Source organism: Shewanella sp. T24-MNA-CIBAN-0130, assembly GCF_040310185.1.
In the GTDB taxonomy this organism is placed as follows: domain Bacteria; phylum Pseudomonadota; class Gammaproteobacteria; order Enterobacterales; family Shewanellaceae; genus Shewanella; species Shewanella psychromarinicola.
Genome location: NZ_JBEOPP010000033.1, coordinates 1 through 49,374, shown reverse-complemented (window position 1 = coordinate 49,374; position 49,374 = coordinate 1). Strand labels below are relative to the sequence as shown.

Here is a 49,374-nt window from a genome sequence, read left to right as displayed (position 1 = left end):
AGAGTGTAATTTGTTTCATAGGGCTATGATGATCCCATTTGGGACAAAATCAAGCATTTTCAATGATCACGGGTATACATAGGCAATTTTAACATTTTGCAGCCATAATCAGTATTAGGGATAGTGTAAAATAACTGGAATATTATGATTACAACCACTGAAATTCACGATATTAAAACGGCCACAGGCTTAATGCGCACTACGCTTTATCGCCCGGATACTAAAGGCCAATTCGCGACAATTATTTTCTACTCAGAAATATTCCAGCAAACTGCGCCGATAGCCCGTTCTGCCACAATTATGGCTGGGCATGGTTTTGTGGTGCTGGTACCAGAAGTCTTTCATGAGCTCAATCCTATTGGGACGGTACTGGCTTATGATGAAGCCGGAAAAGATAAGGGTAATCAAGATAAGTGGGCTAAACCCTTAGAGCAACATGACAGCGACACCCAAGCACTAGTCGATTTTGCCCGTGCTCAGTCATTTTGCAGTGACAAAGTGGGCGCGATGGGGGTCTGTCTTGGCGGCCATTTGGCTTATCGTACGGCATTAAATCCTGACATCAGTGGCGCTTTTTGTTTGTACCCAACCGATATCCACTCAAACACCTTACCTTGTGCAGCCGGTAATGATTCACTCACCCGTACCGATGACATCAAAGGCGAATTAGTGATGGTCTTTGGTAAACAAGATCCCCATGTCAGTAAAGAAGGCCGTAAGCTTATTTACCAAAAACTTGAACAGGTGAATGCAAACTTTACTTGGCTTGAAGTCAATGCCCAGCATGCTTTTATGCGCGATGAAGGTGAACGTTTTGATGCTGCTTTAGCCTTGCAAATGTACTTACAAGCCGTGGCGTTTTTTCATCGAGTATTAAACTAGTCTTATTGCATGTCTGCGTTGAGCTTAAGTACACATATACCCAAGCCACTTCAACATGCTCGTTTCAGCGCTCCCGTAGGATAACGGAACAAGGCAGTGATTGAACACAATGGTGACGCTCTGTTTAAGATCACTATTTCTAGGTTCTAGGTCGCTTCGCTGCTAGATGCTAGATGCGATAAAATCTTATAGCAAGAGCCTAGATCGCTGCGCTGCTAGGACGCTTCGCGGCTAGATCCTATAAAATATTAGCAGCGAAGCTGTCCCATCCCTGAGCGCAGCGTTCGCTTGTTATCGCTTGTTATCTCTTGCTATCGTGTCTGAAACAGCCCGTAGGCGCGCTATTCCTAGAACCTTGAATTTTGTCACTTCTCGACATGTTGGATCTAGCATATCGAGGTCGTTTGGGTATAGATCATCAAGTGGCGGCCTCGGGATTACTTAAGCCATTTGGCCCGGTTCGCATTAATCTTTGCTTTGGTTTTGTTGCTTGTTGAAAACGTATTAGCCGTTCGAGGTTCGGGCAATTTAATCACGGCTTTTTGGAGCATTAAGCTATTAGGGTAAGTCATTACATCGCCGACATCGCGTTTGATCAATACGTGAAACAAACTTATTTCGACAATAATGCCACTCATATTTTCTTCTTTATCGACTATTTTTATTCGATCGCCGATACGGTAAGGAAACGCAAAAAAGATCAATACGCCAGCGGTGATATTGCTCAATATCGACCATTGGGCAAATAGGGCCACGCCTAATACTGCAAAGGCCGACGACACAAAGAGCGATACCTCTTGATAACCTAAACCCAGTGACACCGCCATGATCGACAAGGTCACAAAAAATAATAAATACGAAATTAAACGAGAAATGAGCCGACTACGAACTTCGCTGACTTGTTTCTTTTCTGCTTGCAGATGGATCCATTTGTTGAGCTGACGTTGGGCAACAAAGAACACTGCCAAATAAACAATGATCATCAATAAATGATTAAGCATGTCGATTTCCTATCTGGTTATGGTGATTAAAATGGAGTGGCGAAGGCACAATTTCGCCGCCACGTCCTAGTGCATTCTGGGGTATAATAAGGTTTTAAAGTAGAAAAATCTTGCTGCCATGTATACCCGTTCCACCTGAAAATGCAGGATTCAGCTGGAATTATAAACGCTTTTAGGCAAGGCATTGATTGAAGAGAATAGTTATTCTATTGTCGAAATCAATAACGTAGCATAAAGCGTTTATAAACCAGCCCTTTGGGGAAACCTGAGCAAAACATACTCATCGTTACATTTGTTTTTAAGGGAACAACCCTTAACAAAAAAATGTGCCTTGATTATGATTCGCTCAGGTTTCCTGAAACGAGCATCTTCAAGTGGAACGGGTATATAGGCAAGACTCCTCACAGAGTGAAGTATGTCTGATTATAAAGTATTGCACGTCGACGGTGATAGATTGGGTGATTTTTGTGTACTCGATGATGGTGACTATCGGGTGTTGTCATTTGGTGATAATGATGAACAAAGTAAAATGGATAAGAGTCAACCTCATGTACCGCAACATACTTATGTTCAGGCCATGTTGGCTGTGCTGTTATTCTCACAACCCAAAAGTGTGATTATTTTAGGTCTAGGGGGTGGGGCATTAGTGCATTCACTCAGGCATTTTGATGCGGCGATTAAAATTACCGCGGTTGAATTGCGCCAACAAGTGATTGAAGTCGCTAAGCGTTTTTTTCAGCTGCCATTGAGTAAAAAACTCACTGTCGTGCATCAAGATGCTTATGTGTTTTTAGCCCAAGCAGATCACAAAAAAGTCGATGTGATTTTTGCCGATATCTACAGTGACAAAGGTGTCGATAAGCAACAACTGACCAGCCAATTTATTGAGCAAACAAAATCGCTACTTAAAACCGATGGTTTTTTAGTGTTAAATTGTTGGAAAGAGCACAGCCGAGATTTACAATTGCGTGACACTCTTCATGAGCATTTTAACCAGGTCTTTGCCTGTTTAACCGGCGGTGGAAATTGGGTGGTGTTTGCCACCAATAAAGCCAATTGTTTTGCTGCCGCCAATAATAAGCAAGAGCTGCAAGCGCTTTCACAAAAGCTCGATATCAATATTAGCCGAGTGCTAACTCGATTCGGCCCCTGGGAATAAGTCTCACCTGAAAATATCATTAATCGACATTATTAACCGACTATCGCCCTATGACGTTAGTCGGTTTTGACGATTAATATATCTCGCCCAAGATATGCTCTCAAAACATATGCTTTCAAAAAAATAGTCTAATGCAAAAAACCGATTAAGGTGATAGTTTTTATTCGTTATACTTAATGATTCTCCATCGCTATTATGGCTACATCAGATGACGAGCACAGTTTGCTTATCATCACCGAAACCATATTGGTATCGGGTTTAATGTAAATCTAAATGGAGCATGACATGACACAATCTATCATCAATAGCACTATCAAACCTTTTAAAGCTACAGCATTTCATAATGGTGCTTTCGTTGACGTTACAGAGCAAGATTTATTAGGCAAGTGGGCGGTAGTGTTTTTCTACCCAGCTGACTTCACATTCGTTTGTCCAACTGAATTAGGCGACATGGCTGATCATTATGAGCAGCTACAAGCTATGGGCGTTGAAGTGTATTCAGTATCAACTGACACCCATTTTACTCACAAAGCTTGGCATTCAAGTTCAGACACCATTGGCAAAATTACTTATCCAATGATCGGTGACCCAACAGGCGCTATCACTCGTAACTTCGGTGTAATGATTGAAGACGATGGTTTAGCACTACGTGGTACTTTTGTCATCAACCCAGAAGGCGAAGTGAAAGTAGCTGAAATTCATGACCTAGGTATTGGCCGTAGCGCTGCAGAACTGCTTCGTAAAATTCAAGCCGCACAGTATGTTGCTACTCATGATGGCGAAGTATGTCCAGCTAAATGGCAGCCAGGCGAAGCAACATTAGCTCCTTCAATTGATCTTGTCGGTAAAATCTAACTGCTCAGTTCACCCTTAGGTTAGTAATATCATCTCCAGCTAGTCGGTGTTCCCCCGGCACTGACTAGCACTTTTTAATTCATCGATTATTGCCCATTTTTAGGAGTTGTTATGTTAGATGCGAATGTAAAAAGTCAACTGAAAACCTATCTGCAAAACCTCAAGCGCCCAGTTGAACTTGTCGTATCTGCAGATGACTCAAACAAAGCACAAGAATTAACCAGCTTAGCCCAAGATATTGTTGACTCAGCGGATTTAGTCTCAGTCACTTATCAGCAAGGTAAGCGTACACCGAGCATGAGCGTGATCAACCCGCAAGCTGCAACCAATATTACCTTTGCAGGATTGCCAATGGGCCATGAATTTACTTCATTGGTGCTAGCGTTATTACACAGCGGCGGACATCCTATTAAGTTGGATGCGGAGATCATTGAACAAATCCGTATGCTACCTGGTGAATATCATTTTGAAACCTATGTTTCGTTAAGTTGCCAAACTTGTCCTGAAGTGATCCAAGCACTCAATATGATGGCAGCAATTAACCCCAATATTACTAACGTGATGATTGACGGAGCGCTTTTCCAACAGGAAGTGAGCGATCGCAATATCATGTCGGTTCCATCAGTATTTTTAAACGGCGAAGCCTTCTCTGTCGGCGCGATTAGCATCGTTGAAGTACTAAACAAGTTAGATAAAAATGCCGCAGGCAGACAAGCAGAGCAACTTAATCAAAAATCAGTCTTTGACATGTTAGTCGTAGGCGGTGGCCCTGCTGGTGCAGCAGCGGCAATTTACTCTGCTCGTAAAGGCTTAAATACCGGCATAGTTGCTGATAAATTTGGTGGTCAAGTCGCCGAAACCGTCGGTATTGAAAACTTTATTTCAGTGTCTAAAACCGAAGGCCCTAAACTGGTGGCTAACCTTGAAGCCCATGTTAAGGATTATGATGTCGACATTATGCAAAACCAACGCGCGCTGAGTTTAGCGCAAAACGGTTTGTTTGATGTAACCCTAGAAAGTGGCGCAATCCTAAGCAGTAAAACGATAGTATTGGCTACTGGTGCACGTTGGCGAGAAATGAATGTGCCCGGTGAGAAAGAGTACCGTAATAAAGGCGTAGCCTATTGCCCACACTGTGATGGCCCGTTATATAAAGGTAAGCGTGTTGCGGTGATTGGCGGTGGTAACTCAGGTATTGAAGCGGCTATCGACCTTGCAAACATTGTTGAACACGTTACCGTGCTTGAGTTTGACAGTAAGTTACGTGCCGATGACGTACTGCAGCGTAAAGCCAAATCAATGGGTAATATCAGCATTATTACTCAGGCCATGACCACAGAAGTCAAAGGTGATGGCACTCGCGTAACCAGTTTGATTTACACAGATCGCACTACAGGTGAAAGCAATCAAGTCACATTAGCAGGTATCTTTGTCCAAATTGGCTTAGTACCTAACACCGAGTGGTTAAAAGGGGTGGTTGAAATGACTCCTCGTGGTGAAATCATTGTTGATGGCCGTGGTCAAACATCTATCCCTGGTGTATTTGCCGCAGGTGATGTGACGGATACCCCTTATAAGCAAATTATTATCGCTATGGGAAGTGGTGCATCAGCATCTCTAGGTGCATTTGATTACCTTATCAGACATTCTGAAGAAGTAGAGGTTAAAGCCGCATAGGGTTTTGTTGATTGAGTAATATGAGGTCTTTGTTATCTCAGCCAATAAAAAATAGCCCACATTTACGGGCTATTTTTTTCATGTTTATAGGCCTCAAACGCCGTGATTGAAATCGTTCGAGCCGGTGAACATCGATAAGATTTTGCCGTCGTTGTGATCAAGTACCTGGATTAGCCTTTAAAACCGCAGACGCGACCAAGGCCATTCGTGACGTAATACAAAAGCCAAAAGTCGCGGCTTAATTATCGGTTAGCACCATATATGCGGCCATTAATACATCATCAGAAAATGAGCGCTATGCTCAAGATCCCGGCGCAGTGCTATGCTTTATCCAGCCTAAGATTGACAGTAGTAGTACTATTACTACTATTATTACTAATACTCAATATAACTTCTGCCACAAAGTAGCGTTTTTGGTTGCTGCACATGTTACCAATAACTTGGTATTTTTGGCCGAAGTATAGGGCGGCAAGGACTTGATGGTTGCTAATGAGCAGAGCCATGCAAGCTCACAATTTACAAGCTTATAAATAATCTTGTATAAGCGCTAATATCTAACGGCTAATATCTAACGGCTAATATCAAACTTCAAACTTCAAACTTCAAATATCGAACATCAAATATCTGGTTTCTAGCGCAGTAGCATAGATAATACCCGGGGAGAAATCTGTGCGTATTTGTGTTTATTCCTTGCCCCAAAAGTCTTCTGCTCAGCGCTGTTGCTGTTACCCTAGAGAATACAGTTATTATCCATCGACAGTTTCTGGCTATTTGCTGAATTGTTAGCCGTCATTTTTGAATTATTTAGCGTATTATAAAGCCAATTTCTGTCGTTGAAAATTGCCTCCAGCCTGCGTTTGTTTTACTTTACGTAAATTGAATAAATAGACGTTATTTTTTTCAGCCCTATTTTGCTTCTTCGTCACTGCAATGTGAGCTGTTTGGAAAAGGATTATCATGCCAAGCTTGATTAGAATCGTGTTAATTAATACCCACCTACCGGGTATTGTCGAACTGTTATTAAAGGGTCACACCAATATATGTGGTACCAATGCCTCAGGTAAAACAACCTTACAACGCTTGGTGCCGGTATTTTATGGCGAGTATCCAAGCCGTGTGGTGCCGTCAACGCGTGACAGTTTTGAACGTTGGTATTTACCCCATGACTCAAGCTACATTATCTATGAATATCAAAAAGATGACGGTTTACTTTATCAAGCTGTTTTAGCTTCTGCTGGCGATGGTAAAGGGGTCAATTACCGCTTTATTGCGCGAGGATTTGAACTAGAGCATTACATTAAGTCACGTAATGGCGATACTGTTATTTGTCACTCAATGGCTGAGTTAGGTCGCGAAGTAAAACGTGATGGCATTGCTCATACTAACCTATTAAATACCCGAGAGTTCCGCGCGATCATTCAAAACGATCGTAGCTTGTTAAATACCGGCAGTAACCGCAATGAGCTGCGGACTTACGCACGTCAATTTTCGCTGTGTGACGGCGATCATAGCTTGCGTCATATTGAAAAATTAGCCAAAGCCGTGCACTCGAAAGAGGGTAAAATGGAAACGGTTAAATCAATGATCGCCGCCATTTTAGAAGAAGATGGCGTTAATCCACCCACGTCACATCTTAATCCTCAGCATGTTGAAATCTGGATCCGTGAAAGCCAACTGGTGCAAGGTTTTGAACAAATCCGTCCAGAATACGACAAGCTCGAACAAGAATTTGATCAGCTATTAAGTACCGAATTACGCTTAGCCAGTTTATCCCGCGGCTATCGAAGTGATGAAACCCTTGAAGCTGAGCGTCAAGAAGGCAACCAATCTCATGGCAAAGAATTAAACCTCAAGTTACGTTTATTAGATGAAGAGTGGAAAGAGGTTCGTGATGAGTTAAACCAAGAGTTATCGGCAGCAAAAGGCGACGCTGGCAAGTTTGAAGATGAACTCAATACTATTGAAGACCAGCATGGCGCTTTTTTAGATGCTGACATTGAACAAGCCAAAGCTGATTTAGATAATCTGCCTAATTGGCGCAGTGATGTTGAAAACCTTAATGAGCGTCATAAATTACAAACCGAAAAACACCAAGATATTGAAGCCGCCTTTAATTCGCGTCGTAGCAAAATAGCTGAACAATTGCATCGTGAACTTGAAGTGTTACATCTTGAACAAGACACTCAACGTGAAGCGCGAGATAAGCAGCGCGAGCTTGCTAATGACTATCTTGCTAAGTTAGAACTGCAATGGCGTGAGCAAACCGATGCGGGTAAAGCTAAGTTTAGCGAACAAGAATATCAACTCAAATTAACGGCAGCAGAGTTGAAACATCAAGTGGCTGGGGTTACCTACACTGAAGATGAAAAAATGCGCTTAGCAATTTTCGATGAGCGCATTAGTTTAGCCGATGAAGAACAAGAAACCTGTAACCAAAAAGTCGACCGCTTAACCACAGAAGAACGTAAACAACGGGCCAAACGCGACCAAGCCAACGAAGCACTGCGCATCTCCAGTATTCGCGTCAGTGATAGAGAAAATGCCAAAGAAGAACTGCACCATATGTTGTTCCCGCAGTCGCATACCTTGTTGGAGTTTTTGCGCAAAGAAGCCCACGGTTGGGAGCACACCTTTGGTAAAGTTATCGCGCCAGAGCTGTTACATCGTAGTGACCTACACCCAAGTTTAACCAAAGACAGCAGTGAAGCGCTATTTGGGGTCAATCTCGATCTTAAAGCCATTGATGTGCCAGAGTACGCTGCCACAGAGCAAGACTTACGTATTCGCCTAGCCAAGGCTGAAGAAGCACTGCAAAGTGCAAAAGAAATGCATGCCGAAGCGGAAGATCAACTGGTTGCCATGAATGCGGCACTTGATAGCATCACTCGCGAGCTCACCTTTGCCCGCACGGCCTACAAAAATAGCCGTGAAGACTTACGCCGCCTGTTTGATGAAAAACGCAACGAACAACAAAAAATCAATCAAGCTGTTGCAGATCGTAAAATCGATTCGAACAAAAGATTAGTGCAACTTGATAACGAACTCAAGCTACTTAGCAATCAACATCTTGGTTGGTTAAGTGAGCAAAAAGAGCAGGCGCTTGAAGCGCGAATGGAAAAAAATGCTTATTGGCAAGAGGTTGTCGGCGCCATTGATAATCAATTAGGGCAAATTAAAGCCAATATTGAACAACGCCGTGCGAATGCTAAAACCGAACAAAAAGCCGGTGAAACCTGGTATAAAAATGAGCTTAAGTCTCGTGGTGTTGATGAAGGCACCATTTTGGCGTTGAAAAAACAAATTCGCGATCTTGAAGCCAATATTAGTCACGCCGAACAGCGTCGCAGTGATGTACTGCGTTTTGATGATTGGTATCAACATACCTGGCTAGTTCGAAAGCCTAAAGTGCAAACTCAATTAGCCGATGTTAAGCGAGCAACGCTGGAATTGGAGCAACTGCTAAAAGCGAAAACGACTGAAATCAAACACCGTCGTGACAGCTTAGAAACCGAACGTAAAGCCTGTGATGCCGCCCAAGTTGAGGCGTCTGAAAATCTCACCAAGCTGCGTGCGGTAATGCGCAAGTTAGCTGAGCTCAAATTACCCGCCAATAATGATGACGCTACTGGCAGTATTGGTGAACGTTTACGCCAAGGCGAGGATTTATTGCTAAAACGTGATTACTTAATGGGCTCTGTGAAACAGTATGTTGATCACTTTGACTCGGTCATTGCCAGTAAATCAGGCTCAAGTTTAGCGGAGTTTTGGGAACGTGCCCGTGATGAGTCTAGTTTTGTCAACGACAAAGGTATTCGCCTGCTCGACTACCGTAAGTTGGTACCCCAACTCGGACAATTATTGAATGTAATGGTGCCACAGTCATTAAGGACTATCCGCGATCAAGGGCGTAACTTCGGTATTAGTCTTGCTGCTTTTTATGATGTATTAACGGATATCGATCGCCGTATTGCCAGCCAAAGTGCGCGTATTACCCGTGAAGTGGGTGAAGAATTGTTCCTTGATGGGATCTCTGAATCGGCGGTACGCATTCGCTCACGTATTAGTGAACTTGAGTTTTGGCCTGAACTTGAAGTGTTTGTTAAAGCCTTTAAAGCGTGGAAAGCAGATGGTTTTAGCCAACTACCGGACGAGCACTACACTAACTCAATGCGCCGTGCGTTAGAGATTATTGGCCGCGCAGCGTTAACCGGCGGCATTGCTAAACTGTTAGAAATTGAATTGCGTTTAAAAGAAGGTAACAGCGACTTAATTATTCGCACCGATCGCCAATTAAACGAGTCGTCTAGCCACGGTATGGCATACTTGATTTTATGTAAATTCTTATTGGCGTTTACTCGTTTATTGCGTGGCAAAGCCAATGTGACCATTCATTGGCCAATCGATGAGTTAGGGACTTTGCATCACACCAACGTGAAAAAAATCTTCGATGCCTGTGAAAACAATAACATCAGTGTATTGGGTGCGTTCCCTAACCCAGAGTCCGAAGTGCTAAACCTGTTTGCCAACCGTTACATCATTAATAAACAAACTAAAAAACTGCAAGTAGTTAAACCCAAAGCCAACCCATTAGCTGCGCGTTTGTCGCAGCGTAGCGCGAATGCTGACAGAACTCGCATTGAAATGAACAGTACTGACACCAATAGTGCCGACACTGCCAAGGAGCACATCTAATGTCTGAATCGACTGAAACTACCTTAGTAGGGACGGGTGCGTTAATAGAACAATTATTACGAGGTGAATTTATTTGCCGAGTAACCAATGAAGATGGCTGGCGTGCGCTTAAAAACAATAGTACTCGTGACCGAGTGGAAACCTACCTTAACCAAATTAATCGTACCATTGGCAGTGCTGGCGAAGGTGAGGTATTTTTTTGCGGCTATTTGCAGTTAGGAGAGGCTGAGCGCAAAGTTATTTCATCGCAATTTAAAGACATTTGCTCAGGACTTATTCCCTTAGTGGAATGGCTAGTATTAGTGCAAGAAGCCAGTGGCCAAGATGCACCGCTGAGCGAAGGCGCGCCTATTCGCTTAACCGATTTACAAGCGCGTATCGAGGATACGCCAGCCTTTAGAGAGCAGTTAACTAAATTGAGCCATTATCGTTTATTTGGCTCAATAAGCACTAACGTTGATGGTCAAATTAAATTGGTGTTTAAACGGTTAGTGGAGCTAGGTTATTTAACCAAACCCAATAGTGAAAAGCAGATTTATATTGCCACTGGCAAGTTAGATTATTTATACGAAGTGATCCGCTTTATTGATGAAACAGAAGGCTTAAGTCTTGAATCTCAGGCCGAAACCTCGACCCAAAGGGAGTTAATATGAGCAGCAACTTACACCAAGCTGGGGTAAAGCTGCTCAAACAACTCGGGCGGCATGCCGATGTCATCATGGACGCATATTTAGCGGGATCGATTAATGACACCGCTCATGATGCAAATGTTATCGATAAACTGAAAAAAAATGGCATTTTATGGCGCCCAGAACCCGATCAAGAACTGCGCTTAAAGCGTTCGGTGCGGGCATTATTAGAAGAAGCCTTAAGCGATGAACGTAATCGGCAGATTGATGCCAACGTTGGCTCAGCACTGGCGACAATAAAAACCTTAGCCGATCATTATAAAGAAGCCCGCCGTGATGTGGATTTCAGTGCTGCGGAAGCCTATTTAGCTGATTTAAATGAACATGTGTACAGCTTTACCGACAGTCTACGTTATTCGATCCGGGTCTTGTGGAGTCGAATTAACAACGAATTTGGTTATGTTGGCACCATTACTGCGAAAATCCGTGAAAACGAATTAGCCCAAAGCCAAGTTTCAGAGTTGCTAAACGGCTTAGAGATGTTTCAATTTAGCGAGTTAGGCGAAATCGCTGGTGATATTCGCGAACTGCGCCGCTTACTGATGACCAGTTTGCAAGAAACCTTAAGTCAATGTACCCAAGAGTTGAGTATTGTCCAAGCGAGATTGTATGAGTTACTTGGGCGATTTAGGCAAATTCAGGGACGGACTCGGTTACTCAAAGGTTGGTTGTTACATAACGATTTACACCCTGATTATCAGCCCGAAAATCATGTGGTTCATAAAGTGGTTCCAGTATTATTTAATTGTGCTGAAGCGCTCATAGCCCCTGCTAGTGTCGATGTTGCTAATCCACATCATGAACTTGAAATGATGAGTTTGGTGGCACAAGTTAAAGCCATTCGCCGTGACGCCTTGCCCGCCGAGCTGCGTGAACACAATGTTACCTTTGAGATGGGCGACAGTGAGGATTTTGATATCCCAGAAAACCCACTTAAAATAGCCGTAGATGAATATTTCTGTGAAGTGATTGATTCAGGATTACGTCAATCAGCCTTAAGTTATTTGACTGAAAAACAACTCGAATGGGACGCCGAAAGCTGGCTGTATCAAGTTATTGGTGGTTATGACGGTTTAGCTGAAGAGCATAAAAATTATTTTGAGCTCGAACCCATAGGTAATCCCGATCCTGTGTATAACGGTAACTTCATTATTCATGATGTTGAACTTTGGCTAGCATAACTAAAAGTCAGTTACACATAATGGCCCGCGCTGCAAAGCAACGTTTGCCGCGTGTGCCTTTCAATGCTAGTTGGAAGACGTTATATCATCTGTGGCAAATAGGTGAGCCAGATGGCGCTGAAAAACACCTATATTTAACCTCTAGCGATTATATTTTACTGCGTGAAATGGCTCAAATTGATTCGGGTTTAGATATTCTCTCGCTTGATTTTGATATGGCCCGCCAGCAGATGTCACACCACAGTGCCAATGAAAAATACGCAAATATCAGCCCAGAAGCCGATTACGTATTAATCAAACTTTCCTCTAGGATTGCTCAAGCCCTAGTGGCTGATCCAGCGGTCGACTTAATGATGATGCATAATTGTTCACTGCGATTAAAAGTCGATAGTGCACTAGCACTTTGCCAGCGACTGAATATCGCTAATCTTATTGTGGTCGAAAACCTCGACAGCTTTGATAACCTGTTTGGCTATTCATTTGCGCCAGATTTACAGACAATCATCGACAATAGTATGGTGTTATATCGTGGTAGCCATCACTATTCTCCCGCAGGGCGAAAGCGCTTTTTACACTTAATTAACCCGACAAAAATACAGGTGATTGCCTTTACCGACTTGGATCCCGCTGGGTTAATGATCGCCAACACCCTAGATCATTGCCAACGTCTCATTGTGCCTCAATTAGCCCTCCGTGCACCGGCGACACTATTGGCGTTGCCGCAAATTAATTCAACGGCAGACTTTCATAAGCAGCATCGTCAGTTAGCTTATCTGACCAAGATATTGGCCGCTAACAACAATGTGGCGCCGATGACACATACTCATCAACCGCCTTTATCACATCAACATTCGCTTAGCTCATTGACCTATGATGATACTGCCAACGCCATAGGTTTATCAGCGGATTGGGACCAGCTAGTAGCTTGGGTTGTGCGTTATCACGTCAGTATTAAGCAACAGCACATGCAAGCAAAAAAGCTCGTATTGTCGTTACTGCACTTTTAGCCGCTATGATCATTGTTGACCATCAGCCATTAAGTACTCACCACTAATTAAGCACCATTGAACTTGTGTTAAGTGGGTTTTTACCACAGTTCAACACTCATCATTCAAGGTTTTATCATAGTCAACATTCTGTTTATTATGCTCTTTGTGGGTGTGTTCAATTAATACAGAGTATAAGTGGTCAGCTTTGTTCTAATGATGATTGAATTATCGGTGTCAATGTCTCAATATCACTGCGCTCGAATAATAAAACACACCTAGGATTGGGTGCAATAATAATAAATAGCAACCGATGTTGCATTTCGAAGGGAAAAAAAATGACAAAATCACTTTCAGCACGGATCTTTATCGGTCTATTTCTAGGGGTTGTGCTTGGCAGTATTGTGCAGTTTTTATTAGCCGATAATGCTTTTTTTGGTGGCACATTAGTGAGTCTGGCAAGTGGTGTCGGCACTATGTTTGTCAATATGATCATGATGCTAGTGGTCCCACTGGTGTTTGTGAGTATTGTCTGCGGTGTGTGTGAGTTACAAGATTTAAAAAGCTTTGGCCGTTTAGGTGGTAAAACCTTTGGCTTTTATATTATCAATACCATGATAGCCATTTTAGCTGCATTTACCGTCGCGATGGTATTTGAACCCGGTAAAGGGGTGGATATGTCGAGCAGCGGTTCGCTGGATATTACCGCGACAGAACTGCCAGATTTAATGTCGTTAATTGTCAGTATAGTGCCAAATAATCCTTTTTCAGCCTTCACCTCTGGCAATATGCTGCAAGTGATTTTTATGGCGCTATTAATAGGCGGCGTGATCAAATCATTGGGGCATTCCGTTGAGGGGGCGGTAAAAGGGTTTCAAACTGCCAATAAAATCATGATGCGCTTAATTTCGGTGGTAATGAGTTTAGCGCCATACGGGGTATTTGCCTTGATGTTTAAATTAGGTGCAACCTTAGAACCTGAAATTTTTGTCAGTGTTGTTGAATATTTAGTGCTTATTTTAGCCCTATTATTGATTTGGATTTTTATCGTATATCCATTTGCTGTCAGCCTATTCACCCCTATTTCAGCGAAAACGTTCAGAGAAAAAACCCAAGAACAAATACTATTCTCATTGTCTACCGCTAGCTCAAACGCCACTATTCCGGTAACCATGCGTACCCTTACTGACAAGCTAGGTGTGAGTCAAGCGGTGGCTGGTTTTGGTGTGCCACTGGGTGCAACCATGAACATGGGCGGGGTGTCGATTTACATTACTATTGCGATATTCTTTGTGGCTAACGCCTTTGGTATGCCAATCAGCAATGATCAAATCCCGTCGTTACTGTTTAGTGTGTTTTTATTGTCAGTGGGTGCAGGTGGTGTGCCTGGTGGTGGTATGGTGATGATTGGGGTACTGATTTACCAATTAGGCTTACCAGTAGAGGCATTTGTGATTGTCGCGGCATTAGATCGTATTATCGATATGGTATTAACCTCATGTAACGTGGTTGGTGATACTGCGGTATTAACCATTGTCGATCAAACTGAACAAGCGCATCAGCTTGAGACTGCAAAAATTGCAGCTGAGAAAGTATAAGATTCGTTTAGCTGTATTAATAAAATGGCCTGCATAGCAGGCCATTTTTATGTCTAAGGTGTTATGTTTAAAGTGTTATGTTTAAAGTGTTATGTTTAAGGTCTTATGTTTACGAACCTGTTGTGTCGAATATAGTAGATGCTATCTATGCTGCATTTTATTTTCTATCTTGGTCATAATCTTGAATGTAGACTTTTCTAAATTATCTAAACCGCGATGAGCAACTTGTTCATAAGAGCGATTAATATAGCGGTAAGCTTGTGGGTAGTTGAACTCAATCACCTCAAGTTCTGCCAATTCATTCAACGCCTGTGTTTGCCCGATGGGATAGTTCATCATTTGATGATATTCAATGGCTTTTTTAAACTGCTCCCTGGCTTTATCATTACGACCTATGCGCTGGTTTATCATGCCTGCAAGCTGTGAAATATAGCCCAATGTTAGCCAGTCTTTCACTTTAGCAGCATTGGTTTTTGCAATGGTAAGTACGCCTAATGCTTGTTCTATCCTGTCGGTTTCGGTGTAGCTTTGCGCTAATAACAATCTGAGTCTGGCTAGCTCTCGCTCATCTTGCTGATGTGTAGCTTGGTCGATTGCTGCTATCAATGTGGTATTAAGCTGTTCATATTGATGTTGCTGCAATTGGATGCTGGCCAGTAGACGCATGGCAACTAAGTTGTCGGGTGTGGAGTGTATGAGCTTGGATAAGTGCTGCTCAGCAGCCTTAGTGTCACCAAGTTGTAGCTGTGTCATTGCACTGAACAACAGCGGTGTACTATAGCGTGAATGGTATTGAGTTGCTGTCTTATTGTGTTGTGGGTTGTGTTGTGGATTGAGCTGCTGAGTAATCAAGCTTGATGTTGCTAATATAGCTTGCTCGATACTTGAAGCGTTAACGACGCCCGCTTCTGTATGATGCTGCTGATGTAATGTAAACGCTAATTGATATTGATTATTGGCGCTGGTAATACGGGATTCAATCACTAATCCCGCGCCGGAGACGGCCATTAATTGCTTAATATCGACAGCTTGGCTCAAGTGATCATTAGAGATAAGCGAGATGATATTGATAATATCTTCGGTTTGCAGTAATGGGTAACTAACACCGACATTTAGCTGATTGATAAGCACATCCATCGCGGCATAGGGATTCCATTGCGAGTCTGTGCTGCCTGTTGCCAGTTGCACTGGAAGCACTAAAATAGTGCCAGTTTCTATTGCTGGGGCTTTAGTGGGCATCAGATAAGCATAAGCACTCATGCTAATAAGCAGTAAAAGTAAAACCGCCGCAATATATTTATTTTTATTCGATGATCTGGCGGGCGGCATCGTTATAGTCCTTTATTAATACCCTTTCAATAACGTAGTGGGTATTTAAGTTATTGTAAAGAAATGCTTCTTTACTCTTGCCTAATGATTCAAATTTGTATTTTGGTTAACTGTGTTTATTCGCTTCAGTCAGATCATCAATGAGTTCAACTGCAGCGCAGAAATGAAAAAACCGCCAACAGGCGGTTTTTCTACAACATACTTAATTAATCAATTGATGGCTCTTCGCTGTAATCAATACCGTGGTAGCTTAAGCAAGTATCGACTTCGTTGGCACTGCCTAAAATTACCGCAACACGCTGGTGGATTGCCGTTGGCTGAATATCCAAAATGGTTTCATAACCCGTTGATGCTTTTCCGCCAGCTTGCTCAACCAGTAACGCCATTGGGTTCGCTTCGTACATTAAGCGCAATTTGAATGGTCTGGCTGGATTTTTGTTATCTGTAGGGTAGGTAAAAATACCGCCACGGCACAATACTCGGTGCACATCACCGACCATTGCCGCAATCCAACGCATGTTAAACGATTGCTCGCGTGGGCCTATTTCCCCGAGTAACAAATCAGCAATATAGGTTTGTATTGGCGCTTCCCAAAAACGTTGGTTTGACATGTTAATGGCAAACTCAGCCGTGTCTGGGGTGATCTGCACGTTATCGTCGGTCAGTAAAAATTCTTGGCTGTCGGGATCGAGAGTATAAAACTGAGTACCTTGGCCAGTGGTTAACGCCATCATGGTTGATGGGCCATACAATACATAACCCGCTGCCACTTGTTTACGCCCAGCTTGTAAAAAACTTTGCTCATTTAACTCTCCAGCGGGTGCGGGTAATACCGAGAAAATGGTGCCGACGAGTGAATTGATATCAATATTTGACGAGCCGTCGAGCGGGTCAAAACACACTAGGTACTCACCTTGAGTATTAACTTCAACCACGTAATCCTCTTCTTCTGAGGCTAAACCGCGAACATGGCCATCGGTTTTGAGAGCATTTTTAAGCATGTCATTGGTGATCACATCCAGTTTTTTCTGGGTTTCGCCTTGAACGTTTTCTTGATCGGTTGCGCCTAAAACGCCTGCTAAGGCGCCGCGCCGAACCGCAACACTAATGGCTTTTGAGGTGTCCGCTAAGGTGAATAATAATTGGGTTAAAGACGAGTTTACGGATTGTGCGCTAAGGGTTTGTGCCAAAGTCTGCATGGTATTTCCTATGACATGTGTGAGGTTTAAGGTCGATTTTGTACATTATTATGCAGCAAATCATACCCCACAATAGCGCTAATTTCAGCGATTGTTGTGTCGGGTTTTGGTTTTAGAGCAAATTAAGGCAAAATGTGGGCGGATTGAATTGCCCAAGGATTAATAATAATGACAACAACATGGAAGCATCATGCTTTAGCGGCAGTATCTGTCGTGCCACTTCTTTTTTCCAGCCCGGTTTTTTCAGTAACAGCAAACGTTAAAGGCAGCATTATGAACTCATCTACCACCGCGACATTGACTGCGATACCAGGTAATAATATGCCACTGACCATTGAGCGTATTCATGCGTCACCGGCATTAGCAGGTTCAAGTCCTCGTGGATTAGCCTTGTCACCTAATGGTAAGCGGGTGACTTATTTATCGAGTCGAGCTGATAACCAGCATTTCTATGATTTATGGCAAATGGATATCGCGACAGGTAAGCGCAGCGTGTTGATTAATGCGGAACAATTAGACGCAGGGGAATTGTCTGATGAAGAGAAAGCTCGCCGTGAGCGCCAACGTATTTATGGCCAAGGGATCATGGAGTATTTTTGGTCTGAAGACAGCCAACATATTTTAATTCCGGCTGCGGGTAAATTGTACTTATTTGATGTTCCAACGAATAACGTGGTTGAATTAGCCATTGGAGCAGGCTTTGCCACCGATGCGCGTTTGTCACCTAAAGGCCACTTTGTGTCGTTTGTACGCGATCAAAATTTATTTATATTAGCCCTAGACACACACAAAGTCAGTGCGTTAACGACCGATGGTAAAGGGCCGATTAAAAATGCCATGGCAGAGTTTGTCGCCCAAGAAGAAATGGATCGCATGACAGGATATTGGTGGGCGCCCGATGAGTCTGCTATTGCCTTTACTCGAATCGATGAAACGGGTGTTGAGTTAGTGACCCGTAATGAAATTTATGCCGACGGTATTAAATTAACCGATCAGCGTTACCCTTATGCTGGCAAAGCTAACGTTGAGATTGAGTTGGGAGTGGTTAGCTTAAAAGATCGAAGCATAAACTGGATTGATTTAGGCAAACAAAAAGACATGTATTTACCTCGTGTTGATTGGTTGCCAGACAGTCAACGGGTGTCATTTCAATGGCAAAGCCGCGATCAACAAACATTGGACTTACGCATAGCTTCGATAACCAAACCGAAACAAGTAACAACGGTGATCGAAGAACACAGTAACGCTTGGGTTAACCTAAACAATGACTTGCACTTTCTCAAGCAACAATCGGCCTTTATTTGGGGCTCTGAACGTGATGGTTTTCATCACCTGTACTTATTTGACTTACAAGGTAAGCAACTTAAACAGTTAACCCAAGGTGATTGGGCGGTCGATGCGCTTGAATTTGTCGATGAAGCCACGGGCTGGGTATATTTTAGCGGTCGTAAAAACAGCGTGGTCGAGCGTCATTTGTATCGGGTTAACTTGAAACAAGGTATGGACTCCATTGAGCGAATTAGCCAAGCATCAGGTATGCATGAGGCAGTATTTGCGGATAAAAAGCCGGTTTATTTAGATTACTTTAGTAGCTTACAGCAACCGCCACAAATAAGTTTACACAATGATACTGGCAAGCAGTTAGCTTGGGTTGAGCAAAATGAAATTGATAACAACCATCCTCTGTATGATTATGCGGGTTTATGGCAAATGCCTGAGTTTGGTCAAGTAACCGCTGAAGATAACCAAGCACTGCAGTATCGATTATTTAAACCGGTTCCTTTTGATGCAGCTAAACAGTATCCGGTTGTGGTCAGGGTATACGGTGGGCCGCATGCGCAGTTAGTGGTCAATAGCTGGAGCGAAGCGGATTATTTTACTCAGTATTTACTGCAGCAAGGTTATGTTGTATTCCAGTTAGATAACCGGGGTTCGGCTCATCGTGGTACTCAATTTGAGCATGTGATTTATCAAAATATGGGTGATGCGGAAGTGAGTGACCAAAAGGTCGGGGTAGATTACTTACGCAGTTTACCTTTCGTTGATGGTGATAACATTGCCATTTATGGCCACAGTTATGGCGGCTACATGGCGTTAATGAGTCAGTTTAAGGCGCCAGGTTATTTTAAAGCCGCTATAGCGGGGGCACCCGTAACCGATTGGCGTTTGTACGATACCCATTACACTGAACGTTATATGGGCAACCCAGAAACCAACAAACAAGGTTACGACGCCAGCAGTATTTTACCTTACGTCAAAGATTATCAGTCGGGCTTATTGATGTATCACGGCATGGCTGATGACAATGTACTGTTTGAAAACAGCACTCGAGTGTATAAGGCATTACAAGATGAAGGTAAATTGTTCCAGATGATGGATTACCCGGGGTCTAAGCATTCAATGCGCGGTGAGAAAGTACGTAATCATTTGTATAAATCATTAGCGGCATTTTTAGATCAACAGTTAAAATAAGCGATATATTTTTAAATGATTAGCTAAAAAGCAGACAATAAAAAACCAGGTGAGACCCACCTGGTTTTTTATTGCGGTTAACTTAAACGGTTAACTTAAGCGGATTAAGCTTCTAAGTCGCCACAAAAACGATAGCCTTCACCGTGAATAGTCGCGATGATTTCTGGCGTGTCAGGTAAGCTTTCAAAGTGCTTACGGATACGACGGATCGTCACATCAACAGTGCGGTCGTGGGGTTTTAACTCACGGCCGGTCATTTTTAGCAGTAAATCAGCACGAGTTAAAATCTTGCCTGGATTTTCAACAAAATGAAGCATCGCACGAAATTCGCTGCGTGGTAGCTTGTAAGATTCACCTTGTGGAGTAACCAAAGAGCGGCTATTAATTTCTAGGCTCCAGCCGTTAAAGCGGTAAAACTCAACAGAACCTTTTTCTTCGGTTTCCGCCGCCGCATTATTAACGCGAGTTAACAGGTTACGGGCACGGATCGTTAATTCGCGAGGGTTGAATGGTTTAGTGATATAGTCATCTGCACCAATTTCAAGCCCTAAAATTTTATCAACTTCATTATCTCGACCGGTCAAGAAAATAAGACCGATGTTATTAATTTCACGTAGTTCACGTGCTAATAATAAGCCGTTTTTACCTGGTAAGTTAATGTCCATAACAACAAGGTTTATCTTGTTTTCTTGCATGGCTCTATGCATTTCTGCGCCGTCATTGGCTTCGGTGACAACATAGCCTTCAGCTTCAAAAATACTGCGCAATGTATTACGAGTTACTGCTTCATCTTCAACAATTAAAATGTGCGGATTTTGCATAATATATACCTGATTTTATAAAATTCGATTCTAGCCACGGTGTGCTAATAGATTGCAATAGCGCGTTAACATATGCGCTATTATTCCGATATTTTTGGGTGTTTATCTATGTCTACCCTGAATTAAACACTCTCTATAAACTCGATGACGTAACGCTTAATGCGGGTTACTGAGTCTGCTTGCGTTAACTAATTGCCATTACGCTAAGGTACGCGTTTACACTTATGCATGATGGTGTAAAAAGTGGTGTAAAATTTGTTGCACCTAGGCTTACTTACTATGAATGCCATTTAGAAAGATAGTTCCTTCCTGTCGCAAACTTATTTAATCGTATTAATGTTTTATCAAATGTAGAACAAATTTAGTACGACTGTAAACTTTACATCAATAAATCTTCACGCTCACAACAATATATGCTGAGATTTTCAGGTGTATGTAGCCAACTTTGCTACAATGATTTAATAGTGCGTGATGCTATTGTACTCGTTTTAGGCATTTGTTAACAAATTAAATGTTAAAAAATTAATATAACAGTCAAGTATATAAAAGATTAATATTACTAAGTTGATAATAATAAATGATTTTTAAGTATTAAACTGGTGATTAGATCGCAAATCTTTTCGATATCTAACCTAATTGTTAGACTCATTTTGGCTTAATTAACGAAAAAATATTATGGAAAATGTTATCGATACATTGTGGTATGAATATCAAACGACTCATTTTTTGTTCACCCAACGCCTTTCTAATGATTTCCCATTTGCTATAGTTACCGCTCATAACCCCCGGGGGACTAGCCTCTCACCGAGTCAAAATCGTTTACTTGATCATCAGCTTCAATCTAAAATCCAACAGTATAATCGGCCCTATCGTGCCTTAATCGGTGCGGCCGCTGATTGGTCACATATGGAAAAAAGCTGGGCAGTTTTTATTGATAAAGAACAGGCTGTTGAGCTAGGAAGAGAGTTTAATCAACATGCAATTTATTACGTTAATCAAGGTTTGATATCTCTGGTTGCGTGTCTTGATACCATCAAACCTGACGTTGAAATGGGCGCATTTAATCAGCGATTACGGCTGGTTAATGAACTGCCAGAGATTAGTTTCTATACTGGATGAGCGCTGGGTTAATTTAGAGCGCTTAATCGCTACTGAATGTTTTGAGTCATTAATCGAGACAATAAAATATATATTGTCTCGATTAATTGCGTTATTTGGTTTTTTTTGCGTATATATTGGCTTTTTTCTAATATAGAACAATGACAGATCCGCTATCGCTACGACAGATTATCTAACAACAAAGATATTTTTATCAAAACAGTGTTTTTTTACTGGGTTTGTTGATTGACTTGTTAGGGCATTTGTTGCTATTTTCAACAGCTCTCCTTCGGGAGAAACAGAAGAGGAGCGTTAACTAGGTAGTAAGTGAGAGGATGCCAGTCCGATGACAACTTATGATGGAGATTAGCGCCGAGGTATCAGTTTGTTTGGCGAACATTGATATCGGTCGTTTAGGCTGAATCCTAACGATTGTCACCTTTTTTTGGTGGAGAGCTTCTGGTGATGATTGCTGTTTCCCTTCTATAAGGGTGCGTTATCTTAGCACCAGGCTCTTCGAACGTAGTGTGTTCGGAGCGTATATCATGTTAGTAAATCACGTCTTATTTTCTAGTCTTTGGCAAACTGCGGAGGCATCAGTATGAGCATTATCTCTGAAACTGTTGTTCTTGAAACCGTGGTGCCTGAAATAGCCACATCAGAATTAGTCGTAGCCAAATTTGGCGGTACGTCGGTTGCTGATTACGCCTCTATGAGTCGTTGTGCCAATATTGTCTTGGCTAACCAAGCCACTCGTCTCGTGGTGGTGAGTGCCTCCAGTGGTGTCACCAATTTATTAGTTGAGCTGACTCAAGCTAATGTCAACGATGAACGACGACTAGTACTCCTTAAGCAAATTGCTCAAATTCAATATGCGATTCTCGATGAATTAGGCCGTCCACAAGACGTGGCGGCCAGTATTGATAAAATTCTGAGCCGAATGTCAGTATTAAGTGAATCGTTAGAACTTGATCGCAGCAAAGCGATTATGGACGAATTGCTGTCAACGGGTGAGCAATGTTCATCGATTTTATTTTCAGCGGTTATTCGGGAAAAAGGCACCGCTTCAAATCATTTCGATGTGCGTCAGGTGCTGCGTACCGACAGCTATTTTGGCCGTGCAGAACCACAGATTGAAGTCATTTCAACGCTTGCTGGTGATTTTTTAAAACCCTTACTTGCTCGTTATATCATTGTCACCCAAGGATTTATTGGAGCTGATGACAGTGGCCGAACCACAACATTAGGCCGTGGTGGCAGTGATTATTCGGCGGCATTACTGGCTGAAGCGCTCCGTGCCACAGCGGTTGAAATTTGGACCGATGTCGCCGGTATTTATACCACTGATCCACGGCTTGCCCCTAATGCGCGTCCCATTGCCGAAATTAGCTTTAATGAGGCGGCTGAGATGGCCACCTTTGGCGCTAAAGTATTGCATCCCGCCACCATTTTACCGGCTGTGAGACAAAAAATTCAGGTGTTTGTGGGATCAAGTAAAGCCCCTGAAATGGGCGGAACTTGGATCCGCCATCAAGTAGACGATACCCCAGTATTTAGAGCTGTGGCATTGCGCCGCGATCAAACATTACTTAACTTGCATAGCTTACAAATGTTACATGCTCAGGGTTTTTTAGCAGAAACGTTTGCGACTTTAGCTCGACATAAAATTTCGGTGGATCTCATTACCACCTCTGAAGTTAACGTGGCATTGACCTTAGATAAAACCGGTTCTGATTCGAGCGGACACGGCTTGTTAAGTGAGTCATTATTGCAAGAGTTATCGCAGCATTGTGGTGTTCGCGTCGAAGAGAACTTAGCCTTAATCGCCATTATAGGTAATCGTATTGCATCGACTGCGGGTGTTTGTAGTCGCGTATTTAAGGTGCTGGAAAACCATAATGTAAGGATGATTTGCCAAGGCGCCAGCCCACATAATTTATGTGTCCTAGTGGCAGAGTCGGAAGCGGCGCAAGTGGTTAATGCCTTGCATCAAAATCTGTTTGAGTAATACCAATCCTATTAAATATGCGATCTTTCAGCGGGAGTTCAAAGTGCTGTAGGCAAGGCAGATGATTGAAGCGAATAGTTATTCTCGGTAACAAGCTCCTGCGTTACTCTACCTCCAGCATCCATGCCGTCGTATTTTGAAAATATCTAACGAAGCATAAAGTACTTTGAAACCCGCCAGAATGGAGTCTCTCAGGTATTCCACTTCTGTGTTGCATCGATTTAAAAGGGAACAACCATTTCTACATCAATGCGCCTTGAATTGAAAAACCTGAGAGACTCTGAACTGACCAGATATTTAATGAGATTGGTATCATCATATGACTAAAGCAATACAATCGTCAGTGCAGGTCGGAGAACTGGCGACGGGGCAAGCATTGACCGTGCCGTTATATACATTCTCTGGCAGTGAGTTGTTTTCGCCCAGCGTTTATATTCAGGCCAATGTTCATGGTGCCGAAGTGCAGGGAAATGCAGTGATTTATCAACTGATGACCTTGTTAGAAGGTTATCAAGTACTAGGTGATATTACGCTTGCGCCATTGGCCAATCCATTAGGGATTAATCAAAAGAGTGGTGAGTTTACCTTAGGACGGTTTGATCCGATAACTGGGGTGAATTGGAACCGAGAGTATTTTGATCACAACATCAAGGTGCAAGCTTGGTATACCGAGCATCAACATTTAAACGATAATGAACTGTTTCAGGCTTATCGTTCAATGTTGGTTGGAGCTTGTCAGGCTCGATTGGAGCTCCCTTTTGGGCTCTCTACCGGTCATCGGTTGGCTGTGAGTTTACAAACCATGGCACATCAAGCAGATATAGTGCTTGATTTACATACTGGGCCTAAGTCGTGCAAGCATTTGTATTGCCCTGAGTATGATGCGGATGCGGCGAGATTTTTTTCGATCCCATACACGCTGATTATGCCTAATAGTTTTGGCGGAGCGATGGATGAAGCCACGTTTTGTCCATGGTGGCAGTTAACCGAATATGCCGCGAGCCAAGGTCGTGAGTTTTCGGTACCCGTGTCTGCATTTACCTTAGAGCTCGCCAGTCAAGAACGAATTGATTTAGCCGACGCGTTAGAAGATGCCAAAGGCATATTGGCTTATTTAAGTTATCGTGGTGTGATTGCTGAAAAAGTCACTCCAGCAGATATGCCTCGATTTGGTTGTTACTTATGTGACTACAAAAAGTTTCATGCACCTAAAGCTGGTTTAATCGAATATCGCGCGGTACTGGGTGAGCCGTTAGCAGCAGGGCAACCATTGGTGAATATTTTACGCATTGATCTTTATGGCACTGAACAGGCTTATCAAGCCATTAGTTTACCCATGGATTGCGTGCCAATTTTACACTTTGCTTCAGCGTCAGTTCACCAAGGGACTGAACTGTATAAGGTGATGACCAAGGTGTTTTCGATAACCCACTAATGTGATGTTATCAACCCCCCGTTTTGATACTAAATCCTCTCGGTGTTGCTTTGTAAAACAGCTATAATAATGCCTGCATATTGCAGGCATTATTATTATCCGTTTTGAGTTCTCTGAAATAGAAACGTTGTAATAGGAACTCATTATATGGGCGGTTAATTAGCTGCCTAAAATCTGCAGTGGAATGGCCAACATCTCGTCGCCTGAAGCGGCAAAGTACCAAATAATACCTACTAAGCTTGCCACTGTGAGCAAATACCATACGGTAGAGAAAATTTGTCCGTAACGATCTAAGGGTAATAAATGGCTTTGGTGGCGTCCACGCCATTCGACAATGATTTCGATACTGCCAATAAGCAGCAAAAAGCCGAGAAGCGCTAAGCCTAAGCTATAGCTGATAAAGACCCCTATAGCGGCACCCGCGGCACAGGCGACCAGGCCAATTAAGCTGTTCATGGAGAAGCTAATACTTTTCAGAATATGGCCGCCATCAAGCGGTAAAATGGGCAGTAAATTAAATAGATTTAGCAGGGCATTGAATGCCGCTAACCCAGCAAAGAATATGTTACCTGTTATCCAATAAAGTCCGACACAAATAATTGATAAAATCAGCCCAAAAGTGGGGCCCATAATTGAAATATACACGTCTTGCCAACGGGTGTTGATCCGCTCATCACTTAACGCTAAGCCACCAACAAAAGGGATTAAATAGATACCTTTTGTTTTCATACCGAAATGCTTCATTGCTCGAATATGACCGTATTCATGGAACATTAAGCAACCGATGAGTGCTAAGGCAAATTGAAATGAAAATAGCCAAGAATAGGCTGCAACACTAGCTCCAGCAAAAAGGACTTTAACCACTTTGGCACTTTTTAACAGTTTAAAACCTAATGATGCAAGTCCAACAACACTGATTTTTTGAGTTTTTACCGCGGCGACTTCAGGGGTTTGACGTTCAATCTCTTCAACGGTTCTTTGCCCTTGGGTGATGGTTTCATCATCAATTAATAAGCAGTAATCAAGCTGGAATGGCTGCCAGTTAACATCGATTTCTAATCGTACTGGAAGTGAACCAATACTTGGCTTAACGGTTTCGTCATCGTTAGTATTGGTTTCAGTCGGGACGGATGTGTGCGTTGTCAGTTCAAATGAATGGATATGAAAGGCTTGGTCGGAAGCACTCGCAGACTTTTGCGATACCAGTTGATTGTCCCAATAAAGTTGCTGCCAACCCGCAATCGAGCCTTCTAATCGCAGACGTTTACCTAGACATTCAATATTTAATAATTCCATTAAGGATTCTCTGGGGTTATGGACGTTGAGCATCGGGCATTTTGCCAGAGCGATGTCACTAGCTCAATGGGTTCGACAATTATATTCGTTAATCTTAATTTTAATCTTAGGTTTATGACTGAGTGATTAAGCTAAGCATTACGTCGGTAAGGTTAAGGTTGATAACAGTAAAAACGCTGTGATATGGGCTGTTATCTAAAGCGGAAGTCACGCTTTTAATAAAGCTGTTCTAATTCGGCAACGGTGGCGATACCTTGTTCAACGGTCGTAAAGATTATCTTTGCACTGCAACAATGGCCTTGAAACTGGCCAAATTGACGGACAAGAGGCAACATTTGCAGTACGTTCATTTGCTGGTCTTGTTTCACCAAGTAGGGGAGTTGTGCCACATTATTGTTGGCAACGTCGACTTGTTCAGCGGTTTCAATGTGGTAAATGCAACCTGCGGTGTCGATCAGTTTATCGTGCAAGCAGACGGTAAATTGATTGGCGCAAATAAAGCTTAACCAGTCTTGGTGGTTTGCCAGATACATTAATTCATCATCTTGATCAAATTGCAGTATGGCGGGCCAATGTATGTGTTGCATAGTTACCTGTAAATCAATGTGGGTTGGTTTAATCTGCTAACGGTTGCTGTAATCGTATGAAATTTCTTGATTCACATTTTTAACAACACATGAGGCATGTTCGCGTTGGGTGCGATTAAACGCATTGCCAATATGAATTTCCACGTTATTAAAAATGTATTTTTCTGCTTTGATAAAGTAATTATTATAGTAATTTTCTACTTCAATAAGATTTTGATTATATTCTACTTCTTCCTTTGTTTGCTCCTCGGTCATCTGCTTCTTTTGGTCAAGCATCATTTTGACTTGCTCTACCATACCCGCATCACTTTGCCATTCAGCTTTGGGGGGCAATTTACGCAGTCTGGCCTCGAGTTCTAATCCGGCGACAACCATGCCTTTGATGCCGGCATCCAGTTCTTTGAGTTGTAGCTTTAGTTCACCTTGATGCATAGCACAAAATAGTTCGGTTTTGGTACTGGCTTTAGCGCCAAGCACAATAGCCCTAATCCCCTTTGCCGCGGTGGCTTTACCGCCGACTAAGTCACCGCGTCGTGATTGAGCATCACTGACGGTAATGCAGCCTCCTGACGTTGAATGACTGTGTAACAACTGTTTAGTGACTAAAATATTGCCCTGTGCTTCTAGATGAGAATATTGTACAAATTGGGCACAAATTTGGCCGGTGGCGGTAATCTTGGTACTGAGCTCTTGGTCTTTAATTAACCGACCAATGATGCCTTTGCTGACAATAACGTCACCTTGCGCTTCAATGGTGGCTGAGTCAACAAACCCCATGACGGTAACATCACCACTGGCTTTGACTTCCATCCCTTCATGCACATCGCCGGTAATTAAAATACTACCTTTAAAATTCACATGGCCAAAGCGAACATCAACATCTTTAATTTGCAGTATATCGTCGACTTGCATGCCTTGACGGTTTTCAACCGGTTGGCCTGGAACTGTGGCGATGAGTTTGTTTGGATCCTTAGGGTGTAAGCCGGTGCCTGTACCGGGCTCCATGGGTTTGTCTTGACCTGTGATTTGTTGCAGTACATCACCATGGATATTGAATCCTGGGCTACCAGTGGTTGCTGGGGTCTTAATCATTAATATATCGGTGGGCTTAACGGTAATTAATGCGCCTAAATTACGCATATCGACCGAGCCGTCTTCACGTTCTTGAGGTTGTAATAAACGTTCTCGCGCCAGAGCTACCTTACGGGTTAATGTGGCATTTTCGCCATTCACTGCCGCTTTACCGCAGGCGATAACGCCCTCACAGCATTCCCCTGGTGGTAAAATCGATAAGCGTTGCATTAACCCCATAATGTTAGGTTTACTTAAGCCCATTTTAATTTTTTGATTTTTGAGGGTATTAAGTACGTCTGATAGGGTGATGTCTTTACCGCCCCAAGCTGAGGTGATTTTCATACTAGCTTGCATTTTATCGTCATTGATATTGATGTCCACTGCACCATCTTTACGTTCAGCTATCGCAAAAAACAGTTCGTGATCCCCTAGATTTTGGCCGCAAAGCGCATTGACTTCAGTGACCGCTTTATTAATGGCAGGGGCAATGGGAAACAACATTGCAAAAGTTGCCTGTGTTAGTAAGGCGTTGATATCCTCTTCTAGCACGGGACCATGAGTATTGGGAATTATGCGTAATTCGGCTTTACTTTTATCTGCGCTTAGTGCGATTAGTGAAGGCTCTAACATAGCATCCTTTGTTGTTATTTTTATATCAGATCAATACTGGAAATAAAATAGTAACGACATAAATTCAAAAATGTTCACTATTTTACCTTGCAGTAAATTTAGCCGATTTTAATCTCCATTTCCAGCAGTAAGCTAGCTTTGTTGTCCATAACTGAAGCTGTGTCACGGGAGGTTCGATCTTGGGATTAACGTTGATGGAAATATAATTTGTACTTATTGTTTTCAGCCAACACATTCACTTTACCAAAATGAGTCGCAATGGTATCAGCATAGGGCAGGTGGCGATTAGCAACAATTTGCCAGACTCCTTTAGGCGCCAAACTGATTGCGCTGGCTTTAACAAACTGGGTAGCAATGTCGGTAGTGCTGGCCAAACCATCATGAAACGGTGGATTAGAGATAATGGCGTCAAATTGGCCGTCGATCTGATGAAACCCATCGGAAGGATAGATTTTTGCGTGCATATTATTGGCTGCAAGGGTTAATTCACACGACAGCAATGCCATCGCATTGATATCAATACATTCCATGGCTAGCTTTGGATTGGCTTTTAGCAATGCCGCCGTAATGACCCCTGCACCACAACCAAAATCGAGGACTCTGCCGTGCAAGTTGTTTGGTAAATGCAACAGTAATAGTTCGGTGCCCTGATCGAGACGCTTTTCACTGAAGACCCCTACCACATTGCAAATTTGCAGTTTACCTTGTGGTGTATCTAATGAATATTGGCTTACCCAATCACTGATTGATAGCCTGGGTGCTACTTGAGTTAAATAACTGACATACACTAAACAATGACGGGCATTATCTTGTTTGATGGGGGGGGAGTAATAATCAGGCGTGAGTTTATCAATTGATTTAATCCCACCTTTATTCTCACCCACAATCATTAATTGGCCGTCGATACGTAAATGCTGCGCCGCAAGTTGCAGTAAGTAACCCATTAACGGTTTAGCTTTTGCAAAGTAAATAATAACCGTGTCAAATTTTGTATCAACTAATGAGTCAGGCAGTTGATGGCCAAAATAGCACTGCAATTTATTATTAGCATAGGATGACAATGTTAGGTGATGATTAAAATCCAGCGCTAGGGCAGTGACATTCTCTGCAAACTCAAGACATTGATGCGCAAAAGTATCAGCTTCATAGTTGAGCACTAACACATTATGTTGATGAAAATATTTGCTGTTTCTAATTAAGGCTTGAGAAGGATTTGTTAACACGTTGGTTGCTCATAATGCTAGTGATAAAATACCTGCTGATATTAACACAATCCCCACTTTGATAGCGGGGATTGTGTTAGGCAGCAATTAAGGCGTTTGTACCGATTGTGGTAATAAGCTAAACATTTTATTGGCTATATCAACATTGTCTTGATGGCCACTAAACAATCTGGCGCCGGGGCCCGCTGCGAATACCTGAACATCCATGGCGGTATGGCCGCCACTTGTCCAACCGGTATTAGATTGAATATCAATTAATTTTCGCAGTGCAATAGCAAGTGGCTCATTACCTTGCATACGTGCAGTTTGCAATTGAGTGTATTCTACTTCGCTTGGGGTAAACCCCAATAGTGTTGCGGTTATGGTCTGCCAATCCTCTGCGGCAATAGCACGCGTGGCAATCATATCTGGGCTAGCTTGAACCTTATGCAGTACTTCAGGATGCCATTCGTATTTGTCGTGTGCGCCCACTGACAACCCACCGGTATTATGATCGGCTGTCACAACCATCAGGGTGTCTTTACTTTGACGAACAAATTGTTCAACCACTTCAATCGCGGCTGCAAATTCATCCATTTCACCCATCGCGGTAGCAATATCGTTACTGTGACCCGCCCAATCAATTAAGCTGCCTTCTACTAATAACACAAAACCATGCTTATTTTGCGACAGTAAATCGAGTGCCTTTTGCGTCATATGACTGAGCTTATGCGCTTTTTTATCATTAATCCCCCAAGGTAACTGTACATCGGCAAATAGCCCTAATACTTTCGGGTGATGAACCGAATCAAGTTGGGAGAGTTCACTAATGTGTTGGTAACCTTTAGCGGTGAACTGTTCAAGCAATGTTGGGGTGAAATATTGCTGGCCACCGCCAAGGATGACATCAGCATCGGTGGTTAAATAAGCCTGTGCGATATCAATATAATTACTCCGGCTTTCATTGTGAGCAAGAAATGCCGCAGGTGTAGCATGGTTTACTTGGGAGGTAACCGCTACACCAGTTGACAAGCCTAATGCTTTTGCTCTTTCCATTAAGGTTGTCAGTGGGCGTTTTTCGGTATCAACGGCAATAGCACCATTATAACTTTTGACCCCGGTAGATAATGCGGTTGCCGATGCCGCCGAGTCGGTTACATAACCACTGACAGAAGCAGGGTAAGTGCTTGCCATACCAACGAGTAAGCGATCAAAAACCGTTTGTTCAATCTCTTCTGTCTCAGGGTTATCTTTATAGTAACGATAGGCCGTGGTGTAAGCAGGTCCCATACCATCGCCAATCATAATAACAATATTTGTCGGTCTTGATGGACCGACAGTCGGCACATTATTACTGGTTGTGTTGGCCTCAATAGGCGAAATAACGACTTCATCAGCTATTGCACCCGTTACGACCAAGCTAGAGACCAATAATAATCTGCTAATTATTCGTTGGTAGGTAGATAGAAAATGCATGATTAATCCTATTTCTGCTGATTGATACGGGCTTCGATGGCATCCATAAGCATGCCGGTAATGTCAACGTCATATGCGGCTTCAATTTCTCTAATGCAGGTTGGGCTGGTGACATTGATTTCAGTTAACTTATCACCAATGACGTCTAAACCAACAAAAATAAGGCCTCGTTTTTTCAATTCTGGACCAATGGCGCGGGCTATTTTCCAATCACTTTCTGATAATGGCTGGGCTACTCCACTGCCGCCAGCCGCTAGGTTGCCACGGGTTTCACCTTTCATCGGGATACGCGCTAATGCGTATGGAACCGGTTCACCGTCAACCACTAAAATACGCTTGTCACCTTGAGTTATCTCAGGGATAAAGGCTTGAGCCATTGCGAACTGCTGGCCATAACTGGTGAGCGTTTCGATAATGACCCCGACGTTAGGGTCATCTTTTTTCACTCTAAAAATAGACGTGCCGCCCATGCCATCTAATGGTTTTAAAATAATATCTTGCTTCAATTGGTGGAACGCTCGAATACGTTTAGCATCACGGGTCACAAGAGTGTCTGGCGTAAACTCAGAAAACCATGCTGTAAACAGTTTTTCATTGGCATCACGTAAGCTTTGAGGCTTGTTAACGATTAATACGCCTTCTTCTTCCGCCCGTTCCAGCATATAAGTGGCGTAGATGAATTCGGTATCAAATGGTGGATCTTTGCGCATTAAGATCACATCAAGATCTGCCAACGGGGTATCAATTGACTCGCCTAATGTAAACCATTGGTTAGCATCTTGCTTTACCGATAATTCACGCATGTTGGCCATGGCTTTGCCGTTGACCATCGCAAGATCATGCATTTCCATATAAAACAATTGGTAGCCACGTGCCTGTGCGGCTAATAACATCGCGAAGCTGGTATCTTTTTTGATGTTAATGTCGCTAATAGGGTCCATAACAATGCCGAGCTTAATCATGTGTTTATCCTTAATAATATCCAAGATGATATCGGTTTGGGTTAACCAATATCGCCAAATTTAACTTGTAATGCAGTAATAGCAGTCAATGATGCGGTTTCTGTACGCAGCACTCTTGGCCCCAATAAAATATCGGTAAAATGCTCAGTTTCGGTCATGGCAATTTCTTCGTCAGATAAGCCGCCTTCTGGGCCAATTAATAATCTTACTTTGTGGTGTTGATCGGTTAACTGTAAGCCATTAATGCCGTGTGAAGCTCTTGGGTGTAAATTCAGTTTTAAGGCTTCGGTAGATTCTTCACACCATTGCGCCAATGTCATTGCAGGGCGAACAACCGGTACGATACTGCGGCCAGATTGTTCACAAGCACTGACGACAATTTTTTGCCATTGTTGTTGTTTTTTCTCTAAGCGATCACCATTAAGTTTGACACCACAACGATCTGAAAATAAGGGTGTAATCCTTGTTACGCCTAGCTCAACCGATTTTTGGATCGTAAATTCCATTCGGTCACCACGAGAAATTACCTGACCTAAGTGCAAGTCTAATGTTGATTCGTTGTTGTTAGCTTGACAACTTAAGACGTTGACAGTGATGTGTTTTTTACTTATTTCAATAATTTCAGCTAAGTAATCATTACCATCACCGTTAAACAAGCTGATGTGGTCCCCCATACCCATTCGCAATACTCGGCCGATATGGGCGACACCATCCTCATCTAATTGAAGCGTTTGCCCTTGTTGTAAATTGTCTAGGGGCTGAAAAATGCGTGGGACTCTCATCAGTGTTGACCTTATTTAACCAATTGTTCAAGGGGGAGCTTGATCGTCAATTAACGAACTAAGCCGATATTTTGGCATTGTTTGAATACAAAATCATTATGATTACCTTGGTTAGCAGCGATTAAGGTATCACGTTGGCATTCCGTGGCGCTGATTGGTTGCATTTTGTTCCATGCGTTAAACAACTTTTGTTGGCTATTACTGATTTGCAGACCATAGGTTTGTTGCATATAAAGGTAAGTTCGAGCGATAGGCCCTCTTGCTTGTTTGGGGGGTTGTGCTTTGCGGCCTTTAAAGTCGATAATCATTTTACACTGCCCGTATTGATCCGCTTTTCCGCCCCAATCACTAAAACGAAAATTGCTGCGATCGCCATTCACCTCACCTACAGCAGGAACAAGATTGTGTAAATCGGCTGCCATTTTTTTAAATGCAGCATTATTTTTATTGCAGTTTTTTCGACCACCGTCTTGCCAGCATTGCAGTTGATGACCAAATTCCCATGCGGGAACCACATGCTCCCATTCGATACGGTTGGCTCTAATGATTTGTTTTCTAACTTTATAACCACAGCTAGCATGATCCGCTTGCCATAATTTTCCTGCGATGGCGATATCGCAGCCGCAATAGAAGGTGCTGAGTGGTAAGTGTTGTTGGTAAATCTTTTTAGCCATTTTTTTGGCTTGACCGAAACTGCTGGAATGTTCTGCCGCGATAAGTGTGGATGAAAAAATGCCGCACAGAAGCGACACCCAAAAGAACCAAGAGAGTGTGGATGATAAGCGCAAAATAAACCCTAAAATTAACAAAAAACATCATTACAGTGCAGGCTTAGCCTGTCATTTTGGCTGATGTTAATCCATCGCATGCGATGACGCAATTGATAATGTTAGGTGCTAAAAGGGGTTAATGTTTGTTGGCAACGGCGACAGCGATATTGAGTCTGGCCTCGCACAATTCTGTTGTGACGTCTTATGGTTAATTGCACACTGCCACAACCGCAAAAATATTCAAATTGTTGACCACTGACGGACTGGATATTGAGTTGGTGAGTGGTCTTTGGCGTAATACTAAATGTTGTCATCATGACGCTTTGCCATTCTTTACCGTGAGGTTTTACTTTACCAAATAGATGGAAACACACCAAATGGCTAATTTCATGTGGTACCACTTCGTTAATAAAAATATTTGGATTTTCAGTTAGTAAAACAGGATTGAAGCGCAGTTTATTGGTTTGTAAATGCGCCGTCCCCGCGCTTTTTCCGCGTAAGCTAAAATGTACGCTCGGACGAGGAAATTGACGTTTGAAATATTGCTCTGCTAATTGGTAGTCTGCTTCGACTTTGGCCAATATCTGCTGTTGTAACGGATCGCTAACGGCAGTGTTTGGCGATTGGTGGGTTCGAGGCCCTACTGATAACGAAGACCCCTTTGTATGGATGTCTTGCGTTAGCGCTTGGTGCGCGCGCTGGGTGAGATTGAAGATATTTTTAAACATGATGAAATGCTTCACTTACCTACACGAATATTCAATGAGAGACTCAAGCAAGCAAAGCATAGACATTTTATATTAGTCTTTTGACATTACAGAGTGCTCGCCGCTGCGGCTATCATGGCACGAATTTGCTCGACGATGTCTGACTCTACTTGTGAGTCGTAGCCTTTAATACGTGGAGTATGAATGTGTCCTACGGGTAAGTTCAAGTTAAATTGGTCTCGAAGTAAAATACTGCGATAGGAAATTTCATTAGATAAATAGCCCCCACCAGAACCTTCAACTGAAATTTCATTTTGTAATTCAGCCAGTGATGATGCCTTAAATTGCCCCCTAGATAAGGTGTTAATTTGATGATTGTCATTGACGCTCCAATGACCTTTAACCGCTGCCATTGCTTCAACGGGCAGAGAAAATTGCACAAACTCAGGGCCATTTAATTTTCCATCGGAAGAAGTGCCACCGTTAAATAACGGCGCTTTAGGATTGCTGTGACTGGCGCCGGTTAATACATTTAAATTGTCTGGTGCCTCTGCACTGCGGTTACGTCCAGGAAAACGTTCGATATCGAAATTTTCCCGGCCCATGCTAATGGTAAAGACCATGTCGACACTGTTTTCACGATAAAAGGGCGTGAGTAACGATTCGATAATACCATTGTCGAAATCGCTAAATCTCACAGGGATCATCACGGTTTCTATCTGTGCTTTTTTACCATTAATCTCAAAACGATAGCCATCAAATGCTAAAGCCGCTAAGCCTGATGGATTACTTTGGCCAATATTTCTATCAAGAAAAAAGGGATCGAAACCGGTCACTAAAATATTAATTTGGGTATCGGGTAAAAATTCAATATCGCTAAAACCGCGAGACGATTTCTCAACCGCTTTGACCAAAATATCACGTTGCCAGTCGGCAACATTAAATCCGACTCTTTCTTGCTTTAGAACGTTACGCATACTTAGACGGCTCCAGTACAACGAGCGATCGTCACTGTGCCCCGATTGTACATCGCGTACGGCTTGCTGCCATAACCTGTGTCCTTGATGCGCCGCCATTTCGGTAACGGCTAACTCATCATTGGATTGGGCTAACTTGACCTCTAAAGTATCACTGATAGCTTGATAACGATTAACCACCTGCGGCATTGTTTGCCCAGCCTTTGATACACGCATCTCTTCAATGTTTTTTTGGAGTTGTCCTGCATTAACTGCATTCGATAGCGTGGCTAATACCAATGAACTTAACATTATAAAAGCGCTGTGTTTAATCATGATGGTTCCTTTAGGGCCCTAGATATCCATATTGGGGTTATGTTTAACGATGTTACTGCCCGCTAGGCTAGGTAACGTTTATTCTAAGTGACAGTTATAACACAGTTGTTTCGGCTATTTAATAGCACTTTGAATACTTGTACACGTGTAGGTCATTTTTGAGTGATGGATTTATGTTGATAATTTGTCTGGCCGTTAAACTTACCGTGATATCAATATAATTACTGATTTTTTCTATACTATTGATGCATCTATACCATACTTAGATCATAAAAAAGATGTGGCTGGATATAGCAGAGACACTGAAGATAGTCATCGTTGCGGTTAATCTGGGGTGAGAAACCGTTACAAAGGTGATTAAAAGCGGGCAAAGTGTCGTTCTGCTCATGGATGAATATTGAGTCAGATGAAGATAGTTTTTATGAGTGATTATCTTTGTTATCTATTGCGTTACCGATGATATAAGCGATGAGTGATTACTCTGAGTTTATATTTAAGTAACCTCAACTCGGATTAATAGATGGGATAAGTAAGTCCAAATCAGAATGTTTGGCCTATTTCTTATCAAACCTGTCATTTGTTTTGCTAACAAGGCGCATTGGCGCGTCAATAGCCGGTCTATTGCAAGTCAATGCAACACAGTTAGCGGAGCAAAGGACTGTTTGATAAACGTTTATTATCCCGAACTGAGATTAAGACGTTACATTATCCAGTTATATCTATAGATAAAATGCACTGGCTAACCTTGTGTTAGCACTTTTGTGTTCACTGTATCGGAAGGATATCAACATGGAACCATTATTAATGGCAGGTTTTCGGTGTAATGAGCTAAACGAGGTGCTTTGTGGATTACACTTTCAACTTCACTATATTGATAAGTATAATAAAAATAAAATACCTATTAATTGTGCTCTGTGCTTAATCGATCTTCGAACAGAAAATACTATAAATGAAATCACTAACCTGGTGAGAGAGTTAGATCCCAGGATCCATATCATTGTACTCATAAATAAACCACAACTCGACATTGCAGAAATTACCACTTTTATTGCCCAATTTGCTTGGGATTTTTACACCAGTCCAATTGATCCTGAAAGATTAGCGAAGTGCTTGGGTCATGGTCTCGGTCTGTCTAAATTAAAGCAGCAGCATGCTCCGCAGCTTGAATCACAGTGTAAAGATAACGAGCAATTTGCGTATCAATCAGACGTCATGCGACAGTTATTCCGTCAAGTTGGGCGAGTGGCCCCGACCGATATCCCCGTGCTTATTAGAGGTGAATCTGGCACGGGTAAAGAATTAGTGGCGACCCAGTTACATCAATTATCTGCCAGAAAAGACGGACCTTTTGTTACGGTTAATTGTGGCGCTATGGCGGCAGGATTAATTCAGTCTGAGTTATTTGGTCATGAAAAAGGCGCCTTTACGGGGGCCACAAGTTCCCGAAAGGGCAAAATTGCACTGGCTAATGGCGGAACATTATTTTTAGATGAAATTGGCGATTTACCCGCTGAACTACAAGTCAATTTACTGCGTTTTTTACAAGAAGGCTTGTATGACTCCGTTGGCGGTAGTATGCCGCAATCGGCTGACGTGCGTATTTTAGCCGCTACTCATGTCAATTTAGAAAATGCTATTGATCAAGGTAAGTTTCGCTTAGATCTTTACTATCGTTTAAATGGCATTACCATTGAAACTCCAAGATTAAAAGAAAGACGTGATGATATCATCGGTTTAGCCAATCGATTTATTCGGGTGTATTCGGATGAATATGGGCTTGCGACTAAGCCATTGTCGCAGTCCGCTTGCCATGCATTATTAAATTATCCATGGCCTGGTAATGTCCGCGAGTTAATTAATCGTGTTCGTCGTGCGGTTGTATTGAGCGACACGCAGCAGATCACTGCTCAAAACTTAGAGTTAATCAATATCGAAAAAAAGCGTCATATCGCGCTCTCGCTTAAAACCTTAAAAGACAATGCTGAAAAACAAGCATTGCAACAAGCAATCTTGATTGCAGATGGTCATGTTGAACTAGCAGCAAGTTATTTAGATATTTCTAGAGCGACCTTTTATCGACTCATGGACAAGCATGACTTAGAACTGATCTAGTCTTGTTAACATTGCGATAATCATATTGTTTGCTTATCGAATCTTAAGAATAAGATTCAGGCTAAAAATAAAATTAATATAGATATCAATAATCTAGCTATTTACATTCTTAATATTAAGAATTCCCCTTCATTTTAAAATTACTATCTACATGAAATATATAAACTTTTATCTTTGGCACAAGGGTTGCTATAACCTTGTATCAAGTATGGAAGGAATATTTTATGGATATTATTAGCAGACTACATCGCAATATATTGCCGTTGTCATTGACGCGAGGAATACCGCTTGGTGTGTTATTGCTAGCTGCGCAATCTTACGCTGATGACTCAAGTGTCATTGGCTCACACGTGATGCAAGGTGCAGGTCGGGCAAGTATTAATCAAGCCGCTGGCGATTTTAATATTCAGTCTAATAGCCACGCTATAGGCCACAGTGCATCCATTCAAACGATTAATTACATCCTATCACCGCAATTAACTTCGCAATCAGAACCCAACAAGCAACGCATTACGGTAATAGACAGCCAAGCTTTTGCATTATTTCAAGGGTTAGCAAGTATTAATCAAGTGAGTGGTGAGCAAAATATGCAAGCCAATATAGGCAGTATTGCCATGGATTCAACCCTTGAAACCATCATGGGTCAAGGGTTAAACGATGACGCGCTAACCCAAGTGTCGAGCCAATTGGCACCTTCATCTTATCAATTATCATATTATCAGGCCGAAATTGCTCCAGACAGTTTTTTGGATGCGCAAGGCGTGATGCAAGTTAATCAAATTTCTGGCAATAATAATGTTGCCATTAACCAGTTCTCGTTGCAGTTACCAAGCGGGAATTAATAATCATCGATCGGAGGAATGGAAGATGAAAAAACTCACTCTAGTATTAAGTATTGCAGCCATAATGAGTGGTTCTGCATACGCTAACGGAATGACAGATACTGACAGCAGTGTTGAATTAAATAAAGCCGTCAATGTAACTAAAGACCTTAAATACGAAGGAAAAGTTAAAATTGAAGGTACCATTAAAGCCAACGGTTTAGGCATGGCAGTGGTTGAAAACGTGCAAGAAACTAGCGCAAATATGGTTGAAAATTACTATCATGATAATGATGCTAAAATAACAGGCAGTTCATTTGAAGGCGCCAGCGGTAATATTGGTGTTAACCAAGCAGCTGGTGATTTTAATGCGCAAAGTAATTCAGCTGCGTTAGCTTCTATTGATGCAGGTTTTGCTTTTGGCTCTGGTGATGCTGAAATTTTTAATACGCAAATGGGTGGTTTTAATGGTGTCTGGAATGAAGCCTCAACTAACACATCAACCATCGCGGGTTCTTCGTTTATGAATGCCACAGGTAATATTGGCGTCAACGTTGCTGCTGGTAACAACAATATTCAAGCCAATAATATGGCCGCGTCGACTTATAATGGACGTTTAGGTGAAGCCAGCGTGTCTAATGTGCAAAGCACTGGGCATAACGGCACTATGAACATCGGGGTTGTTCAGGATAGCGTGGAATATGCCACCGTTAATCTTGCCTTAGGTGCTTCTGGAACATACGTGGGAACTTCGGAGCTCAATACGCCTTATTATCCTCAAATAATCCTAGAAGAAGGTCCAGATGCTGGTTCACATAATGTGCCTCCTGGAACTGTAGTGGGCCATATTGATTTTGATACTGAAAATCCAACCGGTTCAGAGGTAATGACCTTTGACGAAGCGGGTGATATTGCTCTAAATGGTACGGTTAGTGGCCAATTACCTTTCTTTGTCCAAACTATCGTGCAGAAGTCTAATAACACTTCATTACTAGGGGGCAGTGCTTTCCAAAATGCATCCGGTAACATTGGTGTTAACTTGGCGAGTGGTACAGGAAACTTACAGTCAAACAACTTAGCCTTGACAAGTATTACTGGACCGTCAACCGTTATTTCGGCTGAATAATGCTAAATGAAACGGTATGAATAAGGCAGGGGGGCAACCCCCTGATTCATCTTATGCGCAATATAACCCAATTGATGATCGCACTGTTGATCATTTTCAGCTTGAGTCTGACTAACTACAATTATGCCGCAGAGGTTCCATTAACGGGTGTCGTGCCAGGAATGGGAACCTATTCTAAACCTATTCAAAGTATACGTGAGCGCAAGTTTGAACATGTAATACAACAAAGAACCGATTTCTCTTGCGGTGCAGCCAGCCTAGCTAGCCTGTTGAAATATGCCTATGATCGTCAAGAGATTACTGAGCAAAAAGTGTTAATTGGCATGTTAGAGCATGCTGATCTGGCATTGGTTCAAGAGCAAGGATTTTCACTGCTTAATATGAAACGGTATCTGCAATCTCAAGGTTTAAGAGGGCGTGGATATAAAGTCGGTGAAGCTGAAATGTCGTTACTCAAAATCCCTGCCATTGTGTTACTTAATGATAGTGGTTACAGCCACTTTGTGGTTTTTCGACGTTATGATGGCGGAGATGTCTATTTAGGCGATCCTGCTTTAGGTAATCGGATCATGACAATGGCAGAGTTTAATCAGAAGTGGAATGGTGTTGTGTTTGTGGTTATTGGAGAAGATTATCAACGTGATAATCCTTTGCTGCACCCAAGAGCAAAATTAACGTTTAAAGCACTCGACCCTCTGTCGCCACTGACGGACGCAGAGTTGCTCGAATTTGGTTTTTCTTATTCAGATATGCTTTAAGGAGGAAGATATGAAATTATGCATGATGCTACTACTGACTGTCGCTGCACCAGTGATGGCCAGTTCACCTTCGCTGTCAGTGTTTAAACATAGCCAAGTGCTAACAGACTTTGAACTTGATTCAATGAAAGGCAAATACATCAATAGTGGTCAAGATTATTATTTCGGCTTACAAATGCAAACGCAGTTTATCCAAGACAATGGTATTCAACAGCAAGTAGGTATGCAAATCGAAATTGCTCAAGTTGATAATCAACCCTCGATAAGTATTACTATTAGCGACCCAAATGCTATTAATAGTCAAAATGGGTTTCAGTTAGATACCTTGGGGCAAACGGCAGGGTTACAACAACGAATTCAAATCGCCGGCGATGAAAACCTAGCAGTTAATGAATTCGACATGGCCCAAGGTCATTTGACGCCCTTGTTGCAGGGGATCAATGTTGCAGTGGGGACAACGCTTGTTAGCCATAATGGCAGCACTACTTTTTCGGCTAATGCTAATACGATTGGTTATCAAGTTGACTTGGTTTCGGGTAATGCGAGCCAAGGAATTAGCTATCAAGATGGCAACGGCCAGTTAGTGCAGAGCATTTTTATTAATGGACTCAATCACGGAGTGATAAATCAGTCTACACTAAGGTACGATGGTATGCCTGTTGGACCGATAGAGTCGAATATACTTGGTAGGCAAATCAGTGATTTAACATCTATGGGATTTTGATTTACTCTGTACAAGCCAAGGACGTATATATGAATAAGAAATGGACCTCAGCTATCGCAGTGATACTGCCTGGAATATGGGCCGTACCTGCGTATGCTGCAGATACTCATCCTCAACCTGTCTCGCAATCGACCTTATCTGAACAAGATATTGCAGCACTTAAACAAAAACTGATTCAGTTAAATCAACAAATTAAGTTACAGCAACAAGCCATTAATCAGATGGCACAACAGGTGCTCAAGCAAGAGGCATTAAGCCGCCAAGCCAGCAATACAAATGTCACCTCTACGACACAGCAAACGCCTCCTCCCCCCCCATCAGTTGAACGACCAAGCGCTCAATCAAGTCAACAAGCTGTAGTCGCCAGTAGCACTGCAAAGCGAAAAAAAACGCCAGACAGAGCAAGAAGTACTGATGACGTATTACAAGAAGCGCATAATGTTTTCTCTCGAAAATTTACCGTCGAGCCCTCATTTACCTATAGCTACTACAGTCGTAAAGATCTAATTCTTAGAGGGTTTTTAGCACTTGATGCCATTTTTTTGGGTAATTTAAATTTAGATCGTATTCGCACTAATACTACGCAACTTGATCTCACCACCCGCTATACTTTAAATGAAAACTGGCAGTTTGAGCTCGGTTTACCGTACCTGTATCGCTGGACTCAGTATGACTCTGTGGGGGAGGGCAACTCGAGTCAACGATATGAAACCGCTAAAATTAGTGGTGGTCAAATTGGTGATATCAGTGGCGCAGTTTATTATCGAATGAATGCTGAATCAGTAGACTGGCCCGATTGGGTGTGGAACGTCAGGGTTCGCGCTCCAACCGGAAAAGATCCTTTTGGGATCCCGCTTGAAACATCAGACTCTGGCAATTTGACCTACCCAACTGAAATGGCAACGGGTTCTGGTGTTTGGGGCGTGTCTACAGGGTTTAGCTTAGCAAAAACCTTTGATCCTGCGATTGTATTTTTTAATTTAAATTATGGTGTTAGCTTTACAGAGGAATTTGATGACTTGTCCGGTGCGACAGGGTTAAGCCCTGGTGAAATTGATTTAGGTAATTATCTTGATTACAGCGTGGGATTAGCTTTTGCTGTTTCCGAGCGAATGAGTTTGAGTATGAGCTTTAATCAACGGTTTTACAGTAAAACTAAACAAAGACCAGAAGGTGGAGAATGGCAGAAAATCCCTCGAACTGACACCAATACCGCGAATTTGGGTATTGGCGCTACCTTAGCCTTGTCACCTAATTTATCCATGGTGACCTCAATAGGCTCCGGGTTAACTGAAGACTCCCCAGATTATCAAATTAGCGTGCGATTTCCTTATCGTTTTTAATTTAGTAAAAGGAATTGGCATTCTTTATCAGTCAATCGGTATCACCTCAAGCAGCCTATTTTAAGCCGTTTGAGGTGATATACCTAAACGATTTCGAAATGCAGGATTGAGCATGTCCAGAAGTGACAGCGTTCAAGGTGCTAGGAATAGGGCGCCTACGGCTGCTAGATCCTAGGACCTAAAACCTAGCATCTAGAAGGAGCGAAGCACCGCCCTCTGGCGAGCTTGCGAGTTCCTAGAACCTATCAGTCGCGAAGCGACGCTCTCGGTAAGGCGTCACCATTATATATCCTTAACTCATCATTGAATGCAATGATTCTTGGCTGGTATAACGTTTGGTGAAAAAGTCTAAAAAAGCACTAATGTTGCTGGCTAATTGGCGCCGACTTGAATAAACCCCATAAACTTTAAAGGTTTCCATTGGCCATTCTTGTAAAATAGGCACTAAGCTCCCCGTTGCGAGTTCTTGCTTGCAGCTCGTGTTAGATAGCATGGCAATGCCATAATTATCCAACGCTAAGCGTTTTACCATACTGGCGCTGTTGACTCGTACTTTTCGTTTAAAGGTCGCCATTATTTTACGATTGCCTTTTCCTAATGGCCAAATGGGGGCCGATAAGGTGGTGCCAAGTAAAATACCGTTGTGCTGGGTTAATTCTTGCGGTGTAGCAGGGCTACTGAATTCTTTTATATAACCAGGGCTAGCGACCAGAATAGGTTGGCGTTCAAATAACAATCGAGCAACAAGATCTGACGACTGTAATGGACCATATTTAATGGCAATATCGTAACCTTCACCCACAAGACCGACATCACTGTCAGTAAATTGAATATCCAGTTCTATATTGGGGTAAAGACGCATAAAACTTGAGCATAAATGGCCAATGACATCTTGTGAAAATGACACCGGAATTGCTATCCGTAACGATCCAGAAATATCATTATGGGTGTTTTCAATAGTGGCTTTGGCGGCTTCAATTTCATGGCTAATGGAATCACAGTGTTGAAAAAATAATGCGCCAACTTGGGTCAGACTTAAATTTCGGGTGTCTCTTTGGAGTAGTCGCACTCCGAGTTGTTCTTCTAATTGAGCAACTTTTCGACTAATGGTTGATTTAGGTTGTCCGATCTCTCGGGCTGCTTGAGAGAATCCTTTTGCTCTAACAACGGCTGCAAACAGCATCATACCGTTCAAATCGGGCATTCAAACCTCACTGTCTCAATTATGGAACAAAGCGTCCAAGCTAGTTTATATGGTAATTTACCCATTAACAAAGTTATATTTACGAGCTAAAAAAAATTTTCAGAGGCTATATAAGCAGAGGATCTAAGGATGACCAGCAAAAAGCAGCCCGCTAACAAGACTCAAGCACTATCGGCTGACCCACTTTTCTTACAAGCAGAACACTTGGCTAAAGATTTTTCATTATTTCCTGCTCATAACAAGCAGAGTGTATCTCAAGAAGTAAAAGGATTATTAACTGAAGATGCAATTCAATCAAACTTAAAAAGTTTGGCATCTTTAGATGTTGATGGTTATGTCAATAAAGTTATCCAACCCACTTTGGATAAAAACCGCCCTGGCGCGAAGCGTATGATCGCGGACTTAAAAGGCAAGATTATTGCTGAAAGTCATATTGGACCGTTTTATCGTGCTGAAGTGGAATTAAACTTTGGCACTCGTACTCGTCGTATCGGTTTTATTGCCCAAGAGCGCACGACCGCAAACGGTGCGTGGATGCCAGAACATCATCTTGCAGCATGTAAGGCGATCCGTCATTTTGCAGAATTGTCGATGCCAATAGTATATTTAATTGATACTCCTGGTGCCGATGCTGGTGAAGTTGCCAACAGCCAAAATCAAGCTCATACCATTTCAAAAGCCATCGCTGAAAGTGCTAACGTTGGTGTACCGACAGTCGGTATTGTGATTGGTGCGGGCTATTCAGGTGGTGCGATTCCATTAGCTGCAGCCAATATTTTATTATCTGTACGCGACGGTATTTTTAATACTATCCAGCCGCAAGGCTTACAAAGCATTGCGCGTAAGTACAACTTGTCATGGCAAGAATGTGCTAAGTCTGTCGGGGTATCGCCAGAAGAGCTTTATACCGCGGGCTGTATTGACGGTATTATCGACTTTACGCCATCAGATAAAGATGAGCGCCAGCATAATTTCCGTCGTGCGATTATCAGTGCTATTGAAGCCGTTGAACGTGCTGCGATGGATTTTGTACGCGAGTCTGCTGATTTAAAAGAACATTATGGTCGAAGTTTACAGCGTTTCTTAGCGCCGTCGGCTAATTTACTTACGCTTGAAAATAATACCCGCTTGTCTGTCGCCAATAATCCGACTATGTATCACAATATTTTTGGTAGTGCATATCGATATCTGCGTTATTTGACTTTACGTAGCCGTATTCATTCAATCTCACAAGAACAGTATGGTCGCTTGTCAAAAGTGAGCGTGCCAGAAGGTGATTTGTTAGCGCGTATTAAGCAAGAACAGGAACGCGTGTTCCAAGCGTGGTTAACCAACCCTGACAAGTTAGTTTACGATGAAGAACTGAATAAATTATGGGGTACGTTTAGCGCTAAACGTAAAGATATTTCTGCCGAACGTAACGTAATTACACGTTTTATTTTGGGTGAACCAAAAGAGAACTACAAAAAAGCACGTAAAGCACTGTTATTTAATATTGGTTGGTCATTATACCATCGTTGGAAAAGTAACGCGGCTAACAATTTCAATGGTTTAATTAAGCATTTAGAGTCATTGCCTAAGTCTACAACACAAGCTCCATGGCCTGAACTTAGTCAGCTTACTGTGCTGGACATTGTCGTTAATGACGAATTACGTGAAGACTTTATTTGGCAGTGTCATAACGTGCTTATCTTCAATGCACTTTATGACAATGTGGTCGGCAGTTTGGCGTCAATTTCCAAAGAAGCCATGATGTCAAAAAGTTTGTCTCGTGAATCAGTGGACAAGTTACTCCATAAATCGATTGATAATGCCTTATCTAATAGTGATAACGCTAACGACAAGAGCAAGTTCTATAAGTGGTTAAAATACTTTATGGATCAATCGAATCGTGCTGAATTGTTAACGCGTGTAGAGCAATGGAAGAGTGTCGGTTTCCCACAATTAAACGATTCGCTTTTCGTTATCTTAACTTATTTCTTCGAGCGCTTATTACCAGAGTACTTTGACAGTGAAGACGAGCACGATAAATACACGGGGACGATTAACCCTGTACGTATTGGTCGTCGTAAGGATTTTTGGAACCGTTTAACCATGGGTTACCAAGACTTACTTATCCAAAAAGTACTTCGTGAAGAGAAAAAGCAAGGCAAGATGGGCTGGGAAAATATTATCAAACAGTTCTTTACTCAGTTTGATGAAATTGATGCCGACAAAATGTCAGCTAACTTACTTAATTTCCCCGGTTTCCGGTTATCGATTGAAGATGCTATTGATAGAAAGATCCGCCCTTGTGGTTTAATTACCGGTCTGGCTGATTTTAAAAATAACGGCAGTAAGTTACGTGTAGGTGTTGCGGTTTCAAATACGGCATTCCAAGCGGGTGCATTTGATATGGCCAGTGCTGAAAAATTCAGTTCACTATTAATTGAATGTGCGAAACGTAAATTACCGGTCATTTGTTTTATCAGCTCTGGTGGCATGCAAACGAAAGAAGGTGCTGCGGCATTGTTCTCTATGGCGGTAGTGAATGACCGTATTACGCGCTTTATTCGTGATAACGAATTACCGGTATTGATGTTTGGTTTTGGTGATTGTACAGGTGGTGCTCAAGCCAGTTTTGTCACCCATCCTTTAGTGCAGACGTACTATTTATCTGGTACCAATATGCCGTTTGCTGGTCAAATGGTGGTACCTGCGTACTTACCATCAACGGCAACATTGTCGAACTATTTATCTAAAGTGCCAGGTGCAATGACGGGGTTAGTCCATAATCCATTTAGTGATACCTTAGACACTCAGTTGTATGGTATTGATCCACTCATGCCATTACCGACGATGAAAATAGACGAAGTGATCAGCAAAGCATTGTCTACCTTAGTGCCTGAAGTGATTGAGTTAGAAAAAGTCATTGAACAAGACGATCCTCGTGCATTGATGAAGCCTATTAATAAAGTGCTGGTGCATGCGCGTGGTTGTACGGCCGTTAAATTAATCCGTAAAGCACACGACAACAACATTAATGTGGTGTTGGTGGCCTCAGATCCGGACATGACATCTGTTCCAGCAGATATGCTTAAAGACACTGATAAGCTTGTATGTATTGGCGGTAATACCTCAGATGAAAGTTACTTAAATGCTTACTCAGTATTAAAAGTTGCTGAGTATGAAAATGTTGACGCGTTGCACCCAGGTATTGGCTTCTTATCAGAAAGTCCACAGTTTGCGGCGTTATGTGTCAACAATGGGGTTAACTTTGTCGGTCCTAGCGTGCATTCAATGACCACTATGGGTAACAAGTCTAACGCTATTCATACTTCGCAAGCGCAAAATGTCCCCGTTGTGCCAGGTAGTCATGGTATTTTGAGTAACGCAGAACAAGCGGTCAACGTAGCGTCTGAAATTGGTTATCCAGTGCTGTTAAAAGCGGTCCAAGGTGGAGGCGGTAAAGGTATTCAGGTCGTTAAACGTCCTGAGGACATGATTGGTTTCTTCCAGAAAACCGCGACGGAAGCCGCTGCTGCGTTTGGTAATGGTGACTTGTATTTAGAAAAATATGTTACCTCATTGCGCCACATTGAAGTCCAGCTACTGCGTGATCAGTTTGGTAATAGCAAAGTATTAGGTATTCGTGACTGTTCAGTACAACGTAACAACCAAAAAGTGATTGAAGAATCAGGATCAACCATGTTGCCTGAGGAGCTGAAACAACGCGTGATGGAATACACTCGTGCGTTAGGTGATGCTACCGATTACATGGGCGCTGGTACTGTTGAGTTTATCTATAACTTAGATGCAAACGAAGTGTACTTTATGGAGATGAATACTCGTCTTCAAGTTGAGCATCCGGTGACGGAAGCGACATCGGGTATTGATATTGTTAGCGCGCAGTTTGATATTGCTGCGGGTCGTTCAATTGAAAAACTACAGCCAGTTGACCAAGGTTACGCTATGGAAGTGCGTGTGACGGCGGAAAAAGCGGCACTCGATAGCCATGGTATTCTTCAGCTTATTCCTAATCCAGGTAACATCACTGAATGTGTATTGCCTGAGCGTGATGATGTTGAAATTATTTCGATTGCAGCAGCTGGCAAAGAAGTATCGCCATACTATGATAGCTTAATCGCACAGATCATTATCCGAGGTACTGACCGTGCTGATGTGGTGGCTAAGATGTATGCGTATCTTGATAGCGTAGTGATTAAAGGGATTGCGACTAACATTCCATTGCTGAAGCTTATCCTTAAAGATCCCACCTTCAATGAAGGGGTGTATGACACTAACTACTTGCCACGTTTAATGGCAGAGTTGGACATTCCAGCACTGATTGCTGAAATGGAAGCGGCTGCAGAAGCGATTAAGGTTGATTCTGAATCATTACGTGTTGGCGAAAGCAACGAATTGAAAGTATTGGCACAAGGTGCGGGAATTTTCTATACCTCCCCAGCACCTGGTGAAGCAGACTTTGTTAAAGAAGGTGACATTGTCACGGTTGAGCAAACATTGGCATTGATGGAAGCAATGAAAATGTTCTCTCAATTGACCCTAGCGGGCTTTAATCGTCAAACGGGTGTGTTATATCCTGAAGATCAAAAGTATCGCATTGAACGTATTCTGAATAGCAATGGCCAGCAAGTTTCACAAGGTGATCTCCTGTTTGTGATATCGCCTATCGAAGCGTAATACGTACGATTGATTGTTGAGTAAAATACCCGCTATTTAGCGGGTATTTTTTTGTCATACTTTTGTATGTTGTATTACACTAAATAGCATATTCACTTTCCTGTTCAACTATATTGTTGAGCCATAATTGTTGGATCATACTATTGAGAAGATTGAGCTGGCTTGAGTTCTCTAGCGTATTATTGGTAACGCTGTTGATATTCATTAATTTGATTAACACTAAGCATGCCAGTGCTTCGGTGCCCGAGAGCCAGTCTTTTACCAACTCAAAAAACCGTAATATCATCCGCTATTGTGTTGATCCAGATTGGTTACCTTATGAAGCCATTATCGATGGCCGTCATACTGGTATTTCATCTGATTATTTAGCATTATTAACAGATTATACCGATTTCACTTTTGTGTTAGTGCCTACCTCGTCTTGGCGACAGAGTTTAGAATTACTTAAAAAAGGTGCATGCGAGTTAACCCCCATTTTAAATCAAACACCCAAACGCGACGCATATCTCTCTTTTAGCGATATTTTTTTTAAATCGCCAAATGTCTTGGTGTCATTAAAATCCCAACCTTTTTTACAAGGATTTGAAAATATTGGTGATCGCTTATTGGCTATACCCAAAGATTATCGTCTAGTGGAATATATCCAACGATTTTACCCCACTATCAACGTAAGCGCTCAATTAACCGCACATACCAATAACCTTCAAATGTGACATGATTATTTCCTAACTAAATCTAGGAAA

36 protein-coding genes and 1 riboswitch are annotated in these 49,374 nt (G+C 42.3%); of the genes, 21 read left to right on the top strand and 15 right to left on the bottom strand.

Translation table 11 applies throughout. From position 1 onward, the window contains the following. Positions 1-144 precede the first annotated feature (144 nt). Positions 145-882, top strand: coding sequence for a dienelactone hydrolase family protein (locus tag AAEZ02_RS13780; protein WP_351123661.1), 738 nt, complete (start codon positions 145-147; stop codon positions 880-882). A gap of 437 nt (positions 883-1,319) precedes the next feature. On the opposite strand, the gene AAEZ02_RS13775 is transcribed toward AAEZ02_RS13780, so the two are convergent. Continuing rightward, the gene (locus tag AAEZ02_RS13775) at positions 1,320-1,883 is read right to left on the bottom strand and encodes a mechanosensitive ion channel family protein (protein WP_101032922.1); all 564 of its coding nucleotides are present in this window, start codon (positions 1,881-1,883) and stop codon (positions 1,320-1,322) included. 415 nt (positions 1,884-2,298) lie between these two features. On the opposite strand from AAEZ02_RS13775, the gene AAEZ02_RS13770 reads away from it, so the two are divergent. The 8 genes from AAEZ02_RS13770 (at position 2,299) to AAEZ02_RS13735 (ending at position 14,720) form a co-directional block, all read left to right on the top strand. Next, on the top strand, positions 2,299-3,042 hold the full coding sequence (locus AAEZ02_RS13770; protein WP_124014134.1) for a spermidine synthase: 744 nt from the start codon (positions 2,299-2,301) through the stop codon (positions 3,040-3,042). Positions 3,043-3,327: 285 nt separating this feature from the next. Further along, a complete protein-coding gene (ahpC, locus tag AAEZ02_RS13765; protein WP_101032920.1) occupies positions 3,328-3,897 on the top strand; it encodes an alkyl hydroperoxide reductase subunit C in 570 nt (189 codons plus the stop codon). Between the two features lie 111 nt (positions 3,898-4,008). Then, positions 4,009-5,574, top strand: a complete 1,566-nt coding sequence (gene ahpF / locus AAEZ02_RS13760) for an alkyl hydroperoxide reductase subunit F (protein WP_124014135.1) — start codon at positions 4,009-4,011, stop codon at positions 5,572-5,574. 957 nt (positions 5,575-6,531) lie between these two features. Next, positions 6,532-10,266, top strand: coding sequence for an ATP-binding protein (locus AAEZ02_RS13755; RefSeq protein ID WP_351123658.1), 3,735 nt, complete (start codon positions 6,532-6,534; stop codon positions 10,264-10,266). Next, positions 10,266-10,919, top strand: coding sequence for a hypothetical protein (locus AAEZ02_RS13750; protein WP_124014137.1), 654 nt, complete (start codon positions 10,266-10,268; stop codon positions 10,917-10,919). Before AAEZ02_RS13755 ends, AAEZ02_RS13750 begins: the two co-directional genes overlap by 1 nt. Beyond that, positions 10,916-12,136: a phosphoenolpyruvate carboxylase gene (locus AAEZ02_RS13745; RefSeq protein ID WP_101032915.1), complete on the top strand. Its 1,221-nt coding sequence runs from the start codon at positions 10,916-10,918 to the stop codon at positions 12,134-12,136. The genes AAEZ02_RS13750 and AAEZ02_RS13745 overlap by 4 nt, the downstream gene beginning before the upstream one ends. Before the next feature lie 20 nt (positions 12,137-12,156). Then, on the top strand, positions 12,157-13,143 hold the full coding sequence (locus AAEZ02_RS13740) for a DUF7281 domain-containing protein (RefSeq protein ID WP_351123654.1): 987 nt from the start codon (positions 12,157-12,159) through the stop codon (positions 13,141-13,143). Between the two features lie 317 nt (positions 13,144-13,460). Beyond that, positions 13,461-14,720 carry a dicarboxylate/amino acid:cation symporter gene (locus AAEZ02_RS13735; protein WP_124014140.1) on the top strand — a complete coding sequence of 420 codons (1,260 nt, stop codon included), beginning with the start codon at positions 13,461-13,463 and terminating at the stop codon, positions 14,718-14,720. Between the two features lie 141 nt (positions 14,721-14,861). Here AAEZ02_RS13735 and AAEZ02_RS13730 read toward each other — a convergent pair whose 3' ends face one another. Further along, on the bottom strand, positions 14,862-16,049 hold the full coding sequence (locus tag AAEZ02_RS13730; RefSeq protein ID WP_351123651.1) for a tetratricopeptide repeat protein: 1,188 nt from the start codon (positions 16,047-16,049) through the stop codon (positions 14,862-14,864). A gap of 206 nt (positions 16,050-16,255) precedes the next feature. Next, positions 16,256-17,248 (bottom strand): class 1 fructose-bisphosphatase, encoded by a 993-nt coding sequence (locus AAEZ02_RS13725; RefSeq protein WP_351075605.1) that lies wholly within the window; start codon positions 17,246-17,248, stop codon positions 16,256-16,258. 168 nt (positions 17,249-17,416) lie between these two features. Here AAEZ02_RS13725 and AAEZ02_RS13720 point away from each other — a divergent pair, with 168 nt between their 5' ends. Continuing rightward, positions 17,417-19,720, top strand: a complete 2,304-nt coding sequence (locus AAEZ02_RS13720) for a S9 family peptidase (protein WP_351075602.1) — start codon at positions 17,417-17,419, stop codon at positions 19,718-19,720. A gap of 104 nt (positions 19,721-19,824) precedes the next feature. Here the strand turns inward: AAEZ02_RS13720 and arcA are convergent, their stop codons facing one another. Continuing rightward, complete coding sequence (gene arcA / locus AAEZ02_RS13715) at positions 19,825-20,541, bottom strand: two-component system response regulator ArcA (RefSeq protein WP_101032909.1); 717 nt, start codon at positions 20,539-20,541, stop codon at positions 19,825-19,827. 675 nt (positions 20,542-21,216) lie between these two features. On the opposite strand from arcA, the gene AAEZ02_RS13710 reads away from it, so the two are divergent. The 3 genes from AAEZ02_RS13710 (at position 21,217) to AAEZ02_RS13700 (ending at position 25,082) form a co-directional block, all read left to right on the top strand. Continuing rightward, positions 21,217-21,660, top strand: a complete 444-nt coding sequence (locus tag AAEZ02_RS13710; RefSeq protein WP_101032908.1) for a DUF3293 domain-containing protein — start codon at positions 21,217-21,219, stop codon at positions 21,658-21,660. A 273-nt stretch (positions 21,661-21,933) separates the two neighbouring features. Further along, a riboswitch (Lysine riboswitch) is annotated at positions 21,934-22,106 on the top strand. Positions 22,107-22,240: 134 nt separating this feature from the next. Continuing rightward, complete coding sequence (gene lysC, locus AAEZ02_RS13705) at positions 22,241-23,647, top strand: lysine-sensitive aspartokinase 3 (protein ID WP_267898630.1); 1,407 nt, start codon at positions 22,241-22,243, stop codon at positions 23,645-23,647. 319 nt (positions 23,648-23,966) lie between these two features. Beyond that, entirely contained in the window at positions 23,967-25,082 is a 1,116-nt protein-coding gene (locus AAEZ02_RS13700) for a succinylglutamate desuccinylase/aspartoacylase family protein (protein ID WP_124014143.1), read from the top strand. Positions 25,083-25,241: 159 nt separating this feature from the next. On the opposite strand, the gene AAEZ02_RS13695 is transcribed toward AAEZ02_RS13700, so the two are convergent. From AAEZ02_RS13695 to AAEZ02_RS13650, 10 genes are all read right to left on the bottom strand, one after another. Beyond that, positions 25,242-26,378 carry a site-2 protease family protein gene (locus AAEZ02_RS13695; protein ID WP_101032906.1) on the bottom strand — a complete coding sequence of 379 codons (1,137 nt, stop codon included), beginning with the start codon at positions 26,376-26,378 and terminating at the stop codon, positions 25,242-25,244. 215 nt (positions 26,379-26,593) lie between these two features. Next, positions 26,594-26,965 carry a DUF4144 family protein gene (locus tag AAEZ02_RS13690; RefSeq protein WP_124014144.1) on the bottom strand — a complete coding sequence of 124 codons (372 nt, stop codon included), beginning with the start codon at positions 26,963-26,965 and terminating at the stop codon, positions 26,594-26,596. Between the two features lie 36 nt (positions 26,966-27,001). Further along, positions 27,002-28,669 carry a flagellar assembly protein A gene (locus AAEZ02_RS13685; protein ID WP_124014145.1) on the bottom strand — a complete coding sequence of 556 codons (1,668 nt, stop codon included), beginning with the start codon at positions 28,667-28,669 and terminating at the stop codon, positions 27,002-27,004. A 185-nt stretch (positions 28,670-28,854) separates the two neighbouring features. Then, positions 28,855-29,892: a methyltransferase gene (locus AAEZ02_RS13680; RefSeq protein ID WP_351123647.1), complete on the bottom strand. Its 1,038-nt coding sequence runs from the start codon at positions 29,890-29,892 to the stop codon at positions 28,855-28,857. 87 nt (positions 29,893-29,979) lie between these two features. Then, complete coding sequence (locus AAEZ02_RS13675; protein ID WP_351123644.1) at positions 29,980-31,347, bottom strand: alkaline phosphatase; 1,368 nt, start codon at positions 31,345-31,347, stop codon at positions 29,980-29,982. Between the two features lie 8 nt (positions 31,348-31,355). Continuing rightward, complete coding sequence (gene gshB / locus AAEZ02_RS13670) at positions 31,356-32,309, bottom strand: glutathione synthase (protein WP_101032901.1); 954 nt, start codon at positions 32,307-32,309, stop codon at positions 31,356-31,358. Positions 32,310-32,350: 41 nt separating this feature from the next. Beyond that, a complete protein-coding gene (gene rsmE, locus AAEZ02_RS13665; RefSeq protein ID WP_351123641.1) occupies positions 32,351-33,091 on the bottom strand; it encodes a 16S rRNA (uracil(1498)-N(3))-methyltransferase in 741 nt (246 codons plus the stop codon). 50 nt (positions 33,092-33,141) lie between these two features. Beyond that, positions 33,142-33,843, bottom strand: a complete 702-nt coding sequence (locus tag AAEZ02_RS13660; RefSeq protein ID WP_351123663.1) for an endonuclease — start codon at positions 33,841-33,843, stop codon at positions 33,142-33,144. A 137-nt stretch (positions 33,844-33,980) separates the two neighbouring features. Next, positions 33,981-34,589 (bottom strand): SprT family zinc-dependent metalloprotease, encoded by a 609-nt coding sequence (locus AAEZ02_RS13655; RefSeq protein WP_101032899.1) that lies wholly within the window; start codon positions 34,587-34,589, stop codon positions 33,981-33,983. An 86-nt stretch (positions 34,590-34,675) separates the two neighbouring features. Then, positions 34,676-35,860 (bottom strand): PA0049 C-terminal domain-containing protein, encoded by a 1,185-nt coding sequence (locus AAEZ02_RS13650; protein WP_124014213.1) that lies wholly within the window; start codon positions 35,858-35,860, stop codon positions 34,676-34,678. Between the two features lie 789 nt (positions 35,861-36,649). On the opposite strand from AAEZ02_RS13650, the gene AAEZ02_RS13645 reads away from it, so the two are divergent. The 6 genes from AAEZ02_RS13645 (at position 36,650) to AAEZ02_RS13620 (ending at position 42,744) form a co-directional block, all read left to right on the top strand. Beyond that, the gene (locus AAEZ02_RS13645) at positions 36,650-37,972 is read left to right on the top strand and encodes a sigma-54 dependent transcriptional regulator (RefSeq protein WP_124014214.1); all 1,323 of its coding nucleotides are present in this window, start codon (positions 36,650-36,652) and stop codon (positions 37,970-37,972) included. 224 nt (positions 37,973-38,196) lie between these two features. After that, positions 38,197-38,814, top strand: a complete 618-nt coding sequence (locus AAEZ02_RS13640) for a FapB/FapC family functional amyloid domain-containing protein (RefSeq protein WP_124014215.1) — start codon at positions 38,197-38,199, stop codon at positions 38,812-38,814. Positions 38,815-38,839: 25 nt separating this feature from the next. After that, the gene (locus tag AAEZ02_RS13635; protein ID WP_124014216.1) at positions 38,840-39,919 is read left to right on the top strand and encodes a FapB/FapC family functional amyloid domain-containing protein; all 1,080 of its coding nucleotides are present in this window, start codon (positions 38,840-38,842) and stop codon (positions 39,917-39,919) included. Positions 39,920-39,972: 53 nt separating this feature from the next. Further along, on the top strand, positions 39,973-40,677 hold the full coding sequence (locus AAEZ02_RS13630) for a C39 family peptidase (protein WP_233768580.1): 705 nt from the start codon (positions 39,973-39,975) through the stop codon (positions 40,675-40,677). 10 nt (positions 40,678-40,687) lie between these two features. Then, positions 40,688-41,401, top strand: coding sequence for a hypothetical protein (locus AAEZ02_RS13625; protein ID WP_124014217.1), 714 nt, complete (start codon positions 40,688-40,690; stop codon positions 41,399-41,401). Between the two features lie 29 nt (positions 41,402-41,430). After that, positions 41,431-42,744 carry a transporter gene (locus AAEZ02_RS13620; RefSeq protein WP_351123634.1) on the top strand — a complete coding sequence of 438 codons (1,314 nt, stop codon included), beginning with the start codon at positions 41,431-41,433 and terminating at the stop codon, positions 42,742-42,744. A gap of 292 nt (positions 42,745-43,036) precedes the next feature. Here AAEZ02_RS13620 and AAEZ02_RS13615 read toward each other — a convergent pair whose 3' ends face one another. Further along, positions 43,037-43,948: a LysR family transcriptional regulator gene (locus tag AAEZ02_RS13615; protein WP_101032893.1), complete on the bottom strand. Its 912-nt coding sequence runs from the start codon at positions 43,946-43,948 to the stop codon at positions 43,037-43,039. A 129-nt stretch (positions 43,949-44,077) separates the two neighbouring features. On the opposite strand from AAEZ02_RS13615, the gene AAEZ02_RS13610 reads away from it, so the two are divergent. Both AAEZ02_RS13610 and AAEZ02_RS13605 read left to right on the top strand, forming a co-directional pair. Beyond that, positions 44,078-48,631 carry an ATP-binding protein gene (locus tag AAEZ02_RS13610; RefSeq protein ID WP_124014218.1) on the top strand — a complete coding sequence of 1,518 codons (4,554 nt, stop codon included), beginning with the start codon at positions 44,078-44,080 and terminating at the stop codon, positions 48,629-48,631. 143 nt (positions 48,632-48,774) lie between these two features. Next, complete coding sequence (locus AAEZ02_RS13605; protein WP_351123631.1) at positions 48,775-49,344, top strand: transporter substrate-binding domain-containing protein; 570 nt, start codon at positions 48,775-48,777, stop codon at positions 49,342-49,344. Positions 49,345-49,374 lie beyond the last annotated feature (30 nt).

Excerpts from the sequence above, each read along its gene's own strand:
- AAEZ02_RS13780 (WP_351123661.1), top strand. The coding sequence starts at position 145 with ATGATTACAACCACTGAAATTCACGATATTAAAACGGCCACAGGCTTA.
- AAEZ02_RS13775 (WP_101032922.1), bottom strand. The coding sequence starts at position 1,883 with ATGCTTAATCATTTATTGATGATCATTGTTTATTTGGCAGTGTTCTTT.
- AAEZ02_RS13770 (WP_124014134.1), top strand. The coding sequence starts at position 2,299 with ATGTCTGATTATAAAGTATTGCACGTCGACGGTGATAGATTGGGTGAT.
- ahpC (WP_101032920.1), top strand. The coding sequence starts at position 3,328 with ATGACACAATCTATCATCAATAGCACTATCAAACCTTTTAAAGCTACA.
- ahpF (WP_124014135.1), top strand. The coding sequence starts at position 4,009 with ATGTTAGATGCGAATGTAAAAAGTCAACTGAAAACCTATCTGCAAAAC.
- AAEZ02_RS13755 (WP_351123658.1), top strand. The coding sequence starts at position 6,532 with ATGCCAAGCTTGATTAGAATCGTGTTAATTAATACCCACCTACCGGGT.
- AAEZ02_RS13750 (WP_124014137.1), top strand. The coding sequence starts at position 10,266 with ATGTCTGAATCGACTGAAACTACCTTAGTAGGGACGGGTGCGTTAATA.
- AAEZ02_RS13745 (WP_101032915.1), top strand. The coding sequence starts at position 10,916 with ATGAGCAGCAACTTACACCAAGCTGGGGTAAAGCTGCTCAAACAACTC.
- AAEZ02_RS13740 (WP_351123654.1), top strand. The coding sequence starts at position 12,157 with ATGGCCCGCGCTGCAAAGCAACGTTTGCCGCGTGTGCCTTTCAATGCT.
- AAEZ02_RS13735 (WP_124014140.1), top strand. The coding sequence starts at position 13,461 with ATGACAAAATCACTTTCAGCACGGATCTTTATCGGTCTATTTCTAGGG.
- AAEZ02_RS13730 (WP_351123651.1), bottom strand. The coding sequence starts at position 16,049 with ATGCCGCCCGCCAGATCATCGAATAAAAATAAATATATTGCGGCGGTT.
- AAEZ02_RS13725 (WP_351075605.1), bottom strand. The coding sequence starts at position 17,248 with ATGCAGACTTTGGCACAAACCCTTAGCGCACAATCCGTAAACTCGTCT.
- AAEZ02_RS13720 (WP_351075602.1), top strand. The coding sequence starts at position 17,417 with ATGACAACAACATGGAAGCATCATGCTTTAGCGGCAGTATCTGTCGTG.
- arcA (WP_101032909.1), bottom strand. The coding sequence starts at position 20,541 with ATGCAAAATCCGCACATTTTAATTGTTGAAGATGAAGCAGTAACTCGT.
- AAEZ02_RS13710 (WP_101032908.1), top strand. The coding sequence starts at position 21,217 with ATGGAAAATGTTATCGATACATTGTGGTATGAATATCAAACGACTCAT.
- lysC (WP_267898630.1), top strand. The coding sequence starts at position 22,241 with ATGAGCATTATCTCTGAAACTGTTGTTCTTGAAACCGTGGTGCCTGAA.
- AAEZ02_RS13700 (WP_124014143.1), top strand. The coding sequence starts at position 23,967 with ATGACTAAAGCAATACAATCGTCAGTGCAGGTCGGAGAACTGGCGACG.
- AAEZ02_RS13695 (WP_101032906.1), bottom strand. The coding sequence starts at position 26,378 with ATGGAATTATTAAATATTGAATGTCTAGGTAAACGTCTGCGATTAGAA.
- AAEZ02_RS13690 (WP_124014144.1), bottom strand. The coding sequence starts at position 26,965 with ATGCAACACATACATTGGCCCGCCATACTGCAATTTGATCAAGATGAT.
- AAEZ02_RS13685 (WP_124014145.1), bottom strand. The coding sequence starts at position 28,669 with ATGTTAGAGCCTTCACTAATCGCACTAAGCGCAGATAAAAGTAAAGCC.
- AAEZ02_RS13675 (WP_351123644.1), bottom strand. The coding sequence starts at position 31,347 with ATGCATTTTCTATCTACCTACCAACGAATAATTAGCAGATTATTATTG.
- gshB (WP_101032901.1), bottom strand. The coding sequence starts at position 32,309 with ATGATTAAGCTCGGCATTGTTATGGACCCTATTAGCGACATTAACATC.
- rsmE (WP_351123641.1), bottom strand. The coding sequence starts at position 33,091 with ATGAGAGTCCCACGCATTTTTCAGCCCCTAGACAATTTACAACAAGGG.
- AAEZ02_RS13655 (WP_101032899.1), bottom strand. The coding sequence starts at position 34,589 with ATGTTTAAAAATATCTTCAATCTCACCCAGCGCGCGCACCAAGCGCTA.
- AAEZ02_RS13650 (WP_124014213.1), bottom strand. The coding sequence starts at position 35,860 with ATGATTAAACACAGCGCTTTTATAATGTTAAGTTCATTGGTATTAGCC.
- AAEZ02_RS13645 (WP_124014214.1), top strand. The coding sequence starts at position 36,650 with ATGGAACCATTATTAATGGCAGGTTTTCGGTGTAATGAGCTAAACGAG.
- AAEZ02_RS13640 (WP_124014215.1), top strand. The coding sequence starts at position 38,197 with ATGGATATTATTAGCAGACTACATCGCAATATATTGCCGTTGTCATTG.
- AAEZ02_RS13635 (WP_124014216.1), top strand. The coding sequence starts at position 38,840 with ATGAAAAAACTCACTCTAGTATTAAGTATTGCAGCCATAATGAGTGGT.
- AAEZ02_RS13630 (WP_233768580.1), top strand. The coding sequence starts at position 39,973 with ATGCGCAATATAACCCAATTGATGATCGCACTGTTGATCATTTTCAGC.
- AAEZ02_RS13625 (WP_124014217.1), top strand. The coding sequence starts at position 40,688 with ATGAAATTATGCATGATGCTACTACTGACTGTCGCTGCACCAGTGATG.
- AAEZ02_RS13620 (WP_351123634.1), top strand. The coding sequence starts at position 41,431 with ATGAATAAGAAATGGACCTCAGCTATCGCAGTGATACTGCCTGGAATA.
- AAEZ02_RS13615 (WP_101032893.1), bottom strand. The coding sequence starts at position 43,948 with ATGCCCGATTTGAACGGTATGATGCTGTTTGCAGCCGTTGTTAGAGCA.
- AAEZ02_RS13610 (WP_124014218.1), top strand. The coding sequence starts at position 44,078 with ATGACCAGCAAAAAGCAGCCCGCTAACAAGACTCAAGCACTATCGGCT.